Genomic DNA, 55051 nt, shown 5'->3' with positions numbered 1-55051 from the left:
TCCGGCTCGCTTCGCCCGGAAGCCGCTTCGCCCGGAAGCCGCTTCGCGACCACGCCGCCCGGCCTTGATCCGCTCACTGCCCTCGCTCATCCGGACGAGCAGCGCGACGATGATCCAGTTGGTCACCACCGAGGACCCGCCCTGGGCGATGAACGGCATGGTCATCCCGGTCAGCGGGATCAGCGCCAGCACCCCGCCGGCCACCACGAACACCTGCAGCCCGACGATCGCCGCCAGCCCGATCGCCAGCAGCCGCCCGAACGGGTCGCGCAGCGCGATGCCGGTCCGGAACCCGCGCGAGATCAGCACCGCGTACAGCAGGAACACCGCGATCAGCCCGGTCAGACCGAGTTCCTCGCCGATGGTGGCGAGGATGAAGTCCGACTTGGCGGCGAAGCCGATCAGCACCGAGTGCCCTCTGCCCAGCCCGGCGCCCAGCTCGCCGCCCCAGGCGAAGGCGAACAGCGACTGGGCGATCTGGTTGGCCCCCTTGCCCGCCGCGATCGAGCCCAGCGGGTCCAGCCAGTCCGTCACCCGGCTGTGCACGTGCGGCGAGAGCCAGCCCACCGTCACCGCGCCGACCGCCGCCAGGCCCAGCCCGATCGCGATCCAGCCGGTGCGCGCGGTGGCCACGTAGAGCATCACCACGAACAGGCCGAAGAAGAGCAGCGAGGTGCCGAGGTCGGTCTCCAGTACCAGCACGCCGACGAAGGCCACCCAGATCATCAGCACCGGCCCGAGCACCCGCCCGCGCGGCAGCTGCCAGCGCCAGACCCGGCGGCCGGTGAGCGCCAGCGCGTCCCGGTGCACCGCCAGGTAGGCGGCGAAGAAGACGGCCAGCAGGATCTTGGCGAACTCCCCCGGCTGGAAGGAGAGCGGCCCGATCACGATCCAGATCCGCGAGCCGTACACCGGCGGGAAGAAGATCGGCAGCACCATCAGGACCAGCGCCACCAGCGCCCCGAGGTAGGCGTAGCGCTGCAGCCACCGGTGGTCGCGCACCAGCAGCACCACGCCGATGAACAGCGCCACCCCCAGGCCCGACCAGAGCAGTTGGGTGGAGGCGGCGGCCCGGCCCGGGGTGACCCGGTCGAGGCGGTAGATCACCACCAGCCCGATCCCGTTGAGCAGCACGGCGATCGGCAGCAGCAGCGGGTCCGCGTACCGGGCCCGCCACCGGACGACGGCGTGCGCCGCCAGCGCCAGCACGCCCAGCGCGGCGCCGTACTGGGCCGCGTCGGCCGGCACCGTGCCGTCCAGGTTGACGCCGACCTCGATGTAGCCGAACACGGCGATCAGGACCGCGGCCAGCACCAGCACCAGCTCGGTGGTGCGCCTGGTCGGCACCGGCCGGGCGGGCCCGGCGGCGGATCTCGTCACGGCGGAGGGTGTCGCCACGGACCGTCCTGAGGGGAGGCGGGGAGTCGAAGGAGCCGACCGGGACCGGGGGCCGGCGCGGCGGCGCCCATGGTCCGATTCGTCACCCTAACGATCACTATCCATATGTATTGGTTATTCATTGCGGTGTGTCCGCCATTGTCGCAGGGCCACCCGCCCCCGACGGGACCGGCGCGAGCGCAGCGCCCGGTAATCCGCTCTCCACGCGCCGGAGTTCACACCCGGATGGGCAGGTACACCGCCCGGTCCCGTTTGGCCTTGACGAACTGATGATCCCTAGGATCTGGCGCGTGACTACCGGACGACGACCGAAGACCAGGCTCGGCAGCCTGCTGGCCGCCCTGGCGATAACGGGCGCCTCGCTGCTCCTCGGCCTGCCCGCCCATGCCGACGAACCATCAGCCGGCGCCTCATCCGCGCCCAAGGAGAACCCCAAGGTCGACCTGATCCTGGATGTCAGCGGTTCCATGAACACCGCCGACATCCAGGGCAAGAGTCGAATCTCGGTGGCCCAGAACTCGATCGACGAGGTGATCGACGCCCTTCCCGCGGAGGCCGAGTTCGGTATCCGCACCCTCGGTGCCACCTACCCCGGCAACGACAAGACCGTCGGCTGCCAGGACACCAAGCAGCTCTTCCCGGTCGGCAAGACCAACAAGGTCGAGGCCAAGACCGCGGTCGCCACCCTGCGCCCCACCGGCTGGACCCCGATCGGCCTGGCCCTGCGCGGCGCGGCCCAGGACCTCGGCAAGGGCGACGCCACCCGCCGGATCGTCCTGATCACCGACGGCGAGGACGACTGCTCCCCACCGGACCCGTGCGACGTGGCCCGTGAACTCGCCGCCCAGGGCGTCCACCTGGTGGTCGACACCCTCGGCCTGGCGCACGACGACAAGACCCGCCAGCAGCTGATCTGCATCGCCAACGCCACCGGCGGCAGCTACACCGACGTCCGCACCCCGGAGCAGCTCACCGGCAAGGTGAAGCAGCTGATCGACCGCAACGACGACACCTACACCGTCAACCCGGTCCAGACCAGCGGCACCGACAAGTGCGAGAGCGCCCCGGTGCTCACCCCCGGCGTCTACAGCGACCGCGAGAAGTTCTCCGAGCACCGCGTCTACAAGGTCCCGGTCAAGGCCGGCCAGGAGCTGCGCGCCTCGGTCAGCGTGGCGCTCGACCGCGCGGTGAACCGGGACTACGGCGTCCTGCTCCAGGCCACCAGCGCCACCGGCCAGGAACTCGTCCGCGGCACCGACGCCGGCAGCACCCGCACCGACGTGATCTCCACCGGTCTGCGCTGGTCCACCAACGACTCCAAGGGCTACGTCACGACGAGCCCGACCTCCTCGGCCAAGGACAAGCCGGACACCACCGTCTGCCTGGTCGTCAGCAACTCGCTGGCCCCGCAGGCCGGCGTGCACACCGACCCCGGCATGCCGGTGGAGCTGACCGTGGACCTCGCCTCCGCCTCGCCCGCCCCCGAGGGCGCCGCGATGGGCCTCGGCCGCGGCTGGATCCTGCTGCTCACCCTCACCCTGTCCGGCCTGGTCTTCGGCCTGGTCTCCGGCTGGATCGCACGCTGGCGCATCGCCGTCTGGCGGGAGAACTGACCATGCGTACGACGATCCGCGGCGCCCTCGCCGCCCTCGCCCTGCTGCCCGCCCTCGCGCTGGGTGCCCCGGCCGCCTCCGCCGCGCCCTCGCCGACGGCGACCGCCGGCGGCACCCCGGCCCCGGCCACCAAGGCCGGCACGTCCTTCCTGACCGCGGTCAACCTCTCCCCCGGCCAGGACGCCAACGTCGCCGCCTCCACCGGCGACTACCTGTACTGGGCGTTCGGCGCCTCCGAGGGCCAGACCCCGACCGTCAAGCTGACCGTCAACCTGGCCCCCTCGACCGACCGGCACGGCCCGCAGACCTGGACCGTCGAGGTCTTCGACGGACTGCGCCGCCGCCAGGCCTGCACCGCCGGCACCCAGAACGCCACCGGCGACCAGAGCACCACCTCCCTGACGCTCGACTGCACCCTGCGCGAGGTCCGCACCTGGGCCGAACCGTGGTCCGGCGACCCGTTGCCCGGCACCTACTACGTCCGGCTCTCGGTCACCGACGCCCCGCAGCCCGACCTCGGCCTGGCCGCCAACGCCCAGCTGCACGTCAGTGCCAAGGGCAACGCCGACAACGCCCAGCCGGAGGGCGGCGAGCTCAAGGCCCCGCTGGTCCCGCCGGTCGGCGGCGGCGCGAGCACGGCCAAGGCGGCGGCCCCGGTGGCCCAGAAGGAGCACTGGTACACCGGCTGGTTCTCCGGCTGGAACAGCCGCTGGTACTGGACCATCGGCGGCGGCTTCCTGGCCGCCCTCGCCGGTGTCCTCGGCTACAAGCTGACCCGGCACCCGCGCGGCCGGCGCCCCGGCCACTACGGCGCCGTCCCGCCCCAGGGCTCGCACCAGCACGGCTCCTACGCCGACCGCCCGTAGCGCCGTAGCCCCGAGTACCGGAGGGCCGGCCGGACACCGTTCCGGCCGGCCCTCCGGCGCGTCTACGCTCGAAGCATGCAGCCCCACGGCCGGATCGTGGTCGGTGTGGACGGCTCCGCGCCCGCCCGTGCGGCCGTCCGCTGGGCGGCCCGCCTGGCCGGCCTCACCGGCGGCCCGCTGGAGGCGGTGGCCGTCTGGGACTTCCCCTGCCTCTACAGCGAGCACGGCCTCGTCCCGCCCGTTCTGGACGGCTTCGACGCGGAGCGGCGGGCGGCCGCCATCCTCGCCGAGACGGCCGGCCTCGCCGCGGCGGCCGCCGACCTCGCCGTCCCCCTGCGCCGCCACCTCAAGGCCGGGCCACCCGGCCCCGCCCTGGTCGCCGCCGCGACCGGCGCCGACCTGCTCGTCCTCGGCAACCGCGGCCACTCCACCCCGCCGGACGCCCCGCTCGGCACCGTCGCCCAGTACTGCCTGCACCGGGCGCCCTGCCCGGTGGTCATCGTCCGGGAGCCCTGAGGCGGCCGTCAGCCCTTGAACAGGTTGTGCCCCACGTCGGACGGCACCTCGTCCTGGACCGGCTTGCTGCCCGGCCCGGGCACGTGCTCGCCGGGCACCGGCTCACTGCCCTCCCGGTGCAGCAGCACCACCCCGTCCTCGGCCCAGAGCTGCCGGTAGCCGTGTGCCAGCAGCAGCTGGATCCGGTCGGCCTGCTCCTTGTCGGTCTTGAACGGGAAGGAGCGCTTGTCGGAGCGGGTGAGCACGTACTCGCGCCCGCGCGGCGTCCCGTCCACCAGCACCACGTCCGCCCGCGCGGTCAGCCGCGGCGCGATCTGGTTGTCCGCCTCCACCGAGGCCCCGTCCGGGATCAGCGCGGCCGCCCGGACCAGCGCGGCCTCGCTCGCCTTGGGCTCCCAGGAGGACGGCACCGCCAGCTGCAGCAGCCCGATCGGCACGGCCGCCACCAGCGCCACCCCGGCCGTGCCCAGGCCCAGCAGCCGGGCCCGCCGACGGGTGGGGTCGGGCCGCTCGGCGGCGCTCAGCCGGCCCAGCACCTCGATCGCGGCGGTCAGCAGGATCGGCCAGAGCATCGAGTCGTAGTGCCGGGCGATCGACCAGTGGTTGGGGTTGCTGGAGAGGATCCGCTCGGCCAGCAGCGGCAGGGCGCACAGCGTGGTGGCCGAGCGCAGCGGCAGCAGGAACATCGTGCCGAACAGCCAGAGCAGCAGCAGCGGCTTGAGCGGCTGGTCGAAGGCGGTCTGCACCAGCAGGAACGGGTTGTGCAGCAGGTGCCTCACGGCGTCGCCGCCGTCGTTGCCGAGCGTCTCGTAGTTCCAGTAGTAGCCCGGCTCCCCGCCCATCGCCGGAATCAGCCATTTGATCGCCACCGCCGAGGCGACCGGCCCGCCCAGCAGCAGCCCGATCCCGGTGAAGCGCCCGGCGCGGTCCCCGGTACGACGGGTGCGCAGCAGCAGCACCAGGCCGTACGCGCCGACCATCAGGCCGAGGTCCTCCTTGGTGCAGCACAGCAGCACCGCGGCGAGCACCACCGCGGCGTACCGGCGGGCCAGGCCGCGCTCCAGCATCAGCAGGGTCAGCGGGACGGCGAACGCCACCTCGTGGAAGCCGACCCGGGCGGCGACCAGCAGCGGCCAGCCGAGCGCGTAGACCAGCCCGGCCAGGTCGGCGGCCCGGCGGGCGGTGCGCGGCTCGGCGGCGGCGAAGCAGTGCGCGGCGATGCGTCGGATCAGCGGCACCCCGAGCGCGAACAGCAGCGCCTGCCCGATGATCAGCGAGCGCGGGTCGTCCCAGATCCAGTACAGCGGCGCGAGCAGCGCCAGCACCGGGGAGAAGTGGTCGCCCAGCAGCGAGAACCCGGGCGGGAACTCGTGGTGGTAGCTCTTCAGCGTCGAGACCGGCAGCCCGAAGTGGGCGTAGCCGCGCACGCCCTGGTCGAAGATGCCGAGGTCGAAGCCGCCGAGCGAGACGGAGGCCCAGCCCTGCAGGCCGACGGCGCACGTCACCGCGAAGCACAGCACGCCGAGCAGCACGGTACGTCGGGCCGGCGAGCCCAGGACGGCTGCCGCCCGGCGGACGGCCGGTACGGCGGCCCGGGGCGGCGACGGGGTTGCGGTCTGGGTGGTCACGTCGACTCTGATCCGTCAGGTCCGGTTGGTCAGGGCGGGGTCACGGTCGGGGTCGTGCCCGGGCTCATGGTCGAGCTTGGTGGCCAGCAGCGCCCAGGCACCGGCCGAGGCGTCGACGGCCTGGCGCCGGGCGCGGTACAGCCGCAGGCCGACGACGGCCAGCACGGCGATGCCGAGCGGCGGGTAGATCGCGCCGGGCAGCTGCCAGTACCAGGCGACGCCGCGGCCCCAGCGGTGCGGCACCGTCCACATCACGTGGGAGAGGAACACCACCAGCGTCACGGCGAGCAGCGCCTGCCGCGCCCTGGTCCTGGCCTCCACCACCAGCAGGGCGATCAGCGGGACGCACCAGACCCAGTGGTGGGTCCAGCTGATCGGCGAGACCAGCAGCGCCGTGAAGGCGGCGCAGACGGCGCCCCAGGCGTCGGCCCGGCGCAGCACCCGGGCGGAGCGCCCGGCGAGCACCGCCACTCCGAGCCCGAGCGCGCCGACCAGCGCGGAGGCGATCAGCCCGACCAGGCCGGGGTCGTTGACGTCGAGGAGCCGGCAGACGGCCCCGCGCAGCGACTGGTTGTCCACCAGCACGGTGACGCCCACCCGGCTCGGGTCCCAGAGGTAGGTGCTCCAGAACCCGTACGAGGCGTCCGGCAGCGCGAGCCAGCCGATCAGACCGGCGCCCAGGAAGGTGGCGATCGAGACCAGGCCGGCCCGGACCCGGCCGGTCAGGAGCAGGTAGACGGCGAACAGGCCCGGGGTGATCTTGATGGCGGTGGCCAGGCCGATGCCCACGCCCTTGAACCGGCTGCGGTCCGGGCGGGTCAGGTCCCACAGCACCAGGCAGAGGATGCCGAGGTTGACCTGGCCGTACTGAAAGGTGGTGAACACCGGCTCCAGCCAGACGCCGAGGCCGGTCGCGAGGATCACGGCGGCCGGGCGGGCGCGCTCGGGCCAGCCGGCCAGCCGGAGGGAGAGGTGGACGGCCCCGGCGAGCAGCGCGTAGTTGAGGAGCATCACCAGGACGCGCAGGGTGCTCACGTCGAACCAGGTGCTCGGGACGAACAGCATCGCGGCGAACGGTGGGTAGGTGGCCGGGAGGTCCCAGCCGGGCAGCCGCATCGCGTAGAGGTCCTGGCCGTTCACCACGGCCTGGCCCTCGGCCCGGTAGACCAGCATGTCGACCATGGTCGCCCCGTGCAGGTGCCGCACCAGGACGAAGGCCGCCAACGACACCGCCGCCACGCAGGCCGCCGCGATGGTCCAGGAATTCGGTCTTCCGGTTGCCGGGCCGCCTTCGGGCTCCTCCGGCTCCGCTTGTCGCGTCCACCGTTTCAGACCGAACTCGCGCACCGCGATGGCACCCCGTTGAGATAGACCAGATCGTTCCCTCGTCAGCGTCTGGGCCCACCCACCATAACCGACCCTTCTGAGACCCAAACGGCGTCAGAATCCACCCCGCGAGAGGGCTGTGACCTCCGCCACAGCGGTCGCTCCGGTCGGCCCGGGAGTCACAACCGGAGCCGCAAAACGCGAAATCCCGCCGGGAGTTGACTCCCGGCGGGATTTGCTGGACCGACCGGAGTCGATCCGTTGGGTGGAGCTGAGGGGATTCGAACCCCTGACCCCCTCGATGCGAACGAGGTGCGCTACCGGACTGCGCCACAGCCCCAACGAGAAGAAACTCTAGCACCTTTCGGAGGGGGTCCGTGACCACCCCCCTGGTCGGAGGGTGGCCACGGTCATTCGTTGGCGGCGCGGGGGCGGGCCTCCGGGGCGGGGGCCTCGGCGTACTGGTCGAACAGCGGGGTGCTGCGGGACTCGGTCGGGCGCCCGGCGGTCCAGGTGCCGGGGGCCGACAGGTCGAGGCCGCGGGAGACCCGGGGGGCGACCGGCGCGGTGACGTAGGTCGGCAACGGGACGGGCACCGGTTCCCAGGAGTCCGGGCCGGCCGCACCGCGCTCGCGCATGCCGTCGACCCACTCCTCGTGCTCGGTCGCCTCGGCCACCGCGGAGGCGGACACCGAGACGGTGGCCTCCTCGGGGTCGGCGGCCAGCCGCAGGTGCGGACGGCGGCCGGGCCGGTGCTCAGCGGGCGCGGCCGGGGCCGGCTCCGCGTCGACGGGGGCCTCGACGGTGGCCTGCTCGACCACCGGGGCCTCGGCCCGCTGCCGCTCGCGCCGGCGCAGCTGCTCGGCCGCCTGGACGGCCCGGGTGCGGTCCAGCTTCACCTCGTACCGCTGGCGCTCCAGCTTGCGCAGGTGGCCGATGTAGAGGGTGAGGAGGGCCCCCGGGATCGCCGGGACCCAGAGGAAGGCCAGTCCGGCCACCGCCGCGACCACGGCGCCGAGCGCGAAGGCGAGGAAGAGGGCGGTGACCATCCGGCGCCGGCGGGCCAGCAGCCGCGCCCGCCGCTCGACCCCGGTCGGCCCCGCGGGGGCCGGGCGTTCGACCGGGCGCTCGACACAGGGTTCGGCCGGGGGCTCGGGCTCCCGCCCGGCGGGGTCGTCGGAGGCGGCCTCGTCCCGTTCGGGAGGACCGTCGTTGCTGTGCTCGTCGTCACGCGGTTCGTCACCCAGGGCCCGGGCTGCCCGCCGCTCCAGTGCCGAACGCCCGGCCAGCAGGCGGATGGCGGTGCTGAAGCGTTCCGTCGGGCGTGCCTCGTTGAGTTCGTCCTGCCTGCGGAGCCACATCGGCACCAGATAGGCGGCCCAGGCCCCTACGATGACGGCGTAGATAAGGCCGCTACTGCTCACGATTCACACCGTACGGGCGCCGGGGAAGGCCTGGCAGCAATTTGGTGCGGCGTGTCGTGTGATCAAGCTGATTCTCCGACTATTTTGCCGGTATTTGTGACGGTCCGCCACCGCGCCGATGCCATATCGATATTTCTTTCGAACATATATTCAATTACCTGCCTCGTGCCCGGAACTGATCGCCCGCCACCGCTCCAACATCCCTTCCGGGACCTCGTCGGCGGTCAGGGCGTAGACCAAGTGGTCCCGCCAGTCGCCGTCGATGTGGAGATAGCGCGGGCGGATTCCCTCCGGGCGGAAGCCGAGCTTTTCCACCACCCGTCGGCTCGGGCTGTTCTCCGGGCGGATGCAGACCTCCATCCGGTGCAGTCCGAGCGTGTGGAAGCAGTAGTTCACCGAAAGCGCCACGGCGGTCGGCATGATGCCCCGACCGGCCACCGCCTCGTCGATCCAGTACCCGACATTGGCCGAGCACATCGAGCCCCAGGTGATCCCGCCCACGGTCAACTGCCCGACCAGCTGGCCCTTGTAGAGCACCACGAAGGGCAGCATCCGGCCGGCCGAGGCCTCGTGCCGCAGGAAGCGGACCATCTGCCGGTACGTCGGGCGGGGGCCCGCCGCCCGGCCCGCCGGGCCGGGCGGCACGGTGGCCTCCCAGCGCCGCAGCCAGTCGCGGTTGCGGCGGCTCACCTCCTGCCACTCGCGCTGGTCACGCGCCCGGATCGGACGCAGCGTGACCTCCCCCTCGTGGAGCTCCACCGGCCAACCGGCGTTCAGTGCGCTCTCCCGGAAGCCGGTGCCCCGGGCCGGGGGTGGTCCCCGCCGCCGAGCTGGTCGACCGCGTGGGCGAGCAACGGCTCCAGGACGGCCAGACCGTCCTTGACGCCGCCGGTCGAGCCCGGCAGGTTGACGATCAGGGTGCGTCCGGCGAGCCCGGCCAGACCGCGGGAGAGCGCCGCGGTCGGCACCTTGTCGCGCCCGTACGCGCGGATGGCCTCGGCGATCCCGGGGATCTGCCGGTCGATCACCCGGGCGGTCATCTCGGGGGTGAGGTCCATCGGCGAGATGCCGGTGCCGCCGGTGGTCAGCACCACGTCGTAACCGGCGGCGACGGCCTCGCGCAGGACGGTCTCCACCGGCTCGCCGTCCGGGACGACCCGGGGGCCGTCCACGGTGAAGCCCATGGCGGTCAGGCCCGCCACCAGCAGCGGGCCGCCCTTGTCCTCGTAGACCCCGGCCGAGGCGCGGTTGGAGACGGTGACGGCCAAAGCCTTCCCGGCCGACCCACTCATGCCGACACCTCCGGCGCGAACCAGTCGCCGCTCTTGCCGCCGGTCTTGCTGAGCACCCGGACGGACTCGATGCTGGCGCCCTTGTCCACCGCCTTGACCATGTCGATCACGGTCAGCGCGGCCACCGTCACCGAGGTCAGCGCCTCCATCTCGACGCCGGTGCGGTCGGCGGTCTTCACGGTGGCGGTGATCTCGACCGCGTCGTCCGCGACGGCGAGGTCGACCTTGACCCCGGAGACCGCGATCGGGTGGCAGAGCGGGATCAGGTCAGGGGTCTTCTTGGCACCCATGATCCCGGCGATCCGGGCCACCGCGAGGGCGTCGCCCTTGGGCACGCCCTCGCCGCGCAGCAGCTCGACCACCTTCGGGGAGACCCTGACCCGCCCGGCCGCCACGGCGGTGCGCGCGGTGGTGGCCTTCTCGGAGACGTCGACCATCCGGGCCGCGCCCTGCTCGTCGACGTGGGTGAGGCGGTCGCCGGGGCTCGGTGTCGTCACGGGTCACTCCAGGGGCGCGCAGATCGAATACCGCGCTACCGTACTCCTCCCCCGGCCGCGGGGTTACAGCCACTCGCCCGCTCCGTGATTCGCCCGCTCGCCTCCGAGGCGCTCGGACCCGGTGTCGACGGTCGGCGCTCCGGCGCTCGTGCCTCGCTTGTCGCTTCTCCCTTTCGACACCGGCGCGCCCCTTCGGCTCGGGGCGGGCCTTCGGCTCGGGGTGAACCTTCGGCTCGGGGCGGTCTCAGGAGTCCAGCAACACCACGTCGACCTCGCTGCCGGCCGGCAGTTCGGTGACGTCCTCGGGGACGGTGATCAGGCAGTTCGCCCGGGCCAGCGCGCCGACCAGGTGCGAGTCGGCGCCGCCCACCGGTTCGACGGTGCCGTCCGCCGCCGAGTGGCGGCCGCGCAGGAACTGCCGGCGGCCGGCCGGGGAGCGCAACGCGGTCGGGCAGAGCGCGCGCACCACCGGGCGGTGGATGTCTGCGGCGCCGAGCATGGTGCGGATGACCGGGCGGACGAAGAGCTCGAAGGAGATGTAGGCGCTCACCGGGTTGCCGGGCAGGGCGAGCAGCGGCACCCCGGCAGCGCCGCCGATCCGGCCGAAGCCCTGCGGCTTGCCGGGCTGCATCCGCAGCTTGCGGAAGTCGACCCCGCCGTAGGACTCGAAGACCTCCTTGACCACGTCGTACGCGCCGACGCTGACCCCGCCGCTGGTGACGATCAGGTCGGCCCGGCCGAGCTGGTCCTCCAGGACGCCGCGCAGCCGGTCGGCGTCGTCCGGGACGGCGCCGACCCGGTAGGCGATGGCACCGGCCTCCTGGGCGGCCGCGGTGAGGGTGAAGCTGTTGGAGTCGGCGATCTGCCCGGGCCCGACCGGCTCGCCGGGCTGGACCAGCTCGCTGCCGGTGGAGAGCACCACCACCCGGGGGCGCGGGCGGACCTTCACGGTGGCCCGGCCGATCGCGGCGAGCAGGCCGAGCTGGGTGGGGCCGAGCCGGGTGCCGGCCTCCAGGACGGTGGTGCCGGCCGCGATGTCGCTGCCGCGGCGGCGGATGTGCGCGCCCTCGACGACCGGGCGCAGCACCCGGACCTCCTCGTCGGCGACCGGCGCGGTCATCGCGGCGGCGGCGACCCCGGTGCCGGTGCCGCCGTCGGTCCACTCGACCGGGGCGACGGCCTGGGCGCCGGGCGGCACGGGGGCGCCGGTCATGATCCGGGCGGCCTGGCCGGGGCCGACCTTGGGCAGTTCGCCCGTGCCGGCGGCGATGTCGCCGACCACCTGGAGCGCCGACGGGTAGGCCTCGGTGGCGCCCTCGGTGTCGGCGGTGCGGACCGCGTAGCCGTCCATCGAGCTGTTGTCGAAGGGCGGCAGGTCACCGTCGGCGACCACGTCCTCGTCGAGCCGGCAGCCCCGGGCGTCGAGCAGCTGGAGCTCGATCGCGGGCAGCGGGCCGACCGCGGCGAGCACGTCGGCGAGGTGCTCGTCCACCGTCCAGAAGCGAGGAGCCGCCGGTGCCCGGTCCGCGGACCCGTCGCAGCAGGCTGCGGGGGTGGTGCTGTGCTCCGTGGACCCGGTCATCGGCGGCTCGCTCTCTGGTCGCGGTGTCAGTCCTGCATCTCGGAGCCGACGAACTCCCGGAGCCAGGAGCGGAACTCCGGGCCCAGGTCCTCGCGCTCGGCGGCCAGACGGACGATAGCGCGCAGGTAGTCGGCGCGGTCGCCGGTGTCGTAGCGGCGGCCCTTGAAGAGCACGCCGTGCACCTGGCCGCCGTCCGCGGCCTCGCGGGTGGTCAGCTCGCGCAGGGCGTCGGTGAGCTGGATCTCGCCGCCGCGGCCGGGCGGGGTCTCGCGCAGCACGTCGAAGACCAGCGGGTCGAGGACGTAGCGGCCGATGACGGCGTAGTTGGACGGGGCCTCGCCGGGCTCGGGCTTCTCGATCAGGTCGGTCACCTGGAAGACGTCCTCGCCGAAGCCGTTGGCCTTGACGGCGGCGCAGCCGTACAGGTGGATCTGGGAGGGGTCGACCTCCATGAGGGCGACGACCGAGCCGCCGAGCTCCTGCTGGACCTCGATCATGCGGGCGAGCAGCGGGTCGCGCGGGTCGATCAGGTCGTCGCCGAGCAGGACGGCGAAGGGCTGGCCGGCGACGTGCTGCTCGGCGACCGAGACGGCGTGGCCGAGGCCCTTGGGGTCGCCCTGGCGGACGTAGTGCATGTTGGCCAGCTCGACGGACTCGCGGACCCGGCGCAGGCGGTCCTCGTCGCCCTTGCGGACGAGGAGCTCCTCCAGCTCGTAGGCGCGGTCGAAGTGGTCCTCCAGCGCGCGCTTGTTGCGGCCGGTGACCATCAGTATGTCGGACAGGCCGGCCGCGGAGGCCTCCTCCACGACGTACTGGATCGCCGGCTTGTCGACGACGGGCAGCATCTCCTTCGGGGTGGCCTTGGTCGCCGGGAGGAAGCGGGTGCCCAGTCCGGCTGCGGGTACCACGGCCTTGGTTACCGGAATGCGGGAGGTGGTCGTCGTCATGCGTTTACCTTACTCAGGCACGTTTTCGCCCGGCCGAGCGCCGTCGAACGGCTAGGACAGCGCGTCGCGGGGCACGGCCACGGTGGCAGGCGTATGGGAAGCGACCGGCTGGGAGAGGGGGTCCCCTCCGGTACAGGCGGACACACTACCCGCCTTTCCCGAACGGTCACCCTCGGCAGTCGCCGCCCCTTCCGTAGCGGAAGCGGCCTGTTCACGGCGTCCGGTGGGACGCTGCCCTGACCTCGGGACGGCCCGCCAGCAGTCGCCGCCGGCCGCCCGGGCCTCGGCCAGCGCCGCGTCGGCGGCCCGCAGCAGGACGGCTGCGTGGGCGCCGTCCTCGGGCAGCACGGCGACGCCGGCGGCGGCGGTGAGGCCGTTGCCGTGGGCCGGCCGGGGCGCGCGGGTGCCGGAGGACCAGTCGAGCAGCAGGTGGCGGCGGACCGACCAGACCAGGCGCTCGGCGACCTGTGCGGCGCCCTCGGCGCCGGTGTCCGGCAGCACCACCAGGAACTCCTGGCCGCTGTAGCGGCCGAGGGTGTCGGCGCGACGGATCTCCATCGCGAGCCGCTGGGCGAGGTCGCGCAGTATCGCGTTGCCGCGGGCGCGGCCGTGCTCGGCGATGACCGCGTCGAAACCGGTGATCTCCAGCAGCAGCACGGCCAGCGGGCGCGGGCCGTCGGCCTGGTCGGTGTGCTCGGCGCGGCGGGCCCGTTCGATCTCCCGGTCCAGGGTGAGCTGCAGGTGGCGGTAGTTCCACACGCCGGTGAGCGGGTCGCAGGAGGCGGTGCGCTCCAGCTCGGCGCAGCGCCCCTCCAGTTCGGCGACCCGCGCCCGCAGCCGTCCCTGCTCCCCGGCGGCCTCGGCCCGCTCCCGGCGGGCGCGCAGCCCGAGCACGGTGGCGCCGGCCAGCGCGGGGGCGCTCAGCGCGGCCAGGGCCTGGACCAGCAGCGGGGTGGACAATCGGGGCGCCCTTTCGCGTGGCAGGCTCTGCGCGTCGATGGTCTGGAGACGCGGAGGATCCGGTGCACAACGAGAAGAGCGACCTGAGGACACGGCTGTTGACGCGGCGCCGCGCACTTTCGGCCGAGGGGCGTGCGGAGGCCGCCCGTGCGCTGGCCGGGCACGCCTGGGAGCTGGCCGCGGCGGGCGCCACGGTGGCCGCGTACGTCTCGGTGGGCTCGGAGCCCGGGACCAGGCCGCTGCTGGACGCGCTGCGCGAGGACGGAGTGCGGGTCCTGCTGCCGGTGCTGCTCGCCGACAACGACCTGGACTGGGCCGAGTACGCCGGGCCCGAGACGCTCGCCCCGGCCGGGCGCGGGCTGCTGGAGCCGGTCGGGCCGCGGCTGGGGCCGGAGGCCGTCACGGGGGCCTCGCTGGTGCTGCTGCCGGGCCTGGCGGTGGACCGCGACGGGCTGCGGCTGGGCCGGGGCGGCGGCAGCTACGACCGGGTGCTGGCCCGGCTGGAGCGGGCCGGGGCGCGGCCGGTGCTGGCGGTGCTGCTGTACGAGTACGAGCTGCTGGAGCGGGTGCCGGCCGAGCCGCACGACCGGCCGGTGGACCTGGCGGTCACGCCGTCGGGGGTACGGACCTTCGGGTGAGCTGCCGCCGGCCCCCGGGACGCGGGCGGCCCCGCTCCCTCCGGAAGGGAACGGGGCCGCCCGCGCGTCGTACCGGCGTCAGCCGGTGGTGAGCACCAGCTTGTGCTTGGTCGCCTTCTCCACCGCGTCGGGGGTGAAGGCCCAGGTCAGCAGCTTGCCCTTGAGCCAGAGGTCGGTCTGGTCGTTGTAGTTCGCGTGGAAGGCGTGGCCGGATTCGCCGCCGACGTTGATCCAGCGCGAGGAGTCCAGGTCGTTCAGGTCGACCACCATGCGCATCGACGGGATCCAGTCCACCTGGTATCCGGCGGCCGCGTTCCAGCCCGCCGCGTCGACCGCCGCCGAGCCGCCGGAGAGGCGGTAGGGGCCGCGGTTGAGCAGCTTGTGGACGACGCCGGAGGCGATCGAGGAGTTGTCGGTGCCCATGGTCTGCTCGCGCAGCTCCAGCTTGTGCAGGCGGCCCCAGCTCCAGGTGGAGATGTCCTTGCCGAGCAGCGAGGTCAGGTCCTGCCGGGCGTTCTTCATCGCCTCCTTGAGCAGGTTGTCCAGGCCCTTCTGCTCCTTGTGCTGGGAGTCGATGTACGTCCACCACGAGCTGTCGGGCTTGTCCAGCTGGGCACGGACCACCTCGGTCCAGCGGTCGCCGCCGTCCGGCTGGGCCTTGCCCGGGTCGCGGGTGCCGCACTGGGTGACGATCTTGCTGGAGCTGTCCGGCTTGGTCGGGTCGTCCTGCTGGCGCACCAGCAGGCAGTTGTCCTTGGCCCGGATGTCGGCCGGGAACTTCTGGCCGAAGGCGAGGCTGAGCAGGTTGCGCCAGACACCGTTGTAGTAGGCGGCCGCGGCCGAGTCGGCGTCCTGGTGGAAGTTCCAGTCCTTCAGCAGGTCCTGGGCCTCGCGCACGTACGGGTCGTCGATCTGCTGCTTGAGCAGCAGCGGGACCAGCGTCTTGGCCATGATGCTGGTGTTGTCCAGCTGCAGGGTCTGCATGTCGTCCGGCGAGATCTTGCCGTTGTTCTTGAGCAGGCCCTCGATCTGGTCGGTGATCTCCTTGGCCCGGGTGCCGTACTCCCAGTCCTTGGTCAGGTTGTACTTGTAGCTCTGGTCCACCACGGCCTGGTTGGCGGTGACGATGTAGCCCGCGGTCGGGTTGAAGCTGTACGGCAGGGCGGTGAAGGGAACCGGGTCCGGCTTCCACTGGTAGGAGGAGTCCCAGCCGGGGGCGGGCATGGAGCCGTCGCCCTTGCCGCGGACCGGGATGACGCCCGGGGCCTGGTAGCCGATGTTCTTGGCGTCGGCGTAGATCAGGTTCTGCGCGGGGACGGCGAAGTCCTTGGCGGCGTTCCGGAAGTCGTCCCAGTTCTTCGCCTTGTCCAGCTCGAAGACGGCGTCCATGGTCTTGCCGGGGCTGAGCGCCGTCCACTGCAGGGCGACGCCGTAGCCGCCGGTGCCGCGGTCGGGGGCGGAGGTGCCGTTGGGGGCGTACTTGCCGACGTTCTGCTGCTCGGTGCTCTGGTCGGAGATGAGCGGGGCGCCGGTCCGGGTGGTGCGGACGGTGATGGTGCGGTCCTCGCCGCCGGCGACCTTGATGGTCTCCTTGCGGAGGTCGAACTTCTCGTCCTTGCCGTCCACCTGGTAGGTGTCCGGGCCGGTCACCTTCTCCAGGTAGAGGTCGGTGACGTCGGCGCCGAGGTTGGTGAAGCCCCAGGCGACGTCCTTGTTGTGGCCGATCACCACGCCGGGCATGCCGGCGAAGGTGAAGCCGGAGACGTCGAACTGGCAGGCCGGCGAGGCCGTCCGGCAGTGCAGGCCCATCTGGTACCAGACCGAGGGCAGGCCGGGGCCGAGGTGCGGGTCGTTGGCCAGCAGCGGCTTGCCGGTGGTGGTGTGCGAGCCGGCGACCACCCAGGAGTTGGAACCGATGCCCTGGCCGGGGCGGCCGAGCAGCTGCGGCATCGCGTCGATCCGGTCGGTGAGGCCCTGCATCAGCGCCTTGGTGGTGGCCGCGCCCTGGGCGGTGGCGGAGCCGGGGGCCGCGCCGGACGGCGTGGAGCCGTCGGCCGGGCGGTAGGTGTCGCCGGCCACGGTGCCGGTCTTCACGATGGTGCCGTTGCGGGAGTACGGGTAGTCCGGGTACAGCTCGGCGATCTTGTCCGGACCGAAGTCCTGGGCCAGCAGCGAGCGGTCGATCTCCTCCTGGAGGTTCCCGGAGAGGTTCCAGGCCATCGCCTTGAGCCAGGCCACCGAGTCGACCGGGGTCCACTGCTCGGGCTTGTAGCCGCTGTTGACGGCGCCGAGCAGGGTGTACTCCAGCGAGGCCTTCTCGCCGCCGGGGTGCTCGGCCAGCCAGGCGTTCACGCCGTCGGCGTAGGCCTGCAGGTACTTCTTGGTCTCGGGCGACAGCTTGGTGTCGAACTCCTTCTGCGCCACCTGCCGCCAGCCCATGGTGCGGATGAAGGTGTCGGTGTCGACCTGGCTGTCGCCGAACATCTCGGACAGCCGGCCGGCCGTGATGTGGCGGCGGACGTCCATCTCCCAGAAGCGGTCCTGCGCCTGGACGTAGCCCTGGGCGCGGAACAGGTCCTCGGGGGTGTCCGCGTACAGCTGCGGGATGCCGTTGGCGTCGCGCTTGACGTCGACCGGCGCGCTCAGGCCCGCCACCTTGACGCTGCCGTCCACCTCCGGGAAGGACGCGCGGACCGCGGCGACCCCGCGGTAGCCGCCGTAGCCGACGCCGGCCACCAGCAGCACGACCAGCACGATCACGATCAGACGGGCGCGCCGGAACTTCTTCGAGCGGGGCATCTGGGTCCTTGCGGTCCTGACTTCGGGGCGGGCGGGCGTGTCCAGGGCCTGGGGCCGTGACAGGGCACCACATTAGGCCGAGTTCGCGGACCGGCGTGCACGGGGGACGCTCCGGGCGGGATCTCGGGAGGTCAGGGAGCGGCCCGGAACGGGCCGGTGGGCAGCGATGGAGGCGGTCAAACTAAAGATATGGCAAAATGTTAGACTGAGTAACGATCCGCAAGAGGAGCATTGACGCCTTCTTAACGGGTCCCCGCGTGCGCCCCCACGGCGCCCGCGCATGCTCGGAGCCACCCAGCGGCTCCACCCCCCAGCACGACCCAGCACCACCTGACACCCCGCCCGCCCATGCCTGCCCGAGGTGCCACTGCGTGAACGTCGCCCACCTGAACCAGCTCCTGCTCGAAGCCTCCGTGATCCTCCTGTTCGCGGTGGTCGCCGTGCGGTTCTCGACCCGATCGGGACTGCCCAGCCTGCTGATCTACCTCGGGATCGGCGTCGCACTGGGCCAGAACGGAATCGGCGTCACCTTCAACAACGCCGAGCTGACCCAGGTGCTCGGCTACGCGGCGCTCGTGGTGATCCTGGCCGAGGGCGGCCTCAAGACCAGCTGGCGCGAGGTCAGACCGGCGATACCTGCGGCCACCGTGCTGGCCACGGTCGGCGTCGCGGTCAGCGTCTTCGTCACCGCGGCCGGCGCGCACTGGCTGGTCGGCCTGGACTGGCGGACCTCGCTGCTGCTCGGCGCGATCGTCTCCTCCACCGACGCCGCCGCCGTCTTCTCGGTGCTGCGGATGGTCCCGCTGCCGCACCGGCTCACCGGCCTGCTGGAGGCCGAGTCCGGCTTCAACGACGCGCCCGTGGTCATCCTGGTCGTCGCCTTCGCCTCCGCCGGCGAGCTGGACTCCTGGTACGTCCTGCTCGGCACGATCGTCGCCGAGCTGGCGATCGGCGCGGCGGTCGGCCTGGCCGTCGGCAAGCTGGGCGCGTACGCGGTCAAGCACGTCGCGCTGCCCTCCTCGGGCCTGTACCCGATCGCCGTGGTGGCGCTGACCGTGCTCGCCTACGCCGGCGGTGCGCTGCTGCACGGCTCCGGCTTCCTCGCCGTCTACATCAGCGCGGTGATCCTCGGGAACTCCAAGCTGCCGCACGGACCGGCCGTGCGCGGCTTCGCCGACGGGCTGGCGTGGATCGGGCAGATCGGCATGTTCGTGCTGCTCGGACTGCTCGCCGCGCCCGAGAGCATGGGCAACGCGGTGGTGCCGGCGCTGGTGATCGGCGGAGTGCTGGTCTTCCTGGCCCGGCCGCTGTCGGTGGTGCTCACGATGACCCCGTTCAAGGTGCCCGGCCGCGAGCAGGCGCTGCTGAGCTGGGCCGGACTGCGCGGGGCGGTGCCCATCGTGCTGGCCACCATCCCGGTGGTCTCCGGCGCGCACGAGGCCCAGGACGTGTTCAACATCGTCTTCATCCTGGTCGTCGTCTTCACCCTGCTCCAGGGTCCGACGCTGCCCTGGATGGCCAAGCGGCTGCGGATCGGCGAGGGCGCGATGGGCCAGGACCTCGACATCGAGTCCGCGCCGCTGGAGAAGCTGCACGGACACCTGCTGTCGATCACGCTCTCGCCGACCTCGCGGATGTCCGGCGTGGAGGTCGGCGAGCTGCGGCTGCCCAAGGGGGCGGCGGTCACCCTGGTCGTGCGCGAGGGCAGCTCCTTCGTGCCGGACAAGGCGACGGTGCTGCGCGGCGGGGACGAACTGCTGGTGGTCACCACGGACGAGGTCGGCGAGGCCGCGGAGCGACGGCTGCGGGCCGTCGACAAGGGCGGCAAGCTGGCGGACTGGCTGAACGGGCGCTGAGCCCCGGCCACCGCCGGGGGTGGCCCGGCGGGATGGGGTGGCCCGGCGGGACGGTGACCTGGCGGAATCTACGCGCGTAACTGTATGCTGGCGCGACCACGCCGTTTAACTACCGCTAGACCACCCCCAGCATCTGCCTGACGCAGAGTTGGCGCGACCGCTCGGCGGCCGCGGTTAGGCCCCGGCCCACCAGGCCCGGCCGACCCGGTATCTACCCCGGTCGACGCGCGAGAGGACGACTCTCGGCGCCGTCGGGGCCACCCCATGCCCTGCCGCGCTACCAGGCAGCAGGAAGGACCGACCGTGACGGCCCGCCGAACGGTCGACATCGCCGCGGACAACACTCCGGACACCGCGACCGACACCATGGACACCACCGCCGCCGAGGCGCCCGCCCGGGTCGGGTACGGAGAGCTGCTGCGCACGCCCGGCGCCTGGACGTTCCTGTCCCCCGCCCTGGTCGCGCGACTGCCCTACGCGATGCTCAGCATGGGCATCCTGCTGCTCGTCACCAAGACCCACGGCTCGTACGGCACCGCCGGTACGGTCACCGCCGTCGCCGCCGTCGCCCAGGCCCTGATCGGGCCGCAGACCGGGCGACTGGCCGACCGCTACGGCCAGGCCGCGGTGCTGGTCCCGACGGTGCTGGTGCACGCGGCCTCCGTCAGCCTGCTGATCGCGCTGGCGCTCGGCCACGCGCCGGCCTGGAGCCTGTACCTGGCCGCCGTCCCCGCCGGGGCGAGCGTGCCGCAGATCGGCGCGATGGTCCGGGCCCGCTGGGTGTCCGAGTTCACCTCCGAGGGCGCCTCCCCGACCGCCGCGGCCAAGGTGAGCACCGCGTTCGCCTTCGAGTCCGTGACGGACGAGTTCACCTTCGTGATCGGCCCGATCCTGGCCGCCAACATCGCCGCCTTCGCCAGCCCGGCGACCGCGCTGATCGCCGAGGCCTCGCTGACCCTGGTCGGCGGCCTCGCCTTCGCCGCCCAGCGGCGCACCGCCCCCGCCCGGATCATCCCGCAGCCCGGTGTGCGGCGCGCCTCCGCGCTCGCCTCGCCCGGCGTCCGGCTGCTGGTCGGGACCTTCCTCGGGGTCGGCGCGGTGTTCGGCGGCATGCAGGTGTCGGTGAACGCCTTCGCCGACTCCGTCGGGCAGCACGACGCCGGCGGCACGGTGTACGGGATCTTCGCGGGCGGCTCGATGCTGGCCGGTGTGCTGTACGGCGTGGTGGCCTGGCGGCGGCCGGTCCAGCAGCGGATGGCCATGAGCTACACGCTGCTGGTGCTGGGCTGCTCGGTGCTGTGGGCGATGCCCAACCTGGTCGCCCTGACGGTCGCCGGGCTGGTCTGCGGTCTGGCCATCGCCCCGACCCTGATCAGCGGCTACACCCTGGTCGAGACGCTGGTCGCGGACGGCGCCAAGACGGAGGCCTTCACCTGGCTGACCGGCGCGATCGGGCTGGGGCTGGCGGTCGGCTCGATGGCCGCCGGCAAGCTGATCGACGGGCACGGGCCCTCGATCGGGTTCCTGGTGCCGGTCGTCGGCGCCGGTCTGGGGCTGCTCGCGCTGGTGTCGATGCGGCACCTGCTGGTGGCGCCGGGCGGGGCCAGCCGCGTGGTGGCCGGGTCCGCCGAGCGTGACGGCGCGCCGCAGCTGGTCGGTGCGGCCAAGGGCTGAACGGGGGGTCGGCGGCGACCGGGTACCGGCTCATCTCACACCGGAGTCGCTGGACTGATCCAGCGGAATGCCGCATCATTGACCATCGTTAGCACTCATCAGGCGAGAGTGCCAGGAGGAAGACAAGTGCCCACGTACCAGTACCAGTGCACCGAGTGCGGCAACGGCCTGGAGGCGGTGCAGAAGTTCACCGACGAGGCGCTGACCACGTGCCCCGACTGCCAGGGACGGCTCCGCAAGGTCTTCTCGGCCGTGGGCGTCGTGTTCAAGGGCTCGGGCTTCTACCGGACCGACAGCCGCTCGTCCTCCAGCAGCACGGTGGGCGCCGGTTCGTCCTCCGGCTCGTCGACGTCGTCGTCCTCGACGTCCTCGGCGGGTTCGAGCTCGTCGTCCTCGTCCAGCTCGTCGAGCTCGTCCAGCAGCCCGGCTCCGGCCGCGAGCTGACCCCGGCGCTCGGCGCCGGATCGGCGTCCGGCGACTGCTCGGAAGCTTCGCGAAAGGCCCGTCGGCCCCGCTTCACGCGGGGCGGCGGGCCTTTCCGCTTGCCCTGTTCGCCGTCCGGCACGGGCTTTCGTCAGCTTGCGGAGGTCGGTCTCACTCGCGCGAGTGTACGAAGTTATCCACAGGGGCGGGTTATCCACAGACTGGGGGATAAAGCTTTCCGGTAGCGCCCGGGGCGCGCATCGTGTGGGTCACCAGAGACCGACCGATCGAGCCCGGAGGTCATGTCGATGACGACCATGAGCCTGTCCGTCCCACTGCCCGCGCCCACTGTGCCGCCCCGGCGGGAGGTGCCGAGCTTCCCCCCGATCCGGCGCGGCTGCGGCGGGTGGCACCGCTGGCGCCGGGCCGTCCGGCGGCGGGCCGGGGTGCCCGCACTGGTGCTGCTCGCGGTGGCGGCGGCGCTGGCGCTCGGGCCCGCGCGGGCCGGGCTGCCGCCGCCCTCAGGGGGCGCGGCGGGCCGTACGGGTTGTCAATCCGGGCCGGCGGGGGATCACCCGTAACCCCGGAACGACTTCGTCGTTCGAGGCGGCATGAAAGGCTTCAAGGAATTCCTGCTGCGTGGAAATGTCGTCGAACTCGCCGTCGCCGTGGTCATCGGCGCGGCTTTCACCAACATCGTCAACGCCTTCGTCAAGGGCGTGATCAATCCGATCGTCGGTGTGTTCGGGACGAAGGACCTGGGGTCCTACAGTTCCTGCCTCAAGGGGCCCTGCGAGGTGAGCGCCACTGGTGAGCCCACGTCCGGAATCCTCATCCTGTGGGGGACGGTACTCAGCGCCGCCCTGCAGTTCCTGATCACTGCGGCCGTCGTCTACTTCGTCCTGATCGTGCCGATGAACAGGATGGCGGCCAAGCGCAAGTCCGCCGTCGAGGCGGCGGCGGAGGCCGAGGCCAAGGAGGTCCAACTGCTGACCGAGATCCGCGACGCGCTGGTCGCGGCGCGCTAGTCCCCGTGGTGCGGCGGACGCTGGCTCAGGTACCAGTCCAGCCCCCGCCCACCGCTCTCCCCCGTCCCGGGGCGCTCGCCCCAGCCGGCGTCGGTGTCGTCCCGGGACTGCTGGTCAAACGGGTCCCGGAAGACCAGCCGGGCCTTGGCCGCGGCCGCCCGCCGGGTCGCCGGCTGCTCGTCCCGCTCCTGCCGGACCTGTTCCTGCCCGCTCTGTTCCTGCCCGCTCTGTTCCTGCTCGCTCACTCTGTCCACTCCCCTGATCACCCGGGCCGTCCTGTCCCTCCAGCCTAAGAGCCCCGTGGCACGCCGCGGGCCCTGGTGCGGAGCGCTCCGCACCAGGGCCCGGGGGCAGACGGGCTCGGTTGCCCCCGGCCGAGACGGGCTCGGCCGGGGGCTCGTTCGTCAGGCGGCTCCTCAGGCGGCCTCGAAGCCCGCGTGGTCGGCGATCTTCTTCAGCTCGGCGAGCGCGTGCTTCTCGATCTGGCGGATCCGCTCGCGGGTGAGGCCGTGCTGCTTGCCCACCTCGGTCAGGGTGCGCTCGCGGCCGTCCTCCATGCCGTAGCGGGAGCGGATGATCGAGGCCGTGCGGTCGTCCAGCCGCCCGATCAGACCGTCCAGCTCCTCGCGGCGGAGCATGACCATCACGGCGTCCTCGGGGGACGTCGCCCCGGTGTCCTCGACCAGGTCACCGAACTGGGTCTCGCCCTCGTCGTCGACCGACATGTTGAGGCTGACCGGGTCGCGCGCCCAGTCCAGCACGTCCTTGATCCGGGCCTCCGTGGTGTCCAGCTCGGCCGCGATCTCGGCCGGCTCGGGCTCGCGGCCCAGCTCCTTTGACTTCTCGCGCTGCACCCGCCTGATCCGGCCGAGCTCCTCGACGAGGTGCACGGGCAGCCGGATGGTGCGGGACTGGTCGGCGATGGAGCGGGTGATCGCCTGCCGGATCCACCAGGTGGCATAGGTGGAGAACTTGAAACCCTTGGCGTAGTCGAACTTCTCGACGGCGCGCACCAGGCCTGCGTTGCCCTCCTGGATGAGGTCCAGCAGGGGGAGGCCGCTGCGCGGGTAGCGGCGGGCGACCGCGACCACCAGGCGGAGGTTGGAGCGGATGAACACGTCCTTGGCGCGCTCCGCGTCCTCGGCTATCGCCTCCAGCTCCTCGCGCGTGACACCGTCCGGAAGTCCGTCCTCGTCCAGCAGGTGCTGGGCGTACACGCCGGCCTCGATCCGCAGCGAGAGCTCGACCTCCTCGGCGGCATCGAGCAGGGGCGTCCTGGCGATCTCGTCGAGGTACATGCCGACCAGGTCGCGGTCGGCCTCAAGGTTGGTCGGGCGGGCCGCGCGACTCCGGTCGGCCCTGTCGCGAACGACGGCACGGGTGGCCATGCTTGCTCCCTTTGACTGGTGTTGCCGAGGTGTCTGCCTGCCTGCCCGTGAGGGCAAGAAGTGCGGGCCCCTACGGGCCTCACACGTAACAATCCAACGAACAGAATCCGGACAACATTCCCAAGTTACTCAGATTCTTCTCCGCGATGCAGTATCCTGCCGGTTTTCACCCCGGTTCTGGACACTCGGTGACCGGCCGAACACCCAATGCGCCCGCATGCGATCGCTTCGCGCGATCGACCGGGACACCTCTTCACCGGCTCTCCATGCAACCGTCGCCTACCCGTTGAACCGGCGAACGGCCGCGCACGTTCCCACGGACTCGCGACTTCCACCCGCGCCCACCCCCCCGGCACGCGCAGGTCCTCCCCACAAAAGATGCCAAATCGCTATCGGTCCAGCTCCCGATCGGCACAGCGCACTGGGAAGGTGTCAGGCATGCACCTGACCAACAGCTCGACCTCCGTCACCGTGCGTCATCGCGGCCTCCTTCGGGACGCCGCGGTCGCGCTGGGTTGCGCCGCGCTGTTCGGCCTCCTGGTGGCGCTGGTAACGGGCCACTGGCACCCTCTGCACGAGTTCGACCAGCACTGGATCAGCGAACTCCACATCTACGCACGGGAACACCGGATCTGGACCGCCGCCGTGCAGACCCTCTCCGACATCGGCGGCCCCGTCACGATGCGTGCACTTCTCGGCGTCGCGGCCGTCTGGCTCCTGTTGATCGGCGCCCGGGTGCTGGCCGGCTGGGTGGCCGCCCAGGCCCTGGTCGGCTGGGGCGCCCAATGGGCGCTGAAGCTCGCTGTCGATCGCCAGCGCCCCGTCTTCGACGACCCGGTCTCGCACGCCGGCGGCCCGGCCTTCCCCTCCGGGCACGCGATGGCCTCGGCGATCACCTGCGCCGTCCTGGTCGGCCTGGTCTGGCACCGGGTCCACCGCCGCGGCCGGACCGCCGCCTGCGCGGTGGCCGCCGGGGCGGTGCTCGTCATCGGCTGGACCCGGGTCGCCCTCGGGGTGCACTGGCCCAGCGACGTACTGGCGGGCTGGCTGGCGGCCGGCGTCGTACTGGGCGTCGTGACCGCCGCGATCGAACTCTGGCGCCCGGGCGCGCTGGCCCGGGACGTACGACGGGTCAACTGGCGTACCCGGCCCCGGGTTCAGCGGGTCATCGTGCCCTACGTCCGAGCGCCGCACGCCGAGGACTCCGAGGACGCCGAGCGGGACGACCCCGCCGACCGCCCGGACGAACCCGTCCGCTGACGCCTCCGGGAACAACGCCGCAGCCCCCCGTCCGAGGTCGGACGGGGGGCTGCGGCGTTGTGCTGTCGTGATGTGCCCCAGACAGGAATCGAACCTGCGACACCGGCTTTAGGAGAGCCGTGCTCTATCCCCTGAGCTACTGAGGCGGGGCCGGTCTGTGACCAGGCCGTTCACAGCGTACCGGATCGGGGGTCGGCTGGGGGGTGGTGGCCGGGGATGGTCGCCGGGGGGCAGCTGCCGACGGGGTGTCAGAGCAGGTCAAGTAGCCTGCCGAGAACTGTTCGAATCGCCCCGGCGTGCCGCCCGAAGGAGACGAAGGCCCCGATGACACCAGCTGTGCGCCCGGCCGTCCGCTTGCTGGGACAGGTGTGGTTCTGGCCGGCGGTGGTGATGCTGGGCGTCGGCTCGTACCGGCTGGGCACGCCCGAGCTGTGGCGGGACGAGATGGCGACCTGGACGGTGGCCACCCGCTCGCTGGGCGACCTGCTGCGGCTGCTCCAGCACATAGACGCCAGCAACGGCTTGTACTACCTGCTGATGCACGGCTGGACGGCGGTGTTCGGCGACTCGACGGTGGCCCTGCGAATACCCTCCGTGCTGGCGATGGCGGCGGCGGCCGCCTTCGTGGCGCTGACCGCCGAGCGGCTGTTCGGCCACCGGGTCGCGGCGATCGGCGCGGGGCTGCTGTTCACGGTGCCGCCCCAGGTGTCCCACTACGCCCAGGAGGCCCGCGCCTACGCACTGGCGACCTGCTCGATCGCGGCCGCCACCTACTTCCTGCTGCGGGCGCTGGAGCGGCCTGGCCTGCGGCGCTGGGCGCCGTACTCCGTGGCGATGGCGCTGGCCGGGGCCTGGCACCTGGTCTCGTTCAGTACGGTCGCCGGGCAGGCCGCGCTGGTGCTGCTGCACCTGTGGCGCACCCGGACGGGGGCGGAACGGCGGATCCGGTGGCAGTACCCGGTCGCCGTGATCGCGGCGGTGCTGCCGGTGCTGCCGGTGGCGCTGCTCGGCAGCCGGCAGTCCGACCGGCAGCTCGGCTGGATCAAGACGCCGTCCTTCTCCGACCTGACCGACTTCGGCGGGCACCTCTTCGGCTCGGACCAGGTGGCCTGGGCCTTCGTCCTGCTGGCGCTGCCCGCGCTGTTGCTGCCCGGTTGGCGGCTGCGGGCCTGGCAGTTGCTGCTGCTGGCGGAGCTGCCGGTGGTGTCCGTCTGGCTGGTGTCGCGGGGCACCACCTCGTACTTCCTCGACCGGTACCTGCTCTTCACGGTGCCCGCCTGGGCGGTGCTGGCCGGGGGCGGGGTCGCGGCTGTGTACCGCACGGTGGCGGCCCTGGCCGGGCGGCGGTGGGCGCCGGGGCGGACCGCCCGGCCGCGGGCGGCCGTGGCGACGGCCGGGCTGCTGGCGGTGGGCCTGCTCGCCCTTCCGGCCGTGGCGGCGCTGCCCGAGCAGCCCGCGGTGCGGTACGCGGACGCGCACACCCGTTCCAAGGAGCCGTTCCGGGCGGCGGCCGAGGAGATCACCGCCGGGTACCGCCCCGGGGACGGGCTGGCGGCCCCGATGGGCGACCAGTCCTGGGCGATGGTCTGGCCGGGCGTCAGCTACTACCTGCCCCGGGACGTCCAGCCGTTCCCGGTGTTCGTCGCGCGCAGCGCCGAGGACGCCGAGGAGCTGACCCCCGAGCCCTGCCCGCGGCCGGAGGCCTGTCTGGGGGACGTACCGCGGGTCTGGCTGCTGGTCCTCGGGGACACCCCGGACCCGCTGGCGGCCCTGCCGGAGGAGCAGGCGCAGCCGCTCAGGCAGCGGTACGGCGCGCCGGACAAGGTGGTACCGCTCGGCGGTCTCACCCTCGCGCTGCTCGATCCCGCGACCTGAGACACCCGGAGCCGGGACACCCGGATCTGGGACACCCGACCGGGGATCGCGGAGAAGCCGGACCGACGGAGAAGGGGGAGCCGGACAGTTCCGGCTCCCCCTTCGGTCGTTCAACCGTTCGGCGCGCTCACAGCATGCGCAGCAGCCGCGACGGGATGGACGGCGGGTTCAGGTCGGACTGGAGGGCCACCGGGACCTCCACCTTGCCGTCGCCCGCGCCCACCCGCAGCGTGCCGACCTCCTTGCCGGCCTTCTCCTCGTGGCGGAGCTTGGCCGGGTCCAGGGTGATCGTGCCGCTGATGCCGGGGAAGCCCGCCACCACGAGGTCCTTGGTCGCGACGACCGGGATCTTGCCGCCGAGCCCGTCGTCCACCGAGCCGACGACGTCGCCCTTCTTCACCACGGTCTGGCCGGTCAGCCCGTTCTGCGCGGCCTGGATCTGCTTGCCGCTGACCTTCAGTACGGTCGGCAGGATGCCGTCGCCATCCTTGGGCGAGGTGGCCTGCTGGCCCAGGGTGACGCCGAGGATCAGCCGCTTCACGCCGCCGATCTCCTTGTACGCGGCCCACATCAGGCAGCCACCGGCCGGGGTGCTGGAGCCGGTCTTGACGCCGATGACGCCGGTCTTCGGGTTGATCAGGTTGTTGGTGTTGGGGATCTTCACGCCGTTGAGGGTGGTGTCCGGGGTGGAGACGATCTGCCGGAAGATCTCGTCCTGCATGACCTGCTCGGCCAGCTTCAGCTGGTCCTTGGCGGTGGACTTGGTGTCCGCGTTGAAGCCCGCCGGGTCGGCGTAGGTCGTGTTGCTCATGCCGAACTTGGCCGCGGTGTCGTTCATCAGCTTGACGAACGCCTCCTCGGAGCCGGAGTGGAAGCGGGCGAGCAGCCGGGCCACGTTGTTGGCGGACGGCAGCATCAGCAGCTCCAGCGCCTGGTACTCGGTGAGCACCTGACCCGCGGTGAGCGTCACCCGGGACTCGTCGCCGTTGCCGGACTCCTGCGCGGCCTGCGGGTCGACGGTGATCTTCGGGCCGCTCTCCCCCTTCTTCAGCGGGTACTTCTGCAGGATCAGATAGGCGTTCATCACCTTGGTGACACTGGCGATCGAGGCCGGGGTCTCCTGGCCCGAACTGCCGAGGCTGCCCACGCCGACCACCTCGGCGGCGGACTGGCCCTTGGCCGGCCAGGCGAGGTCGAGCGCGTCACCGGAGAAGGCGAAGCTGCCCGGAGCCGACATCTTCACCTTCGCGTCCGGCAGCGGGCGCAGCAGCTGGGCCACCACGACCGCACCGAGCACCACGGCCAGGAACACCGTCCAGATGGTGATCCGCTTGAGCGCGCGGCGCAGCGGCGAGACCGGACGGGAGTTGAGGGCGGCCAGGACCTCCATCGCCTCGGCCGTGTTCTCGGGCAAGGGCAGCGGCTGCGGGGCGGGCAGCGGCTCGGGCCCGGGCAGCGGCGGGACGGGCGGCACCGGCCGCGGGTCGGGCTCGGGCAGCGGGGTGGGCGCCGGGGCCGGACCGGGCTCGGGCTTCGGGGCCGGCTCGGGCAGCGGTTCGGGCCCCGGGGTCGGCTCGGGTTCGGGGACGGGCTTGGGCGCCGGGTGCGGCTCGGGGCCCGGCTCGGGGACGGGCGCCGGCTCGGGCAGCGGGGTGGGCTCCGGGGGCTCGGGCACGGTACCGGCGGCCGGGGCGGCGGGGGCACCCAGCGGCTTGGGCTTCTCCAGCTTCTCGGCCTTGCCGGTCGGGACCGGGGGCTTGGTGAGCAGCATGGTCTTGGTCGGGTCGTACGGCTCGTCGCCCTTGTCGCCCTTGTCGCCCTTGTCGGACTCGGCGGCCTCGGCGGCCTGGTCTGCCTCTGCCTCGTCGGCCTTCTCGGACTCGGCGGACTCGGCGGGCTCCTCGGATTCGGCGGGCTGCCCGGACGCCGCGGACTCCTTCGGCTCGGCGGCCTCGGGCGTGTCGGCCCGCTCCGCCGGCTTCGCCTTCTCCGGCGTGTCCGCCGCGGAACCGGTCTTCGCGAGGGGCTGTTCCGACGCCCCCTCAGTCTCGTCGGCCTTCTCGGCCTTCCCGGCCTTCTCGGAAGCCTTCTCCGCGGCCTTCACGGAAGCACTCTCGGAAGCGCTCTCGGAAGCCTTCCCGGCACCCTTCGCAGCCGCCACGCCGGCCGTCCGCATGGTGAGACGAGGGTCGGCGCCGGATGACCGTTCGGCGGTCCCCTTCGCCGCGTCAGCCGTCGAGGCCGACTCCTCCTTCTCCGCCCCGCCATCGGAACTGTCGCCGCTCGCGGCCTTCAGCAGTTCCTCGGGCAGCCGCAGCGCGGTGGTCTTGTTGTCCACCGGCAGGCGCAGCATCGTCGTCCGGCTGTCCACATCCCGGACGCGGATCTGTACGGTCGAGCCGCTCCCGGTCCCCGCCGACGGCTTTTCGGCGGACGCCTCGGAGGAGGTCTCGGCGGACGCCGCGGCCGAGGACTCGACCGGCGTCCCGGCGGCGGTCTCCGCGGACGCCTTGGCAGTGGCCCCGGCTGACGCCCCGGCAGCCGCCGGGTCGGCCGATCCGCCGTCGGCACCCTCAGCGGTGCCGGCCGCCGCACCGGTCCGTTCGCGTTCGCCGCCCCGCTCCCGCTCGTCGTCCCTCAGCACCCTGTCGGGGGACTCGCCCACGTATCCCAGCCTCCTCAACGCCCGGCGGGGCACCGGCAGACCCGATTTCGGGAAGCCGACGCCCCGCCCCGTGTACCTGTACAGTCTCCGCCACATGCGGTCGTTCCGGCCGCGCACACCCCGCCCGACCGGCGCTTATTGCCGCCGCACGGCCGCATCGCGGTCTGTTCAACGGTCAGACGCCGGGGCCGCGGCCGCCGGTTCCGCCCCTTCACCGCAAGGTCACGATTCGGAGGCGTACTCGACAAGCCCGTGTGAGAGGCGTCACCCTGTCTCTCATCCACGCGGGGAGGCTTGGATGGGCAAGAGCCGCAGAACTGTTCCCGAGGAACTCTTGCTGCTCGCTTTGGACCCGACCACGGGTACCACGGCGCAGCCGCAGACCCTCGACCTCGGACTCGCCGGGGCGCAGCTCGTCGAGCTGTCCCTGGCCGGACGGATCGTACCGGAGGGCGACCGGATCGCCGTCGTGCTCGCACGGCCGACCGGCGACCCGACCCTTGACCACGCACTGGAGCTGCTGCGCCGACGCGGCAGCCCGGTCCGCGCGGTGCACTGGATCGGCGGGCCCCGACTGGGGCTCCGGCAGACGTACCTGGCGCACCTGGAGCGCTGCGGCATGGTCACCGCCGTGCCCGGCCAGATGTGCGGAGTGCTGCCGACGACCCGGTACCAGGCGTCCGACGACTGCACCAACGCCGCGATCAAGCAGCGGCTGGACACCGCGATCCGCACCGGCGTGCCGCCGGACCCGCGGACGGCCGCGCTCGCGGCCCTCGCCCACTCGGTGGGGCTGGGCAAGCACCTGTACCCGGGTAACGAGGGCCGGTCCTCGCGGTCCCGGCTGCGCGACCTGATCCGGTACGACCCGCTCGGCGGGATGGTCGCGCACGCCGTGATGGACGTACAGAACGGCCTGCCGGCGCAGCAGAACCGTTCTTCCCAGGCTTCCGGGGCCGGCACCGGCCGCTCCGGTGCCCGCGCGGCGGGCCGGGCCTCCGGCGGGCGGGTCTCCGCCCCTCGGGTCGGGGTCCGCTGATCCAGGCGGTCAGTTGATCCAGGCGGTCCGCTGATCCAGGCGGTCCGCTGATCCCGGTCGGCCGCTGACCACAACGACCCCCGGCGTGCCGAGTCCGACTCGCCGACGACACGTCCGACGGCGCACACCGTCCCGTCCGCGCCGCCCGAGGGCGGCGGGCGACCCGGCGCGCCACCCCGCACCACCCGTACTACCGGCATCACCAGAAGCACGGAGGGGCGGTCGCCCCGCGACGCAAGTCGCCCGGCGACCGCCCCTCTGCCGTTCCCGGAGACCCGTCGGGGCCTTCCGGAACCACCGGTCCGAATCGTCGAGCCGCATTACCACCTGGGGGCCTGCACTGTCTCACAGAAGCGCTTTTCCGATGATCTGTTCTACCGCGCTGCTGTGATTCCCCGGCGCCGACCTGGCCCAAGGTGTCATGCTGCTCCAAGTCAGGGGGGTTGGTCCCAATGTCCGAAGTGTTCCGAGGGCTGCCGTTCCAACGATCACCAGAGGTCCGGCCGGAGGTCGACGTGTCCGCGAACATCAATCCCACCGTGCGTCGTCGGCGCCTCGGCTCGGAGCTGCGAAAACTCCGCGAAGGCCTCGGGATGACGGCGGAGGAGGTGGCCGGCCGACTGATGGTCTCCCAGTCGAAGATCAGCCGGCTGGAGAACGGCCGTCGCAGCATCAGCCAGCGCGACGTGCGCGACCTCTGCGACGTCTACAACGTGTCCGACGAACAGATGCGCAGCAGCCTGATGGAGATGGCCAAGGAGTCCCGCCAGCGCGGCTGGTGGCACGACTTCAACGACATGCCGACCCCGTACAGCGTCTACATCGGCCTGGAGGCCGAGGCCTCCTCGATCCGCGCCTACGAGTCCTCCTTCATCCCGGGGCTGCTCCAGACCGAGCAGTACGCCCAGGCCGTGGTCGAGGGCACCCAGCCGGACACCGACGCGATCGCGGTGCAGCGCCGGGTGCAGGTACGGATGAAGCGCCAGGAGCGCGTCCACGGCGAGAACCAGCTCGGCAGCCTGTGGACCGTCATAGACGAGGCGGCGCTGCGCCGCGAGGTCGGCAGCCGGGAGATCATGGCCCGACAGCTCCAGCAGATGCTGGAACTCAGCCTGCGTCCGAACATCACCATCCAGGTGATCCCGTTCTCGCACGGCGCCCATCCCGGCATGACCGGGACATTCTCCCTGCTGGAGTTCCCGGAGTCAGCCGATTCCACGGTTGTCTACTTCGAAGGTGTGACGAGCGATCTCTACCTGGAGAAGGAGGCCGACGTGCGCCGCTATACCGGTCTGTACGACTACCTGAGAGCGGCCGCACTCGGTGTCGCGGAGAGCCGGTCGCTGATAGCCGACATCGAAAAGGGATACCACGAATGAGCACCCCCTCCGAGTACGGAACCCCCTGGCGCAAGAGCAGTCACAGTGGCGGCCAGGGCGCCTGTGTGGAGATCGCCGGACCTGCCGCCGGGGCGGTGGCGGTCCGGGACTCCAAGGACCCGCTCGGCCCGCAGCTGCGCTTCTCCACCGAGGCCTGGAACGCGTTCGCGTCGGCCGCGGCGGCGGGCGCCTTCGGCGAGGCCTGACCGGGATCCGTGCTCGGACGAGTTGCCCGTAACGCTGTCCGTCGCCCCGAGCGGCGGCCGATGTTACGGGCAGCTGCCGTTTCCACGGCGTTCGTTCAGTGCACCACCGGGTACCGGACCGACCAGTTGACGCCCTCCGGGGTCTGCCGGTCGTGCAGTTCGGTGCCGTGCATCAGCTCCAGCGCGAAGTCGTCGGCGAGTTCGAGGATCGCGCCGCGTCCCTCCAGCCCCGCCAGCAGGCCCGGCGGCAGCGCGGTGTCGCCGTGCAGCACCCCGAGCAGGTTGCCGCAGATCGCGCCGGTGGAGTCGCTGTCCCCGGAGTGGTTGACCGCCAGCAGCAGGCCCGAGCGCACGTCGTGGGCGACCAGGGCGCAGTAGACCGCGATCGCCAGCGCCTCCTCGGCGACCCAGCCCTCCCCCAGCGCCTCCACCCGCTCGGCGGACGGCTCGCCGGCCCGGACGGCGTCCAGCGCGGCCCGCAGCGCGGCCGTGGTCTCCTCGTGCGCCTGCCGCTCGGACAGCAGCGCCAGCGCGAGGTGGACGCCCTCCTCCAGGGTGCCGCCGCGGGCCACCGACTGGACGATCACCGCGAACGCGCCCGCCGCCAGGTAGCCGGTCGGGTGGCCGTGGGTGAGCACCGAGCACTCCACCGCGAGTTGGAAGACCAGGCCAGGCTCCCAGGTGGTGAGCAGTCCGAACGGCGCCGCCCGCACCACCGTGCCGCAGCCCTTGGAGTGCGGGTTCTTGGGCCGCTCCAGGGTGCCGAGCCGCTCGCCGTCCGGCCCGGTCAGGCCGGTGAGGCAGCCCTGGCCGGGGGCGCGCTGGGCGTACAGCCACTCCTCGCGGCCGAGCCAGCCGAGGTCGGGGCGGCGCTCGTCCGGGCCCCAGTCGCGCTGGGTGGCGGCCCAGCGCAGGTAGGCCAGGTGCAGGTCGGTGGGCGGGTGCCAGCTGCCGGTGTCGCGCCGGATGTGGGCCCGGATCAGGCCGTCCACGGTGAACAGGCTGAGCTGGGTGTCGTCGGTGACGGCGCCGGTGCGCCCGTAGGCGGGGACGTAGCCGGTGACGCCCCGCGGGCCGTACTGGGCCCGGATCTTCTCCAGCGACTCGAACTCGACGCCGGCGCCGAGCGCGTCACCGATGGCACCGCCGAGCAGGCAGCCCCGCACCCGGCTGCGGAAGTCCTGCTGCTGGGCTCGTGACCACAGGGGCATCACGACGGGGCGCCTTTCGTCGGGGTCGGGGGGCGGGTCCGCGCGACGCACGGCCGCCGCGCGCCCTGGCACTGTATTCGAAGGCGCGAGCGGAACGACGGCGTCCCTCGCACTTCGGTTCCCCGCCCCGGCCGCCGTCCCCGCCCCGGCCGCCGTCTCCACGACGGCCGGGGTCCCGCGGTCGGCCTGGGCCGGCCCTAGTCCAGCACCGGCAGCAGCTCCGGCAGGTGCCCGTCCGAGGCCAGCGCCGCCGCGCGCCGCTCGGCCGGCACCTCGCCGTAGAGGGTGGTGCGCTGGCGGTGGGGGCGGCCCGCGGCCTCGGCGATCGCCTGGAGGTCGCGCACCGACTTGTAGCTGCCGTACGCCGAGCCGGCCATCCGCGAGATGGTCTCCTCCATCAGCGTGCCGCCCAGGTCGTTGGCGCCCGAGCGGAGCATCTCGGCCGCGCCCTCCGCACCCAGCTTCACCCAGCTGGTCTGGATGTTGGGGATGTGCGGGTGCAGCAGCAGCCGGGCCATGGCGACCACGGCGCGGTTGTCCCGGGCGGTCGGGCCGGGGCGGGCGATGCCGGCCAGGTAGACCGGGGCGTTGGTGTGGATGAACGGGAGGGTGACGAACTCGGTGAAACCACCGGTGCGCTGCTGGATGTCGGCGAGCAGCCGCAGGTGGCCGAGCCAGTGCTTCGGGGTGTCCACGTGCCCGTACATCATCGTGGACGAGGAGCGGATGCCCAGCTCGTGCGCGGTGGTGACCACCTCGACCCAGGTCGCGGCCGGCAGCTTGCCCTTGGTGAGCACCCAGCGGACCTCGTCGTCCAGGATCTCGGCGGCGGTGCCCGGGATGGTGTCCAGGCCCGACTCCTTGGCCCGCTGCAGCCAGTCGCGGATCGAGAGCCCGGTCCGGGTCGCGCCGTTGACCACCTCCATCGGGGAGAACGCGTGCACGTGGATGCCGGGCACCCGTTCCTTCACCGCGCGGGCGATGTCGAAGTAGGCGGTGCCGGGCAGGTCCGGGTGGATGCCGCCCTGCATGCACACCTCGGTGGCGCCCACCTCCCAGGCCTGCGCGGCCCGTTCGGCGACCTGCTCCAGGGAGAGGGTGTAGGCGTCGGCGTCGGTGCGGCGCTGGGCGAAGGCGCAGAAGCGGCAGCCGGTGTAGCAGACGTTGGTGAAGTTGATGTTCCGGGTGACGCAGTAGGTGACGTCGTCCCCGACCGCGTCCCGGCGGACGTCGTCGGCGATCCGGCACAGGGCGTCCAGGGCCGGGCCGTCCGCGTGGAACAGGGCCAGCGCGTGGTCGTCGGTGAGCTCGGTCGGGTCGTCGGCGGCCACCGCCAGGGCCTCGCGCAGGTCGCCCGCGAGGCGCTCGGGCGCACCCTTCGCGAGCACCTGCTCGCGCAGCACCTCCCAGTCGCCGTACACGTCCTCGAAGTCGGCCCGGCGGTCGCCGGTGCGGCCCTCGGTGTCGACGGCGGTGTGCAGGTCGGTCCGCCCGTACGACTCCGGGAGGTCCTCGGGCTCCTGCCAGGGGCGGCCCTCGACCACCGCGTCCGGGTTCGCCAGGCCGGTGGCCGGGTCGGCCAGGGCGCGCACGTGCGGCATCACCCGCGGGTCCAGCCAGGGTTCGCCGCGCAGCACGTACTCGGGGTAGACGGCGAGGCGTTCGCGCAGTTCGAAGCCGGCCGCGGCCGAGCGTTCGGCGAGGCGGTCGATCTGCGGCCAGGGGCGCTCGGGGTTGACGTGGTCCGGGGTCAGCGGGGAGACGCCGCCCCAGTCGTCGATGCCGGCCGCGATCAGCCGCTCGTACTCACCGTCCACCAGGTTCGGCGGCGCCTGCAGGCACGCCTTCGGGCCGAGCAGGTGGCGGGCCACCGCCACCGTGGCCACCAGCTCGTCCAGTTCGGCGTCCGGCATGCCGCGCATCGCGGTGTCCGGCTTGGCGCGGAAGTTCTGCAGGATCAGTTCCTGGACGCCGTGGTAGGCCCGGGAGACCTTGCGCAGCGCGAACAGCGACTCGGCGCGCTCCTGGTACGTCTCGCCGATGCCGATCAGCAGGCCGCTGGTGAACGGGACGGAGCTGCGGCCGGCGTCCTCCAACACCCGCAGCCGGACGGCCGGTTCCTTGTCCGGGGAGCCGAAGTGCGGGCCGCCGGGCTCGCTCCACAGCCGGGTGGCGGTGGTCTCCAGCATCATCCCCATCGAGGCGGAGACCGGCTTCAGCCGCTGGAAGTCCGTCCAGCTCAGCACCCCGGGGTTGAGGTGCGGCAGCAGGCCGGTCTCCTCCAGGATGCGGATGGACATCGCCCGCACGTAGGCGATGGTGTCGTCGTAGCCGTGCGCGTCCAGCCACTCGCGGGCCTCGGGCCAGCGGTCCTCGGGCTTGTCGCCGAGCGTGATCAGGGCTTCCTTGCAGCCGAGTTCGGCTCCGCGTCGGGCCACCTCCAGCACCTCGTCCGGGGACATGAACATCCCGTGCCCGGCCCGGCGCAGCTTGCCGGGGACGGTGGCGAAGGTGCAGTAGTGGCACTTGTCGCGGCAGAGCCGGGTGAGCGGGATGAAGACACTCTTGGAGTAGGTGATGACGCCGGGACGGCCGGCCGCCTCCAGCCCGGCGTCGCGCACCCGGGCGGCACCGGCGCACAGGTCGCGCAGGTCCTCGCCGCTGGCCTGGAGCAGCACGGCCGCCTCGGTCACGTCGAGGGCCACGCCGTCCCGGGCGCGGCGCAGGGCGCGCCGCATCGCGTTCGCGGTCGGAGGGGTGTTTGCGTCCACGGCGGTTCCGTCCATGGCGCGACCCTACGCCAGGTGTCGTACGTTCGGATGAGCCAACCCTGAGGCTTCTCAGGGTCGATGTACCCACCAGGTTCACCCCGATCTGGCCCTGCAGGGCGATGACGGCGTGGCGGCGCCCGCCTCTAATGGAAGGACAGTGCCAAGCGCAGAGGTTCGCAGAGGAGTTGAGGACGCCATGACCAATGACACGGCGGCGGGGGACCAGCAGGACGGCGGAGTGCCGCTCCGTTCACGGCGGCGCACCCTGGTACGGGCCGGGGTCCCGCTGGCGGTGGCCGCGGTGATCGCCACCGGGGTCGGACTGGTGCCCGCGCTGGCCGCCGACTCCCCGCCCGACCTGCCGGCCGTCTCGGCGGAGGCGCTGGTGGCCAAGGCGCTCGGCTCCGACACCCAGACCCTGTCCGGGACGGTGTCGGTCTCGACCGACCTCGGGCTGCCCAGCCAGCTGCTGAGCGGGGCCGGCGGTCTCGCCGCGGCGGCCGGACACGGCGGCGAGCAGGGCAAGGGCTCCTCGGCGGACCCGCAGACCAAGCTGCTCGGCCTGCTCGGCGGGGACCAGACCCTGCGGGTCGCGGTGGACGGGCCGGACCGCCAGCGGGTGGACCTGATGGAGAACATGGCGGGCTACACCCTGGTCCGCAACGGCGACCAGAGCTGGGCCTGGGACAGCTCGACCAACAGCGCGGTGCACCTGACCGGGCGTCCGGCGGGCGAGCACCAGCCCAAGGCGCCGCTGACCGGGGTGCCGACCACCCCGCAGGAGGCCGCCAAGCAGTTCCTGACCGAGAGCGCCGGCACCACCTCCGTCACCGTGGCCGGGACGGCCACCGTGGCCGGGCAGAAGGCGTACCAGCTGAGCGTCAAGCCGACCCAGTCCGGCTCGACCGTCGCCGAGGTGCGGATCTCGGTGGCCGCCGACAACGGCGTGCCGCTCGCGGTGGTGGTGAAGTCCACCGACGGCTCCACCGTGCTGGACGTCCACTTCACCGAGGTGTCCTTCGCCAAGCCGGCCGCCAAGACCTTCGACTTCACGGTGCCCAAGGGCGCCAAGGTGACGGAGCAGAAGGCGGACGACGCGGCCAAGGGCCACGCCGGCAAGGGCGAGGCCGCCAAGGGTCAGACCGCCAAGGGTGAGGCCGCCAAGGACCACGGCGGCGTGAACGTGATCGGCGAGGGCTGGACGGCCGTGGTCTCCGCGCAGCTGCCCAGCGGCGTCGAGGCGCCGAAGGGCGCGGACAACGGCAAGCAGGGCAAGCACCACGGCCAGCCGGTGAACCCGCTGGCGCTGGTGAAGTCGCTCGGCAAGCCGGTCGGCGGCGGCACGCTGATCAGCACCAAGGTCGTCAACGTCCTGCTCACCGACGACGGCCGGGTCTTCGCCGGCGCGGTGACCCTGCCGGTCCTGCAGCACGCCGCCGGGGTGAACTGACGGATGTCCAAGGCTCCCGTAACGGGGGACGTTACGGAGTCGGCCGGGGGTCCGGGCGCCGCGCCGCGCCCGGCCCCCGCTCCTTCCGCTCCGCCCGCTCCTCCCGCCTCCCCGACCGACGACGTGATCAGAACCCGCGGCCTGACCAAGCGCTTCCGCGGCGGCCAGCTCGCCGTGGACGGCCTGGACCTGGCCGTGCCGCGCGGCTCGGTGTTCGGCTTCCTCGGCCCCAACGGCTCCGGCAAGACCACCACCATCCGGATGCTGATGGGCCTGATCGCCCCCACCTCCGGCGTGGCCACCGTGCTCGGCGAGTCGATGCCGCAGTCCGTCGCCTCCGTGCTGCCCCGGGTGGGCGCGCTGATCGAGGGCCCGGCGCTGTACGGCTTCCTCTCCGGCCGGGACAACCTGGTCCGCTTCGACTCCGCCGACCCGACCGCCGACCCGCGCACCCGCCGGCAGCGGGTGGACACCGCGCTGGAGCGGGTCGGCCTGAGCGCCACGGCCGGCAAGAAGGCCCGCGCCTACTCCCTGGGCATGAAGCAGCGCCTGGGCCTGGCCTCCGCGCTGCTGCAGCCGCGCGAGCTGCTGGTACTGGACGAGCCGACCAACGGCCTGGACCCGCAGGGCATGCGGGAGATCCGGGCGCTGGTGCGGGAGGTCGCGGCGGAGGGCACCACGGTGTTCCTCTCCTCGCACCTGCTGGACGAGATCGAGCAGGTCTGCACCCACGCGGCGGTGATGTCCCGGGGCCGGCTGGTGGTGCAGGGCACCGTCGCCGAGCTGGCCGCCCGGGCCCAGGGCCGGCTGGTGGTCCGCACCCCCGACGTGGCGCAGGCCGCCAAGGTGCTGGCCGCCCACCAGGTGGGTTCGCTGGTGCCCGGCGAGGGCCGGGTGGACGGCGAGCTGGGCACCCAGGGCGGCGACGAGGTGCTGCCCGAACTGTGCGCGGCGCTGGTCGAGGCCGGGGTACGGGTGCACGGATTCGGGCTGGAGCGGGGCACGTTGGAGGACGCCTTCGTGGCGATGACCGGGGAGGGCTTCGATGTCGCAGGCTGAGGCGCTGCCGGTGGCCGGGCGTCGGCCGCAGACCGCGGCCGGGTTCCTGGCGCTGTTCCGCAACGAGCTGCACCTGACCTTCCGCCGGCTGCGCACCAAGGTGCTGCTGGGCATCCTGGCGGTGCTGCCGATCCTGATCGGCGTGGTGGTCAAGCTCAACACCGACAGCCCGCACGACGGCGGCGGCGGGCCGAGCTTCATCGCGCAGACGACCCAGAACGGGCTGTTCCTGGTGTTCACCGCGCTGGCGGTGGCACTGCCGGTCTTCCTCCCGATGACGGTCGGGGTGGTGGCCGGGGACTCGGTCGCCGGCGAGGCGGCCACCGGGACGCTGCGCTACCTGCTGGTCGCCCCGGCCGGGCGGACCAGGCTGCTGGCCGCCAAGTTCACCGCCGGGCTGGTGTTCTGCCTGGCCGCGACGGCGGCGGTCGCGCTGTCGGCGCTGGCCACCGGGGCCGCGCTGTTCCCGCTCGGCGAGGTCACGCTGATCTCCGGGGACACCATCGGCTTCTCCGACGCGCTGCTGCGGGCGGTGCTGGTGGCCGGGGTGGTCGCGCTCTCGCTGGCCGGGCTGGTGGCGATCGGGCTGTTCGTCTCGACCCTCACCGGCAGCGGCATCGCGGCGATGGCCGCGACCGTCGGCCTGGTGATCACCGTGCAGATCCTGGACGCCTTCCCGCAGCTGGACGCGATCCGGCCGTTCCTGTTCACCCACTACTGGATGAACTTCTCCGACCTGCTGCGCGAACCGATGTACTGGGACGGCGTGTGGAAGGACCTCGGTCTGCAGGCCGCCTACGTCGCCGTGTTCGGCTCGGCGGCCTGGTCACGGTTCACCAGCCGCGACATCAGCGCGTGAGCGACATCAGCGCGTGAGCGACATCAGCGCGTGAGCCGCATCAGCGCGTGACGGCTTCCTTGCGGGTCTCCACCGGGGCGGGCTGCGGAACGGCCGCGGCCCGCCCCGCGCGGTCGGCCCGCACCTGGCGCAGCGCGTCCCAGGTGAGCAGCGCGAGCGCGGCCCAGACCAGGGCGAAGCCGGCCCAGCGCGCGGGCGGCATCGACTCGTGGAAGACGGCGACGCCGATCAGGAACTGGAACACCGGCGCCAGGTACTGCAGCAGCCCGAGCACGGTCAGCGGCACCCGCACGGCCGCCGTGCCGAAGAACAGCAGCGGGATCGCGGTGATCACACCGCTGAGCATCAGCAGCGCCGAGTGCCCCCAGCCGTACGAGCCGGGCACGGTGTGCCCGAAGGTGCCGTGCCCGCTGACCTCCAGGTGGATCAGGTAACCGAGGGCGAAGGGGAACATGAAGGCGCTCTCCGCCGCCAGGCTCTCCAGCCCGCTCAGCCCGACCTGCTTCTTCAGCAGGCCGTAGGTGGCGAAGGAGAGCGCCAGGACGAGCGCGATCCAGGGCAGCTGCCCGTAGGCGACGGTCAGGACCGCGACGGCGGCGGCGCCGATGCCGACGGCCGTCCACTGGGCGCCGCGCAGCCGCTCCTTGAGCACCAGGACGCCGAAGCCGATGGTGACCAGGGGGTTGATGAAGTAGCCGAGGCTGGTCTCCACCACGTGACCGTTGTTGACGGCCCAGATGTAGACGCCCCAGTTGACGGAGATCACGGCGGCCGCACCGGCCAGCATGGCGAGTCGGCGGGGCTGGCGCAGCAGCGGGCGTATCCAGCTCCAGTGTCGCTGGGCGACCAGCATCAGCACCACGGCGACCAGGGACCAGACCATCCGGTTGGCCAGGATGTCGTCGGCGGCGCCGGGCTCCAGCAGCGGCCAGAACAGCGGGAAGAGCCCCCAGATGCCGTAGGCCGCCATGCCGTACCAGAGGCCTCGGCCGCTGTCCTGCTGGGTTGTCTGTGGCATGGCCGAGTGCCCTCCCGCGCGCGCAATGTATCGAGGTGACGGTAGCGGGCGGGAGGGCGGGCTGTCATCTCCGTTTTCGCATTTTGGTCATGACATTGCTTGAATGCTGGACGAGTCCCGGCCTTTTCGCAGGTCAGACGGTTGCCTCAGGCACCCAGCGCGGCGCGGACGGACTCGGCCAGTGGGACGGTCGGGCGGCCGATCAGCCGGGCCAGGTCGCCGGTACGCAGGGCCAGCTCGCCCCTGGCGATGGCCGCGTCGGTGTTCGGGAACAGCTCCGCGAAGCCCTCCGGCAGCCCCGCGGCCACCAGTCGGCGGACCTGCTCCTGCGCGGTGACGTCCCGGTACGCCACCGGGCTGCCGGAGGCCGCGGCCAGCTCGGCCGCCAGCTCGCCACCCCGCTCGGACGCGAGGCCGCCGAGCACGTCTCGGCGCTCGCGCACTGGGTGGAGTCCCGGATGTGCGCCGTCGCCGGTGCCCGCGAGGAGTACGACGGGCGGCCTACCGCTCCTTGATCAGCGCTTCCAGCCCGTCCAGCACCCGGCCCAGCCCGAAGGCGTACGCGTGCTCCGGGCTGTACGCGCCGCCGTGCGCCTGGCCGGCGGCGGCGCCGACGCGGGCGGCGACCGGGTAGCGCTCGGCGTCGAAGACCCGGGCGAGCAGCTCGGCGTTGGCCTCCCACCACTGGGAGTCGGTCAGCGCGCTGTCCTGCTGGGCGGCGCGCTCGTCGGCGGCCATCCGGGCGCAGGTCTGGACGAAGCCGAGCAGGTGGGTCAGCGCGGCGTCCAGCTCGACGTCCGGCAGGCCGGTGCCCTCGAAGGCGCGCAGCTCGTACTCGTACTTGCCCATCAGGCCGGGGCCGAGCGGCGGGCGGCTGGTGGAGACGGCGGCGACCCAGGGGTGGGCGCCGAACAGCGCCCGGTTGTCGTCGGCGACGGCGGTGACCCTGGCCCGCCAGCCCGCGTCGGCCGGGGCGCTGCGGGGCATCGTGGCGTAGACGGTGTCCAGCATCAGGTCGAGCAGCTCGGCCTTGCCGGGAACGTAGGTGTAGAGCGCCATCGGGGACAGCCCGAGCTCCTGGGCGACCCGGCGCATGGTGACGGCGTCCACGCCCTCGGCGTCGGCCAGCGCGATCGCCGTGGCGGCGATCTCAGCGGTCGAGCGGGCCTGCTTCGGGCCGCGCCGGCCGGGCTTCTCCTCGGCGGTCAGCCCCCAGAGCAGGGCGAGGGTGCGCGCCGGATCTCCTGCGCTGCTGCGGTCCGTGGCCATGCGACGGATCCTTTCACGGCGCGGGCCTCGGCAGCCGTGGGCGGCTACCGTCTCCCCCATGACCAGCGCTGAGCCACTCCCCGGCACGGACACCACCCAGGCCCTCCGGCCCCGGGTCACCTGCCGCCGCTGCCACCGGCCGCTGCACGACCCGGAGTCGCGGATGCTGCGGCTGGGGCCGGAGTGCCGCGACCCGGCGGAGCGGGTCGCGCGGTTCGAGGTGGACCAGGAAACGCTGCCGGGCGTCTGAGGCCTGTCCGGCCTAGGCCCGCCCGAAGAGACGGCGGATCAGGCCGGGGCGGGGCTCGGGCCGCTGCGGCGCGCTCGGCTCCACCGGTTCCTTCTGCTCGGCGCTCCCGGCGCTCTCGGCGTCCCGCCCGTCCGCCTCCGCCAGCAGGTGCCGGGCGAGGTCGCGGTCGGCCGGGTCCGTCCACGGCGCGGCGAGCACCAGGGCGGCGAACGAGCGCTGGATCGTCACCACCCGGCTGCGGCGCGCCCGGGCGCCGTACTCCAGCCGCCGGTGCAGCAGCCCGGCGATGTCGGCCCGGCTGTCCGGGTGCGTCCAGCCGATCGCGACCAGGGCGAAGCCGGCCGCCTCGACCACCCAGTCCTCGGGCCCGAGCAGCAGGTCGCGCAGCACCCGGCGGCGCTCCGAACCCTCCCACGGCTGGTCGGTGCGGTGGTGGGCGATGCCGAGGCAGGCGAAGGCCTGGACGGCGCGCACCCACAGTTCGGGCTGGTGGGCGAGCAGGGCGCGGCCGAGGTCGTCCTCGCGGGGCAGCGGCGGGTGGACCAGTACGCCGAGCAGCTCCTCCAGCGGCAGTCCGGCCAGCCGGACGGCGTGGTCGTAGGCGGCGGGGATGGTCGGCCAGACGATCTCGGCGGTGGCGCGGACGAGTTCGGCGCTCGAAGCGGCGGGCGGGGCGACGGCCGGGCGCGGGTCGGTGCCGTCCCAGGACCAGATCCGGGTGGTGGGCTCGGTCAGCGGCAGCCGGGGGTCGGGCTCGCCGACGGACTGGTAGGAGACGGTGGCGCGCGGCAGGGCGAGGTGGACGGCCAGCAGTGAGCTGGGCGGTTCGACGGCGGAGGCGGTGCAGTCGATCTCGGTGTCACGGCCGGTGCCGTCGGCGCCGAGCACCCGGTGCAGCACGTTGACGGTCGCCTCGGTGGCGCCGGAGACCATGCCGAGCCAGGGCTCGCGGTGGCTGAGCCGCTCCAGCAGGTCCTGGGCGTACTCGTGGTCGGGGTGGGCTCGGTGGTGGTCGGCCAGGCCGAGCAGGTGCACCGGGTCCCCGTCGAGGGCGTGGCGCAGCCCGTACCGGGCCGGGGCGGCCTTGGGGTGGTCGGGCGCGGTGGCGAGCACCCGGTCCAGCCAGGGCAGGCCGTCTGCCGGGCGGCCGAGGGTGCCGTACAGCTCGGCCACGTCGACGGCGAGGTAGCTGCTGGAGTTGTCCTTCTGCGGCGCCTCCCGGCCCAGTTCGGCCTCCCAGACGGCGAGCGCCGCCTCGGGCCGCCCGTCGGAACGCAGGGCGTTGCCGAGCATCACGGAGGGGAGGTAGCCGGGGGCCGCCCGGTGGGCCCGTTCGGCGAGTTCGACGGCCCGGGCGGTGGCGCCGAGGCGGCGGGTCAGGCCGGAGGCCATCGCCAGCAGCAGCGCGTGCTCGCCGTTGCGGGCCAGTACGGCCCGGACGAACTCCTCGAAGGGCCGTACGGCGTCGGCGAGTTCGGCGGGCAGCGGGTCGGGCAGGGCGCCGGCGGCGCGGGCCACCGCCTGGGCGACGGCGTCCGGGTCGACCAGGGCGGGCAGGTCCTCGCGGGCGAGCCAGGCGGCGTGCGCCCAGGGGCGGGCCGGCTCGTACTGGATCGCCGAGGCGAGCAGGCCGACGGCGGTGTCCCAGTCCCCGGCGGCGGCCTCCACGTGGGCGCGGCAGGCGACGGTGCCGAGGTAGACCTCGCCGTCCAGCGGGAACAGCTCGCGCGCCGCCGCCGGGCCGCCCGCCGCCGCGCACAACTCGGCCAGTGCCTCGTGCAGTTCGGGCAGTTGGGGATCGGAGAGGATGGCGTCGGCAAGGTGGTCGGCGGCGTGGGTGAGGGCCCCGGAGTCGATCGCCAGCCGCGCGACGGCCACCTCGCCCTCGGCCGCCAGCCGCTCGTCGCCCTCGTCGTCGGTGTGCGCCATCGCCCTGCCCCCCGGTCGCGCCGTGATCACTCGTTCCCCGTGCGCGGACGAGGCTATCCGGTGCGCCTGACCGTCGGATGATCACCCTGGGGTGAACGGGGCGCCAACTCCTTGATCGGATACGACGCTTACGAGTGGTTTAGACCTCGGAAACGTTCAGATCTCGAATGCCCCCCAGCACGATGGCTCCGGTGCTTCGAGAGCGAAGCACCGTTCACCGACGACCCGTTGAGGACATGATGAAGCTTTCCCGCGTGCTGTCCGCAGCCGCCTCGGCCGCCGTTCTGAGCACCCTCGTCCTGGCCGGACCGACGGCCACCCGGGCCGCCGCCGCAGGCTCCTTCGTGGTCAGCGAGGCCCAGTTCAACCAGATGTTCCCGAACCGGAACCCCTTCTACACGTACCAGGGCCTGACCGACGCCCTGAGCGCCTACCCCGGCTTCACCAGGACCGGCGACGACGCCACCCGCAAGCGCGAGGCGGCCGCCTTCCTCGCCAACGTCAGCCACGAGACCGTCGGCCTGAAGTACGTCGTCGAGCAGAACACCGCCAACTACAGCCACTACTGCGACACCACCCAGCCGTACGGCTGCCCCGCCGGAACCTCCGCTTACTACGGCCGCGGGCCGCTGCAGCTCAGCTGGAACTTCAACTACAAGGCCGCGGGCGACGCCCTGCACATCGACCTGCTGCACGACCCGTACAAGGTGGAGAAGGACCCGACCGTCGCCTGGCAGACCGCCCTCTGGTTCTGGGACAGCCAGAAGGGGGCCGGGACGATGACCCCGCACGACGCCATCGTCAACAACCGGGGCTTCGGCGAGACCATCCGCAGCATCAACGGCGACCTGGAGTGCAACGGCAAGAACCCGGACGAGCGCGACGACCGGATCAACCTGTTCAAGAAGTTCGTCGGCGTCCTCGGCACGAACGTGGGCGGCGGCACCATCTCCTGCTGACCGCGACGCCGCGCTCCCGGGTGCCGCCTCGTCCATCGTCCGTCTACCGCTGGGCCGGATGGTTCTGCCGTCCGGCCACCGGGGCCGGCTGACTCCTTGAGGAGCGTGGCATGATCACGAAGAGGATCGCTCGGGCGTCGACGCTGGCTCTGGCCGGCGCCGCACTGGCGGGGGCGTTCACCCTCACCGGCGCGGGAAGCGCGTCCGCGGCGTCGGGCGGCGGCTGCGGCGGTAACGGTGGCCAGCAGGCGTGCATCAGCGTCGACGGGAGCACCCTGATCTCCGACGCGTACACCAATTTCGCCAACTCCAACTGCACGATCGACCTGGTCCTGTTCGACCAGACCACCGGCTACCGGTGGGACACCATGGCCGGCTGCGGGCTCGGCTGGACCCACTACGCGGGCACGACCGTCCCCGACCCCACTCCGGGACACGTCTACCAGACCGAGCTCATCGTCAACTGGGGTGCCGGGAACATCGGCGTCACCTGGAGCCCGACGCTGACCGCCTGACCCGACGGCCGGTCCAGGAGCGGGAAGTCGGCCGGGCCGACTTCCCGCTCCACGCGTCTCCACACGTCTCCGCACGGATCCGCCGCGTCCGGCGGCTTGAGCAAAACCGCTCGCCCCGGGCACGCTCCGCCTGCCACCATCCGGACGTGACGACGCTGTTCCTGATGGTCGGCCTGCCCGGGGCCGGGAAGACCACCGAGGCCCGTCGGCTCGCCGAGCAGCACCGGGCGATCCGGCTGAGCCCGGACGAGTGGATGATCCCGCTGTTCGGCGGGCTGGAGGCGGACGGCAAACGCGACGTGCTGGAGGGGCGGCTGCTGACGATCGCCCTGGAGGCCCTGCGGGCGGGCGCCGACGTGGTGGTGGACTTCGGCTGCTGGGGCCGGGACGAACGCACCGCGATCCGCTGGCTGGCGGAGTCGGTCGGCGCGTCCTGCCGGATGCGCTACCTCCCGGTCGACCCGGACACCCAGCGCGCCCGCATCGCCCACCGCTGGGCGACGACCCCGCACGAGACCCTCCCGATGACCGAGGCCGACATCCTGGACGGACACGCCCACTTCGAGGAACCGGACGCGGCGGAACTGGCGGGCCGGGACCTCGACGCGGCCCCGCCCGGCTGGGCCGACTGGCGCGCCTGGGCCGCTGAGCGCTGGCCGTCCTTCGCCTGACAACTGGACGGGACCGTCAGTGCTGCGGGGCGGACGGGTTCAGGACGGCCATCAGCAGGCGGTTGGACAGCGGGGTGGGGGCGCCGAAGTCGAGGCCGAGGTTGGAGATCGAGTACACGGCGTGGAGGGACAGGTCGCGGGTGGCGAACATGCCGTTGGCGTAGCCGTCGTCGTGGCCGGTCTTGCCCCAGAGCACGGTGCCGTTCGGCAGCGGGGTGGACATCAGGCCGGCGCCGAAGCAGGCCACCTTGTTGCAGGAGGTGCCGCCGACGAACGGGACGAGCTTGCCCTCGTTGTCCTTGGGCAGGGTGAACAGCTCGTTCTGCTGCGCGGCGGGCAGCAGCCGGCCCTGGAGCAGCGCGGTCAGGAAGTGGTCGAGGTCGGCCGTGGTGGAGATCATGTTGGACGGGTCGCCGCCCTGTTCGCTGGTGTCGACGGCCTGGCCGCTGTCGGCGGTCATGTAGCCGTGCAGGTAGGGGCGGGGCATCTCCGGGTTGTCCTCGGGCACCGAGGTCTGGTTCAGGTGCAGGGGTTCCAGGATGCGGTTGGTGACCTCGTCCTTGAAGGAGTTGCCGGTGGTCTGCTCGATGAGCTTGGCCGCGATGCGGAAGCCGAGGGAGTTGTACTCCTGCTTGGTGCCGGGGTCGAAGTGCGGGCCGGGCGCCGGGCGGCCGTCGTCGGGGCGCAGGGTGTCCTGGATGATCTGGTCGAAGGTGCGGTAGTCGTAGCGGTCGGCGATCGTCTCGTCGGCGCTCGCGGGGGGCTTGCCCTCGTCCACGTTCGGCAGGCCGCTGGTGTAGTTGACGAGCTGGCGGACAGTGATCGGCTGGAAGGTGCCCGGGAGCAGGCCCGGCATGTAGTGCTGGACGGTCTGGTCGAGGTCGATCCGCCCCTCGGCCGCGAGCTGGAGGAGGACGGTGGTCTCGAACACCTTGGAGATGCTGCCGGCATGGAAGTGCGCGTTCTCCGGGATCTTCCGGCCGGTCTGGCTGTCCACGGTGGAGCCCTTCCACAGCTGTCCCGGCTCGGCGACCAGGGCGACCGCGCCGGAGGCGTTGTCGGAGGGCCGGGTCTCGATGGCGGCCTGGAGCGCGGCGGGGTTCAGGGCCGGAAAGGCCGTCGTGGTGGTGGAGCCCGTGCCGCTCGCGGCGAAGGCCTGGGCGCCCGAGGCGGCGGTCAGGCCGACGAGCGCGGAGCAGGCCAGTCCGAGGGCGGCGGCGCGACGGGCGAGGGGCTTCATGTGACACTCCGTTGGATGGGCTGCCGTTGAACGGCTTCTTGGCGACGTGTTCGATCCTGCTCGGCCGCCGCCCCGACCGGTATCGGGATGAACCCTGAACCGCCCCTGATCAGCCCCGCCACCGCCTCAGGGTGACCACCCATCAGCGGCAGGGCGGACGAACTCGCCGCCGCCCGGCTACCGTTGCTCCGCATGACCCCTACCGAGCCCGAGATCACCGCGGAGTTGGTCCGGCAGCTGCTGCGCGACCAGCACCCCGACCTGGCCGACCGCCCCGTGCGGCTCGGCGCGCGCGGCTGGGACAACCAGCTGTGGCGGCTGGGCGAGGACCTCGCCGTCCGGCTGCCCTGGGCCACGAAGGACGCGGACGCGCTGCTGCGCAAGGAACACGAGTGGCTGCCCGGCCTCGCGCCGCGCCTTCCGCTGCCCGTCCCGGTGCCGCAGCGCCTCGGCGAGCCCTCCGAGCGGTTCCCCCGCCCGTGGCTCGTCACCACCTGGGTGCCGGGTGCGCCCGCCGACCTTGAGCCCGCCACCCGCGCCGAGGCGGCGGCCGACGCCCTGGCCGCCTTCCTGACCGCTCTCCACCGGCCCGCCCCCGCCGGAGCCCCCGTCGGCCGTGGCCGCGGCGGGCCGCCGTCCGACTACGCCGAGGGGTTCGACCGGCAGCTCGCCGACGCCGTCGACCTGGGGCTGATCCCCGACCCGGACGCCGTCCGCGCCGTCTGGGCCGACGCCGTGGCCGCGCCGCCGTGGCCGGGGCCGGCAGTGTGGCTGCACGCCGACCTGCATCCGGCCAACGTCCTCACTGCCGAAGGCACCATCTGCGGCGTGATCGACTTCGGCGACCTCTGCGCGGGCGATCCGGCCTGCGACCTCGCCGCCGCGTGGATCCTGCTGCCGGACGACGCCCGCGACCGCTTCCACGCGGCCTACCGGCCGACCCCGGACGCCGCGACCCTGCGCCGCGCCCGCGGCTGGGCGGTGCTGAAAGCCCTCGCGGGCATCCGGATCGGGCAGGCCGGCCTGCGCGGCCTGCCCGGCGGCAAGGCCAGCTGGGGGCCGCCCGGCCACACCGCCCTGCGGCGCCTGACTCACTCGTTCGAGTGAGTATCGCGGCTGGTGACGGAGATCTGTAGCAGGCTCCTCCTCGCGACTGACGCACCGTCAGTCGCGACGGCGAACCCCACGGAGAATCCCATGGCCAACTACCCGAAGGACTTCCGGTACTCCAAGGACCACGAGTGGGTGCATCCCCAGACGGGAGGCAAGGCGCGGGTCGGCATCACCGAATTCGCCCAGAGGCAGCTGGGCGACATCGTCTTCGTCGAACTTCCCAAAGTGGGAGACAAGTTCGAGGCCAACCGGCCGTTCGGTTCGGTGGAGTCGGTCAAGGCGGTGAGCGAGCTCTACGCTCCGACGTCCGGAACGGTCTCCTCGATCAACGAGGAGCTGAACGACAGTCCCGAGCTGATCAACGACGACGCCCACAGCGACGGATGGATCATCGAGCTCAAGCTGACCAAGGCCGCCGAGCTGGACGCCCTGCTCTCGGCCGACGAGTACGAGGCCTACCTCGCCGAGGAGTCGGCGTAACCGCCGCCCGGCCCTCCTCGAGCGGCACCCGCCGCGAGGAGGACCGGGCTCCCACGGATGCCCCTCAGGGCGCGTCGGTGCGGCGCAGGTCGTAGAGGTACGACTTGCCGGCCTTCCAGCTTCGCCAGGGGCCGAGGGGTGGGAACGCCTCCTGCCCGGCCTGCCCGGCCTGCCCGAGCAGCGGCCAGCCGTTGCCGATCCCGTCGGCGCCGACGGTGCACCAGCCCCGCTCGGGCAGCCAGCGGCACCACACGTCCAGGTCCACCCGCTTGAACGACGGCCTGCCGTTGAACTCGCCGTCCTGGCGGAAGCGGTAGACCAGGCCGTCCAGACGGCGCACGAACTCGAAGGACACGGCGACTCCCCCAGCCTGACATCGGAGACGGACCCTTTCGCCGGACCATCCTCCCGGCCGCACCGTGCCCGGCGCACCTGAATATTTCAGGACGAGAAATATTCATACGGACGGCTGCGTTCCGGTCGGTGTCCGCATGGGAGGTCCGCGCAAGGCTGGAAGGAGTACAGCGCCGTGCGCGTCGACGTCTTCGTCGTCGCCGTTGATGACGTCGTCGATGTAGGCGTATCCGGCCCGCCAACGGACCTTGATCCCGGTGATCCGCATGAACCCCCGAAGGATCAACGCGGCGCTGCACTAGGGCTGGAAGAGTACTTCCGGATTGTTCGGCGAGGGGCCGTCCAGCAGCGGACTGTGGATCCCCTTCAGCGTCTGGTCGAAGAACGCTGTCACGTACTCACGCGTGATCACGATTCCACGTTCGGGGTCGAGGGGCGGCGTCGGGAACCCGGCCTGCTCCTCGAGCAGGTCCACGTCGGTGAAACTGGGGTGGTTGGCGCCGGTGACCGCCAGCCACTTCTTGTAGCCGCCGAGGGCGGCCCAGGGGTGCTCCCAATCGGTGTTGGTGGCCGTACCCAGCATGAGGAACGGCCGGTTGATCTGGCCGGGCATCGGGTCCGGGTGGAAGGTGCCGTCCATGTTCACCCCGGCCCGTACTCGCGGGTCGGCGATCATCGTGGTGGCGGCCGCCGCTCCGCCGATGGAGTGTCCGGCCATGCCGATCTCGTGCTTGTCGATGAGGTGTGCCAGGGGCCACGCGGTATTGCCGTGCGTCAACTGGTCGATCACGAAGGACATGTCCAGCGCGCGGCTGGCGGTGACCGTGTCCATGTCGAGGTTCAGGTCATCGCAGATCGCGCACGGCGGCGTCTGGCCGTTCGCCAGCGTTTCGCCGCTGTCCTCGTAGGTGGGGCCGACGAGCGCGACGACGTAGCCGTGACTGGCCAGGTCGGTCGCGAGCGAGGTGAGTACCACGCGCGGGTCCCCGAACCCGGGTGAGAGGACCACCAGCGGATGCTTGCCGTGTTGCGGCCGCGCGCCGTCGAAGGCGTGAGTGGTGACGCTGGAAAGGTTCTGCGGGGTGATGCCGGAGCTCGCCGGTATCTTCGCGCGCTGGATGTGTCCGGTTGCCTCGGCGAGGGTCATGTAAGGGGCCGGGGTCCCGGTCCCGGGGACGGCCGGGTAGACCATCGTGACGGTCAGTTGGCGGGGGCCGGATGACGGCACCCACGGGTCTGGACGGCTCGCGTCGGTGAGGTGGATGACGTCCTCGCCGGCGGCGTAGGGGCCGGTCGGCGCGGGGAGCGTGCCTTGGAAGGACCGCGTGGGCGCGGTGGCCGTGGCCGTGGCCGGTGCGGTGTCGAACGCGTGCGTGGCCACCGGCGTGGCCGACGGTGTGGTCGTGGCGGCGAACCCGGCGCCGGTTCCGGTGACGAGGGCGGCGAGCGCCAGCGCCGCGACAGCGCTGATACGGCGATTGCGTTTCATCCTGCCGGCCGGGCAGGGGCGGCCGGCGGCGTTCGTGTGTCGATCGGTCATGGCCCCACGATGTCGCACCAGGCGGCGCCGGGTCGGCAGTGTGAACCCACCGGCCGGACGGGGGGGGAAACCCTACCCCCGCGAGGTACCGGAGTCATCCGCCGGGACCATGTCGTGCGGCGCGGGGTTCCCTTCGCCGGCATCGTCGAGCGCCACCTTCGTCTTGGCCTACGACGAACACGACGCCAAGCCCTACCGCTGGACCTACGACGGCAGCCCACTCAAAGCCGCATGAACCCCCGAAGGATCAACGCGGCGCTGCACTAGTCGTAGAAGAACTGGCGGAGGTCCTCGACCGAGCCGGGGCCGGTGACGAAGCCCTCGAACCGGGCGACCGCGCCGGGCGGCGGCGGGCCGTCGGCGGGGAGCCGCCGCAGCCAGAGCTCGCTCTGCTCGCCGACCGCGTAGACGGCGGAGAGCAGTTCGGCCATGCCCGCCGGGCGGGGCGGGGTGGCGCCGACGACGGGCGAGAGCGTCCAGCCGCCGGCCCGGGCGGCGAGGCGGAGCACGCCCGCCCAGGTGGCGATGCGGCAGAGCCGGGCGCGCAGGGAGAGTTCGGCGGACGGGTCCGGGTACCCGAATCCGATGGTGGCGGCGGCGATGTCGTCCATCACCTGGCGCTCAAGAAGGGTGCGGGTCCAACGGCCCTCCTGGGCGTCCTCGATGGCGGCGTGCCACCACTCCCAGGCGGCGTCCAAGCGGGTCGCGAACTCGTCCATGCGGTCAGGCTAGTGGGAGCGGGGGTTGAGGCGGGTCGCGAGCCAGGGGGAGTTACGGCCGGCGGCCTCACGGTAGGCGATGCGCTGGACGGCGAAGAGCAGGCGGTAGAGGTTGAGGGCGGTGTCGGAGTCGTCGGCGGCGAAGCCCAGGCGGAAGACGAACGATTCGAGGTCGGGCCAGTCGAAGTCGTCGGGGACGGGCGGGGTGACGGGAGTGGCGGCGAGCGTGTTGAAGGCGGCGGCGACGGCGTAGTGCGTCGCGGCGAGGGCGTTGGCGACGGCCGGGTCCGGGCCGGGGTCGGACATGTCAGGGCTCCTCTTCGTCGGACTTTGCAACATTGAGCGCGGTGATGACGCCCAGAGCGACGGTGCCGATCGCGAGGGCGAGGAGGGTGAGGAAAGCGACGGCGATCAGGAACCGCACTGGCGCTCGCGGTCCACGTCGAGGAGGAGGGTGAGGAGATTCAGGAGGGTCGAGGCCGGAGCGGTGTTGAAGCGGACGAGGACACGGCCGTCGAGGGTCCTGTCCGTGGTGGCGGACGGGAAGATCAGGCCGAACTTGCGGCCGCGCTCGTGGAGTTCGGCGAGGAGCGTGCGGATGTGCTCGTCGGTGTAGGCCCGGATCCGGGGGTCGGTGGGCTGCATCGGCTGGCGCGTCATGCGGTGGCCTCCAGTTCGAACCAGACGACCTTGCCCTGCTTGCGCAGGTCGGCGCCGAAACGGTGGGTGAGGGACTGGACGAGGTGGAGGCCCCGGCCGGAGAGCGAGAGCGGGTCCGAAGGGGTGCGGGGCTCGGGCAGCAGCGGGCTGTCGTCGCTCACCGAGACGCGGAGGAGCTGCGGGGAGAGCGCGAGGGTGACGAGGGGCGACGAACTCCCCGCGTGCTTCCAGGCATTGACGAAGAGCTCATGAAGCGCGAGCTCGGCGTCGGCGATGAGGGCGGACGGCCACCCGGCGGAGGCGAGGAGGTCGCAGAGCTCGGTACGAGCGGTGGACCAGTCGGGAGGGTTGCAGGCACACATGAGAGACCCCAGGGAGAGAGGAGGGGAATCGACAAAGGCGACGCTTCACCGTGTGATCGGTGCAACACTGACGGTAGGGGACTCGATGCCATCCCTGCAATCGAACAGGCAACGATGCATACGCTCGACGGTGGCGAGCCGCTCGCCCCATGCGAAACACTGCACCGACGAGGAGGGACCGCCAGTGGCATACAAGGGGCCGATCAGCCAGCGGCAACGACGCTTCGGCGAGGAGTTGCAACGCCTGCGTACGGCAGCGGGGTTGTCTGCACCGGAAGCCGGCGCGCTTGTGGGGATGAAGGGTCCGGCGGTGAGCCACACCGAGGCCGGTCGGATCACTCTCAACTCTGAGCGCCTTGAGATCTGGCTCGACGCGTACGGCTGCACCGACCCGGTCTTCCGCGCAAAGCTCGCCGAGATGGGGCGGAGCAACGGGAAGGGCTGGTGGACCGATCTCGCGGACCGAGTTCCGACGCTGCTGCTTGATCTAGCGGAGGCCGATCACAGCGCGGCCTCGATGGACAACTTCGAGACGTTCTACGTCCCTGGCCTTCTCCAGGTACCCGCCTACATCGAGGCGATCTACGAAGATGCCAGCCAGCACCGCAAGTTGGATGTCGAAGCCGAGATCGAGTTCCGGAAGCAACGGCAGCGCATTCTCACAGACTTGCCACGCCGCGAGTTCCGATTCGTCATCCATGAGACAGCGTTGCGAATGCGATTCCCGGGCGATGCAGTCATGAGGGAGCAACTCGTGCATCTGCTGGAAATCTCTGAGCTGCCGAACGTCAGCATTCAGGTCCTGCCGTTCACCGCTGCGAAGAAGCCGCCTTCCACCGGCCAGTTCGTGGTATTCGACCCTGGAGCTCCAGAGCTGTCCACCGTCGTCGTGGATCACCCAAGCCACACCGAGTATCTTGGCGACCAGCATTCGATCGAGACCTACCGAAGGACCTTCAACCAGCTGAGCGAGCTGGCCTTGCCGCCTGTCGACCAGTCCTTGACGACGCTTTCCTCGCGCGACTCGTGGGGACTCATTCGACATCTTCTCTACTTGTTGCAAGCTTGAAAGGCGCCCGATGTCCGAACTCCGTTGGCAAAAGTCATCGTTCAGTGGATCGAACGAGGGCGGCAACTGCGTTGAACTCGCAGCCGGAGCTGAGGACGTCCGCCACCTTCGCGAGTCCGACGATCCCTCTGTCATCGTCACCACATCAACCGCCAAGCTCCGCGCCTTCATCCTCGGCGCCAAGGCCGGCGAGTTCGACCACCTCAGCTGACCCCCGCCCCCTTCCCCCGCCCGAATCGTTGGAGGCCAACGATTCGGGCGGAACCGAATCGTTGACAGGTCGCCGCCAAAACGGTTTGACTCAAGGGCCCGATCACACGCCTTCCAGGGGGACTTCACCATGCGCACCATGCTGATCGCCGCCGCCACCGGCCTGGCCGTTGCCGCCGCCGTCCTGTTCGCCACCACGTCCAGCGACGCCACCCCGGCGCCCGCCCCCGCTCCGCACTCCCAGCTCGCCGGGGGCAGCGGCGGCAACTGCTGCTGACGCGCCGTCGGACCGTTGCCGGCCCCACCGCCCGCTCGCCGCACCGGCGAGCGGGCGGTGGTCGTTCCCAGGGGCCTCCCCCATGCCCCTCCGCCCACCCCTCAACGGGGCGTTAATCGTTTGTCTACCGCCTCCGGCCATTCTCATCTCCACAAGACGCCCGACGATCTCGGGCGCTGATGCACGAGAGAGGTAACACGGGGACATGAAGGCGACGAAGAGCATTCGACACATGGCCGTGACGGCGGCGGCGGGCGTCCTGGCGCTGGCCGGGACGATGGCGACGGCGGGGACCGCGCAGGCGGACATCACCCCACCCCAGGACGCTCCGCGGGTGGACGTGAACGCCCCCATGACGCTCCTCCCGGGCCAGTACATCGACACCGGCTCCACCCGGCTGATCCTCCAGGACGACGGCAACCTCGTCACCTACAAGACCTACAACGGCCAGTACACGCCGGTGTGGTCCGCGCCGGGCAGCTGGGGCTGCGGCGCCAAGGCGATCCTGCAGCCCGACGGCAACTTCGTCGTCTACGGCAGCGACAGCCGCGTGTGCTGGACCAGCAACACCATGCGGCCCAACAGCACGGTCACCCTGGAGATCTGGGGCTACGGCGGACTCAATCTCTACTTCGGGTCCCCGGCGCGCAGCCAGTCCTGGGCGGTCATCGCCAGCACCGACCCGTACTAGACCCAACGCCGTGTAGATAGAGCCTTGGGCGGTTGCGTCAAGTCGCCTGAAATGGGACGGAGCTCCTGCTAGAACCGTGTCGGCCAAGATCACTGT

Annotated in this window: 54 protein-coding genes and 2 tRNA genes (1 of these 56 cut by a window edge); 27 read left to right on the top strand and 29 right to left on the bottom strand. The window is 72.3% G+C overall.

Annotated elements, in window-relative coordinates; translation table 11 throughout:
• On the bottom strand, positions 1–1380 hold the 5' portion of the coding sequence (locus ACGF12_RS08095) for an FtsW/RodA/SpoVE family cell cycle protein (protein WP_393027100.1). 45 nt of this gene lie to the left of the window's left edge; the window shows 1380 of its 1425 coding nt (coding positions 1–1380); its start codon is at positions 1378–1380; its stop codon lies beyond the left edge, outside the window.
• 308 nt (positions 1381–1688) lie between these two features.
• On the opposite strand from ACGF12_RS08095, the gene ACGF12_RS08090 reads away from it, so the two are divergent.
• The 3 genes from ACGF12_RS08090 to ACGF12_RS08080 all read left to right on the top strand — a co-directional run bounded on the left by ACGF12_RS08090 (position 1689) and on the right by ACGF12_RS08080 (position 4393).
• Positions 1689–3011 carry a VWA domain-containing protein gene (locus ACGF12_RS08090; protein ID WP_393027098.1) on the top strand — a complete coding sequence of 441 codons (1323 nt, stop codon included), beginning with the start codon at positions 1689–1691 and terminating at the stop codon, positions 3009–3011.
• Positions 3012–3013: 2 nt separating this feature from the next.
• Positions 3014–3877, top strand: a complete 864-nt coding sequence (locus tag ACGF12_RS08085; RefSeq protein WP_393027096.1) for a peptidase — start codon at positions 3014–3016, stop codon at positions 3875–3877.
• A 75-nt stretch (positions 3878–3952) separates the two neighbouring features.
• Positions 3953–4393, top strand: a complete 441-nt coding sequence (locus tag ACGF12_RS08080) for a universal stress protein (protein WP_393027094.1) — start codon at positions 3953–3955, stop codon at positions 4391–4393.
• A gap of 8 nt (positions 4394–4401) precedes the next feature.
• On the opposite strand, the gene ACGF12_RS08075 is transcribed toward ACGF12_RS08080, so the two are convergent.
• From ACGF12_RS08075 to ACGF12_RS08030, 10 genes are all read right to left on the bottom strand, one after another.
• Complete coding sequence (locus ACGF12_RS08075) at positions 4402–6021, bottom strand: DUF2079 domain-containing protein (RefSeq protein ID WP_393027092.1); 1620 nt, start codon at positions 6019–6021, stop codon at positions 4402–4404.
• Between the two features lie 15 nt (positions 6022–6036).
• Complete coding sequence (locus tag ACGF12_RS08070) at positions 6037–7260, bottom strand: glycosyltransferase 87 family protein (RefSeq protein ID WP_393027090.1); 1224 nt, start codon at positions 7258–7260, stop codon at positions 6037–6039.
• 353 nt (positions 7261–7613) lie between these two features.
• Positions 7614–7687: transfer RNA gene (locus ACGF12_RS08065), tRNA-Ala, on the bottom strand.
• Between the two features lie 70 nt (positions 7688–7757).
• Complete coding sequence (locus ACGF12_RS08060; RefSeq protein ID WP_393027088.1) at positions 7758–8771, bottom strand: hypothetical protein; 1014 nt, start codon at positions 8769–8771, stop codon at positions 7758–7760.
• 150 nt (positions 8772–8921) lie between these two features.
• Complete coding sequence (locus ACGF12_RS08055) at positions 8922–9530, bottom strand: GNAT family N-acetyltransferase (RefSeq protein ID WP_393027086.1); 609 nt, start codon at positions 9528–9530, stop codon at positions 8922–8924.
• 14 nt (positions 9531–9544) lie between these two features.
• On the bottom strand, positions 9545–10063 hold the full coding sequence (locus tag ACGF12_RS08050) for a molybdenum cofactor biosynthesis protein B (protein ID WP_393027084.1): 519 nt from the start codon (positions 10061–10063) through the stop codon (positions 9545–9547).
• Entirely contained in the window at positions 10060–10500 is a 441-nt protein-coding gene (gene moaC / locus ACGF12_RS08045) for a cyclic pyranopterin monophosphate synthase MoaC (protein ID WP_387615223.1), read from the bottom strand. Before moaC ends, ACGF12_RS08050 begins: the two co-directional genes overlap by 4 nt.
• Before the next feature lie 304 nt (positions 10501–10804).
• A complete protein-coding gene (gene glp / locus ACGF12_RS08040) occupies positions 10805–12142 on the bottom strand; it encodes a gephyrin-like molybdotransferase Glp (protein WP_393027082.1) in 1338 nt (445 codons plus the stop codon).
• Positions 12143–12168: 26 nt separating this feature from the next.
• Positions 12169–13089 (bottom strand): UTP--glucose-1-phosphate uridylyltransferase GalU, encoded by a 921-nt coding sequence (gene galU / locus ACGF12_RS08035; protein ID WP_393027080.1) that lies wholly within the window; start codon positions 13087–13089, stop codon positions 12169–12171.
• Positions 13090–13140: 51 nt separating this feature from the next.
• A complete protein-coding gene (locus tag ACGF12_RS08030) occupies positions 13141–14049 on the bottom strand; it encodes a GGDEF domain-containing protein (protein ID WP_393027078.1) in 909 nt (302 codons plus the stop codon).
• A gap of 62 nt (positions 14050–14111) precedes the next feature.
• On the opposite strand from ACGF12_RS08030, the gene ACGF12_RS08025 reads away from it, so the two are divergent.
• Entirely contained in the window at positions 14112–14687 is a 576-nt protein-coding gene (locus ACGF12_RS08025; protein ID WP_393027076.1) for a 5-formyltetrahydrofolate cyclo-ligase, read from the top strand.
• 78 nt (positions 14688–14765) lie between these two features.
• On the opposite strand, the gene ACGF12_RS08020 is transcribed toward ACGF12_RS08025, so the two are convergent.
• Positions 14766–17486: a penicillin acylase family protein gene (locus tag ACGF12_RS08020; RefSeq protein ID WP_393027074.1), complete on the bottom strand. Its 2721-nt coding sequence runs from the start codon at positions 17484–17486 to the stop codon at positions 14766–14768.
• Positions 17487–17857: 371 nt separating this feature from the next.
• Between ACGF12_RS08020 and ACGF12_RS08015 the strand changes: the two genes are divergently transcribed.
• From ACGF12_RS08015 to mscL, 5 genes are all read left to right on the top strand, one after another.
• Positions 17858–19342: a potassium/proton antiporter gene (locus ACGF12_RS08015; RefSeq protein WP_393027072.1), complete on the top strand. Its 1485-nt coding sequence runs from the start codon at positions 17858–17860 to the stop codon at positions 19340–19342.
• A gap of 366 nt (positions 19343–19708) precedes the next feature.
• The gene (locus ACGF12_RS08010) at positions 19709–21016 is read left to right on the top strand and encodes an MFS transporter (RefSeq protein ID WP_393027248.1); all 1308 of its coding nucleotides are present in this window, start codon (positions 19709–19711) and stop codon (positions 21014–21016) included.
• Positions 21017–21142: 126 nt separating this feature from the next.
• On the top strand, positions 21143–21460 hold the full coding sequence (locus tag ACGF12_RS08005; RefSeq protein ID WP_393027070.1) for an FmdB family zinc ribbon protein: 318 nt from the start codon (positions 21143–21145) through the stop codon (positions 21458–21460).
• A 287-nt stretch (positions 21461–21747) separates the two neighbouring features.
• Positions 21748–22020, top strand: coding sequence for a hypothetical protein (locus ACGF12_RS08000; protein ID WP_393027068.1), 273 nt, complete (start codon positions 21748–21750; stop codon positions 22018–22020).
• 30 nt (positions 22021–22050) lie between these two features.
• Positions 22051–22467, top strand: a complete 417-nt coding sequence (gene mscL, locus ACGF12_RS07995) for a large conductance mechanosensitive channel protein MscL (RefSeq protein WP_393027066.1) — start codon at positions 22051–22053, stop codon at positions 22465–22467.
• Here the strand turns inward: mscL and ACGF12_RS07990 are convergent.
• On the bottom strand, positions 22464–22712 hold the full coding sequence (locus tag ACGF12_RS07990; RefSeq protein ID WP_393027064.1) for a hypothetical protein: 249 nt from the start codon (positions 22710–22712) through the stop codon (positions 22464–22466). The two genes, mscL and ACGF12_RS07990, sit on opposite strands and share 4 nt — an antisense overlap.
• Positions 22713–22883: 171 nt before the next feature.
• Complete coding sequence (locus ACGF12_RS07985) at positions 22884–23855, bottom strand: sigma-70 family RNA polymerase sigma factor (protein WP_380611861.1); 972 nt, start codon at positions 23853–23855, stop codon at positions 22884–22886.
• A 438-nt stretch (positions 23856–24293) separates the two neighbouring features.
• Here ACGF12_RS07985 and ACGF12_RS07980 point away from each other — a divergent pair, with 438 nt between their 5' ends.
• Positions 24294–25115: a phosphatase PAP2 family protein gene (locus ACGF12_RS07980; protein WP_393027062.1), complete on the top strand. Its 822-nt coding sequence runs from the start codon at positions 24294–24296 to the stop codon at positions 25113–25115.
• A 73-nt stretch (positions 25116–25188) separates the two neighbouring features.
• On the opposite strand, the gene ACGF12_RS07975 is transcribed toward ACGF12_RS07980, so the two are convergent.
• Positions 25189–25261: transfer RNA gene (locus ACGF12_RS07975), tRNA-Arg, on the bottom strand.
• Between the two features lie 178 nt (positions 25262–25439).
• Here ACGF12_RS07975 and ACGF12_RS07970 point away from each other — a divergent pair.
• Positions 25440–26990, top strand: coding sequence for a glycosyltransferase family 39 protein (locus ACGF12_RS07970; protein WP_393027060.1), 1551 nt, complete (start codon positions 25440–25442; stop codon positions 26988–26990).
• Positions 26991–27117: 127 nt separating this feature from the next.
• On the opposite strand, the gene ACGF12_RS07965 is transcribed toward ACGF12_RS07970, so the two are convergent.
• Positions 27118–29655, bottom strand: coding sequence for a D-alanyl-D-alanine carboxypeptidase (locus tag ACGF12_RS07965; RefSeq protein WP_393027058.1), 2538 nt, complete (start codon positions 29653–29655; stop codon positions 27118–27120).
• A 298-nt stretch (positions 29656–29953) separates the two neighbouring features.
• On the opposite strand from ACGF12_RS07965, the gene ACGF12_RS07960 reads away from it, so the two are divergent.
• The 3 genes from ACGF12_RS07960 (at position 29954) to ACGF12_RS07950 (ending at position 32279) form a co-directional block, all read left to right on the top strand.
• A complete protein-coding gene (locus tag ACGF12_RS07960) occupies positions 29954–30694 on the top strand; it encodes a GPP34 family phosphoprotein (RefSeq protein ID WP_393027056.1) in 741 nt (246 codons plus the stop codon).
• Positions 30695–31209: 515 nt separating this feature from the next.
• On the top strand, positions 31210–32073 hold the full coding sequence (locus tag ACGF12_RS07955) for a helix-turn-helix domain-containing protein (protein ID WP_380611856.1): 864 nt from the start codon (positions 31210–31212) through the stop codon (positions 32071–32073).
• A complete protein-coding gene (locus tag ACGF12_RS07950) occupies positions 32070–32279 on the top strand; it encodes a DUF397 domain-containing protein (RefSeq protein ID WP_393027053.1) in 210 nt (69 codons plus the stop codon). The genes ACGF12_RS07955 and ACGF12_RS07950 overlap by 4 nt, the downstream gene beginning before the upstream one ends.
• Before the next feature lie 95 nt (positions 32280–32374).
• Here ACGF12_RS07950 and ACGF12_RS07945 read toward each other — a convergent pair whose 3' ends face one another.
• Together ACGF12_RS07945 and ACGF12_RS07940 are read right to left on the bottom strand one after the other, a co-directional pair.
• The gene (locus tag ACGF12_RS07945) at positions 32375–33490 is read right to left on the bottom strand and encodes an ADP-ribosylglycohydrolase family protein (RefSeq protein WP_393027246.1); all 1116 of its coding nucleotides are present in this window, start codon (positions 33488–33490) and stop codon (positions 32375–32377) included.
• Positions 33491–33687: 197 nt separating this feature from the next.
• Positions 33688–36276: a bifunctional FO biosynthesis protein CofGH gene (locus ACGF12_RS07940; protein ID WP_393027051.1), complete on the bottom strand. Its 2589-nt coding sequence runs from the start codon at positions 36274–36276 to the stop codon at positions 33688–33690.
• Between the two features lie 181 nt (positions 36277–36457).
• On the opposite strand from ACGF12_RS07940, the gene ACGF12_RS07935 reads away from it, so the two are divergent.
• From ACGF12_RS07935 to ACGF12_RS07925, 3 genes are read left to right on the top strand one after another with little or no spacing between them, the layout of a single operon-like run.
• A complete protein-coding gene (locus ACGF12_RS07935; RefSeq protein ID WP_393027049.1) occupies positions 36458–37711 on the top strand; it encodes an outer membrane lipoprotein carrier protein LolA in 1254 nt (417 codons plus the stop codon).
• 3 nt (positions 37712–37714) lie between these two features.
• On the top strand, positions 37715–38770 hold the full coding sequence (locus tag ACGF12_RS07930; protein ID WP_393027047.1) for an ABC transporter ATP-binding protein: 1056 nt from the start codon (positions 37715–37717) through the stop codon (positions 38768–38770).
• Positions 38757–39629, top strand: coding sequence for an ABC transporter permease (locus tag ACGF12_RS07925; protein WP_387615051.1), 873 nt, complete (start codon positions 38757–38759; stop codon positions 39627–39629). Before ACGF12_RS07930 ends, ACGF12_RS07925 begins: the two co-directional genes overlap by 14 nt.
• Before the next feature lie 40 nt (positions 39630–39669).
• On the opposite strand, the gene rarD is transcribed toward ACGF12_RS07925, so the two are convergent.
• From rarD to ACGF12_RS07910, 3 genes are all read right to left on the bottom strand, one after another.
• Positions 39670–40647 carry an EamA family transporter RarD gene (rarD, locus tag ACGF12_RS07920; RefSeq protein ID WP_393027045.1) on the bottom strand — a complete coding sequence of 326 codons (978 nt, stop codon included), beginning with the start codon at positions 40645–40647 and terminating at the stop codon, positions 39670–39672.
• Positions 40648–40793: 146 nt separating this feature from the next.
• Entirely contained in the window at positions 40794–41090 is a 297-nt protein-coding gene (locus tag ACGF12_RS07915; protein WP_393027043.1) for a hypothetical protein, read from the bottom strand.
• 58 nt (positions 41091–41148) lie between these two features.
• Complete coding sequence (locus tag ACGF12_RS07910) at positions 41149–41916, bottom strand: TetR/AcrR family transcriptional regulator (protein WP_393027041.1); 768 nt, start codon at positions 41914–41916, stop codon at positions 41149–41151.
• Positions 41917–41974: 58 nt separating this feature from the next.
• On the opposite strand from ACGF12_RS07910, the gene ACGF12_RS07905 reads away from it, so the two are divergent.
• Positions 41975–42166 carry a DUF6011 domain-containing protein gene (locus ACGF12_RS07905; RefSeq protein ID WP_393027039.1) on the top strand — a complete coding sequence of 64 codons (192 nt, stop codon included), beginning with the start codon at positions 41975–41977 and terminating at the stop codon, positions 42164–42166.
• Positions 42167–42178: 12 nt separating this feature from the next.
• Here the strand turns inward: ACGF12_RS07905 and ACGF12_RS07900 are convergent, their stop codons facing one another.
• On the bottom strand, positions 42179–44095 hold the full coding sequence (locus ACGF12_RS07900) for a hypothetical protein (RefSeq protein WP_393027037.1): 1917 nt from the start codon (positions 44093–44095) through the stop codon (positions 42179–42181).
• A gap of 239 nt (positions 44096–44334) precedes the next feature.
• Between ACGF12_RS07900 and ACGF12_RS07895 the strand changes: the two genes are divergently transcribed.
• The 3 genes from ACGF12_RS07895 (at position 44335) to ACGF12_RS07885 (ending at position 46240) form a co-directional block, all read left to right on the top strand.
• A complete protein-coding gene (locus ACGF12_RS07895) occupies positions 44335–45054 on the top strand; it encodes a chitinase (protein WP_393027035.1) in 720 nt (239 codons plus the stop codon).
• Positions 45055–45164: 110 nt separating this feature from the next.
• Positions 45165–45569, top strand: coding sequence for a hypothetical protein (locus ACGF12_RS07890; protein WP_393027033.1), 405 nt, complete (start codon positions 45165–45167; stop codon positions 45567–45569).
• 146 nt (positions 45570–45715) lie between these two features.
• Positions 45716–46240 carry an AAA family ATPase gene (locus ACGF12_RS07885; RefSeq protein ID WP_393027031.1) on the top strand — a complete coding sequence of 175 codons (525 nt, stop codon included), beginning with the start codon at positions 45716–45718 and terminating at the stop codon, positions 46238–46240.
• Between the two features lie 16 nt (positions 46241–46256).
• On the opposite strand, the gene ACGF12_RS07880 is transcribed toward ACGF12_RS07885, so the two are convergent.
• The gene (locus tag ACGF12_RS07880; RefSeq protein WP_393027029.1) at positions 46257–47480 is read right to left on the bottom strand and encodes a serine hydrolase domain-containing protein; all 1224 of its coding nucleotides are present in this window, start codon (positions 47478–47480) and stop codon (positions 46257–46259) included.
• Positions 47481–47672: 192 nt separating this feature from the next.
• Here ACGF12_RS07880 and ACGF12_RS07875 point away from each other — a divergent pair, with 192 nt between their 5' ends.
• Positions 47673–48587, top strand: coding sequence for an aminoglycoside phosphotransferase family protein (locus ACGF12_RS07875; RefSeq protein WP_393027027.1), 915 nt, complete (start codon positions 47673–47675; stop codon positions 48585–48587).
• Between the two features lie 90 nt (positions 48588–48677).
• Positions 48678–49073, top strand: a complete 396-nt coding sequence (gene gcvH / locus ACGF12_RS07870) for a glycine cleavage system protein GcvH (RefSeq protein ID WP_393027025.1) — start codon at positions 48678–48680, stop codon at positions 49071–49073.
• A 64-nt stretch (positions 49074–49137) separates the two neighbouring features.
• On the opposite strand, the gene ACGF12_RS07865 is transcribed toward gcvH, so the two are convergent.
• The 6 genes from ACGF12_RS07865 to ACGF12_RS07840 form a co-directional block, all read right to left on the bottom strand.
• Entirely contained in the window at positions 49138–49428 is a 291-nt protein-coding gene (locus ACGF12_RS07865; protein ID WP_393027023.1) for a hypothetical protein, read from the bottom strand.
• Between the two features lie 297 nt (positions 49429–49725).
• A complete protein-coding gene (locus tag ACGF12_RS07860; RefSeq protein WP_393027021.1) occupies positions 49726–50967 on the bottom strand; it encodes an alpha/beta hydrolase family protein in 1242 nt (413 codons plus the stop codon).
• Positions 50968–51230: 263 nt separating this feature from the next.
• Positions 51231–51686 (bottom strand): hypothetical protein, encoded by a 456-nt coding sequence (locus ACGF12_RS07855; RefSeq protein WP_393027019.1) that lies wholly within the window; start codon positions 51684–51686, stop codon positions 51231–51233.
• Positions 51687–51695: 9 nt separating this feature from the next.
• Entirely contained in the window at positions 51696–51992 is a 297-nt protein-coding gene (locus ACGF12_RS07850) for a hypothetical protein (protein ID WP_393027017.1), read from the bottom strand.
• Between the two features lie 105 nt (positions 51993–52097).
• Positions 52098–52346 carry a hypothetical protein gene (locus tag ACGF12_RS07845; RefSeq protein WP_393027015.1) on the bottom strand — a complete coding sequence of 83 codons (249 nt, stop codon included), beginning with the start codon at positions 52344–52346 and terminating at the stop codon, positions 52098–52100.
• Complete coding sequence (locus ACGF12_RS07840; RefSeq protein ID WP_393027014.1) at positions 52343–52708, bottom strand: ATP-binding protein; 366 nt, start codon at positions 52706–52708, stop codon at positions 52343–52345. The genes ACGF12_RS07845 and ACGF12_RS07840 overlap by 4 nt, the downstream gene beginning before the upstream one ends.
• Positions 52709–52892: 184 nt before the next feature.
• Between ACGF12_RS07840 and ACGF12_RS07835 the strand changes: the two genes are divergently transcribed.
• The 4 genes from ACGF12_RS07835 (at position 52893) to ACGF12_RS07820 (ending at position 54955) form a co-directional block, all read left to right on the top strand.
• A complete protein-coding gene (locus ACGF12_RS07835; protein ID WP_393027012.1) occupies positions 52893–53777 on the top strand; it encodes a helix-turn-helix domain-containing protein in 885 nt (294 codons plus the stop codon).
• A 10-nt stretch (positions 53778–53787) separates the two neighbouring features.
• Positions 53788–53988, top strand: a complete 201-nt coding sequence (locus ACGF12_RS07830) for a DUF397 domain-containing protein (RefSeq protein ID WP_393027010.1) — start codon at positions 53788–53790, stop codon at positions 53986–53988.
• Positions 53989–54117: 129 nt separating this feature from the next.
• Positions 54118–54264: a hypothetical protein gene (locus ACGF12_RS07825; protein WP_393027008.1), complete on the top strand. Its 147-nt coding sequence runs from the start codon at positions 54118–54120 to the stop codon at positions 54262–54264.
• Between the two features lie 205 nt (positions 54265–54469).
• Positions 54470–54955, top strand: a complete 486-nt coding sequence (locus ACGF12_RS07820; RefSeq protein WP_393027007.1) for a hypothetical protein — start codon at positions 54470–54472, stop codon at positions 54953–54955.
• The last annotated feature ends 96 nt before the right edge of the window (positions 54956–55051 follow it).

The sequence above is a fragment of the Kitasatospora sp. NPDC048296 genome (assembly GCF_043201815.1).
GTDB lineage: Bacteria > Actinomycetota > Actinomycetes > Streptomycetales > Streptomycetaceae > Kitasatospora.
The sequence above is the reverse complement of the archived record's forward strand: the minus strand, read 5'-3'. Positions and strand labels throughout refer to the sequence as shown.

Bases quoted from the DNA above. Each gene is read 5' to 3' on its own strand.
- ACGF12_RS08085 (WP_393027096.1), top strand. From the start codon at position 3,014: ATGCGTACGACGATCCGCGGCGCCCTCGCCGCCCTCGCCCTGCTGCCC.
- ACGF12_RS08080 (WP_393027094.1), top strand. From the start codon at position 3,953: ATGCAGCCCCACGGCCGGATCGTGGTCGGTGTGGACGGCTCCGCGCCC.
- ACGF12_RS08050 (WP_393027084.1), bottom strand. From the start codon at position 10,063: ATGAGTGGGTCGGCCGGGAAGGCTTTGGCCGTCACCGTCTCCAACCGC.
- moaC (WP_387615223.1), bottom strand. From the start codon at position 10,500: ATGGTCGACGTCTCCGAGAAGGCCACCACCGCGCGCACCGCCGTGGCG.
- glp (WP_393027082.1), bottom strand. From the start codon at position 12,142: ATGACCGGGTCCACGGAGCACAGCACCACCCCCGCAGCCTGCTGCGAC.
- galU (WP_393027080.1), bottom strand. From the start codon at position 13,089: ATGACGACGACCACCTCCCGCATTCCGGTAACCAAGGCCGTGGTACCC.
- ACGF12_RS08020 (WP_393027074.1), bottom strand. From the start codon at position 17,486: ATGCCCCGCTCGAAGAAGTTCCGGCGCGCCCGTCTGATCGTGATCGTG.
- ACGF12_RS08010 (WP_393027248.1), top strand. From the start codon at position 19,709: ATGGACACCACCGCCGCCGAGGCGCCCGCCCGGGTCGGGTACGGAGAG.
- ACGF12_RS08000 (WP_393027068.1), top strand. From the start codon at position 21,748: ATGACGACCATGAGCCTGTCCGTCCCACTGCCCGCGCCCACTGTGCCG.
- mscL (WP_393027066.1), top strand. From the start codon at position 22,051: ATGAAAGGCTTCAAGGAATTCCTGCTGCGTGGAAATGTCGTCGAACTC.
- ACGF12_RS07985 (WP_380611861.1), bottom strand. From the start codon at position 23,855: ATGGCCACCCGTGCCGTCGTTCGCGACAGGGCCGACCGGAGTCGCGCG.
- ACGF12_RS07980 (WP_393027062.1), top strand. From the start codon at position 24,294: ATGCACCTGACCAACAGCTCGACCTCCGTCACCGTGCGTCATCGCGGC.
- ACGF12_RS07970 (WP_393027060.1), top strand. From the start codon at position 25,440: ATGACACCAGCTGTGCGCCCGGCCGTCCGCTTGCTGGGACAGGTGTGG.
- ACGF12_RS07960 (WP_393027056.1), top strand. From the start codon at position 29,954: ATGGGCAAGAGCCGCAGAACTGTTCCCGAGGAACTCTTGCTGCTCGCT.
- ACGF12_RS07950 (WP_393027053.1), top strand. From the start codon at position 32,070: ATGAGCACCCCCTCCGAGTACGGAACCCCCTGGCGCAAGAGCAGTCAC.
- ACGF12_RS07945 (WP_393027246.1), bottom strand. From the start codon at position 33,490: ATGCCCCTGTGGTCACGAGCCCAGCAGCAGGACTTCCGCAGCCGGGTG.
- ACGF12_RS07940 (WP_393027051.1), bottom strand. From the start codon at position 36,276: ATGGACGGAACCGCCGTGGACGCAAACACCCCTCCGACCGCGAACGCG.
- ACGF12_RS07935 (WP_393027049.1), top strand. From the start codon at position 36,458: ATGACCAATGACACGGCGGCGGGGGACCAGCAGGACGGCGGAGTGCCG.
- ACGF12_RS07930 (WP_393027047.1), top strand. From the start codon at position 37,715: ATGTCCAAGGCTCCCGTAACGGGGGACGTTACGGAGTCGGCCGGGGGT.
- ACGF12_RS07925 (WP_387615051.1), top strand. From the start codon at position 38,757: ATGTCGCAGGCTGAGGCGCTGCCGGTGGCCGGGCGTCGGCCGCAGACC.
- rarD (WP_393027045.1), bottom strand. From the start codon at position 40,647: ATGCCACAGACAACCCAGCAGGACAGCGGCCGAGGCCTCTGGTACGGC.
- ACGF12_RS07910 (WP_393027041.1), bottom strand. From the start codon at position 41,916: ATGGCCACGGACCGCAGCAGCGCAGGAGATCCGGCGCGCACCCTCGCC.
- ACGF12_RS07905 (WP_393027039.1), top strand. From the start codon at position 41,975: ATGACCAGCGCTGAGCCACTCCCCGGCACGGACACCACCCAGGCCCTC.
- ACGF12_RS07900 (WP_393027037.1), bottom strand. From the start codon at position 44,095: ATGGCGCACACCGACGACGAGGGCGACGAGCGGCTGGCGGCCGAGGGC.
- ACGF12_RS07895 (WP_393027035.1), top strand. From the start codon at position 44,335: ATGAAGCTTTCCCGCGTGCTGTCCGCAGCCGCCTCGGCCGCCGTTCTG.
- ACGF12_RS07890 (WP_393027033.1), top strand. From the start codon at position 45,165: ATGATCACGAAGAGGATCGCTCGGGCGTCGACGCTGGCTCTGGCCGGC.
- ACGF12_RS07880 (WP_393027029.1), bottom strand. From the start codon at position 47,480: ATGAAGCCCCTCGCCCGTCGCGCCGCCGCCCTCGGACTGGCCTGCTCC.
- ACGF12_RS07875 (WP_393027027.1), top strand. From the start codon at position 47,673: ATGACCCCTACCGAGCCCGAGATCACCGCGGAGTTGGTCCGGCAGCTG.
- gcvH (WP_393027025.1), top strand. From the start codon at position 48,678: ATGGCCAACTACCCGAAGGACTTCCGGTACTCCAAGGACCACGAGTGG.
- ACGF12_RS07860 (WP_393027021.1), bottom strand. From the start codon at position 50,967: ATGACCGATCGACACACGAACGCCGCCGGCCGCCCCTGCCCGGCCGGC.
- ACGF12_RS07855 (WP_393027019.1), bottom strand. From the start codon at position 51,686: ATGGACGAGTTCGCGACCCGCTTGGACGCCGCCTGGGAGTGGTGGCAC.
- ACGF12_RS07850 (WP_393027017.1), bottom strand. From the start codon at position 51,992: ATGTCCGACCCCGGCCCGGACCCGGCCGTCGCCAACGCCCTCGCCGCG.
- ACGF12_RS07845 (WP_393027015.1), bottom strand. From the start codon at position 52,346: ATGACGCGCCAGCCGATGCAGCCCACCGACCCCCGGATCCGGGCCTAC.
- ACGF12_RS07840 (WP_393027014.1), bottom strand. From the start codon at position 52,708: ATGTGTGCCTGCAACCCTCCCGACTGGTCCACCGCTCGTACCGAGCTC.
- ACGF12_RS07830 (WP_393027010.1), top strand. From the start codon at position 53,788: ATGTCCGAACTCCGTTGGCAAAAGTCATCGTTCAGTGGATCGAACGAG.
- ACGF12_RS07825 (WP_393027008.1), top strand. From the start codon at position 54,118: ATGCGCACCATGCTGATCGCCGCCGCCACCGGCCTGGCCGTTGCCGCC.
- ACGF12_RS07820 (WP_393027007.1), top strand. From the start codon at position 54,470: ATGAAGGCGACGAAGAGCATTCGACACATGGCCGTGACGGCGGCGGCG.